We start from the raw sequence: 57671 nt of genomic DNA, 5'->3' as shown, positions 1-57671 counted from the left end.
AACACTGAAAGGCGCTTTTCTGAATCTCCACATGGGGACACAAGCCTCCCATATGTTCAGGGCAATGGTGGAAGCACTTTGCTTTGGCTCCAAAAAGATAATAGATCACTTGGAGGGGAAAGGCCTGACCGTAGAAGAGATCATCGCAATTGGGGGCGTGGCCAATAAGTCACCATTGGTCATGCAGACCATGGCTGATATTATTGGCAAGCCCATAAAAATCGCTGCATCCAAAGAAGCTCCAGCATTGGGGGCTGCAATTCATGCAGCCGTAGCGAGCAAGGTGTATCCGTCAATGGATCAGGCGGTTGCCAAAATGGTGCCTGCATTTAAAAAAGTTTATTCCCCTGACCTTCAACATCAGCAAGTATATGTTGAAAAGTATAAGATGTATGAGAGAGAGGGGGAGGTAGTTGAAAACCTAAAATTAACCACACAATGAACCTGAACAAATCGATCAAAATTTTTATGGCCACGTTGGCCGTGATTTTAATAGTCCATATTCCCTCCAATGCCAAGGTGGTGTTGCCGGCCATATTTTCAGATAGGATGGTTTTGCAGCGAGATGCCGAAGTTCCCATTTGGGGATGGGCAGCACCTGAAAGGACAGTTCGTGTCTCAGTGCCATGGTTAAAGGAGGAAATCAACATAAAATCCGATCCCAATGGAAAATGGAGAGTGGACGTCCACACCCCAACATCCGGTGGTCCGTTCACCCTGAGTTTTGATGATGGTGATAAGTTGGAAATTAAAGATGTACTCATTGGTGAGGTTTGGCTATGTTCCGGACAATCCAATATGGAAATGCCCATGAAGGGATATACTTCCCAGCCCGTCGAAGGGGCCAACGAGGAAATATTAATGTCAAATAATCCATCGATAAGACTAATTAAAGTCCCAAGGAACGCCAGTTTGGAACCGCTTGGGGATTTTGAGGGAAGCTGGGAAAAATCAACCTCCAAAACAGTTGCCGAATCCAGCGCGGTTGCTTGGTATTTTGCCAACTATTTAAACAAATCATTAAATGTTCCCGTCGGTGTGATTGTTTCTGCTTATGGAGGATCCAATATCCAGTCCTGGATGTCAAAGCAGATGTTATCGGATTTTAATGAGATTTCAATTCCAGAAAGTATGACGGAGGTAAAAACTCCAAACAGGGAAGCTACATTGCTATATAATGCCATGCTGCGACCAATCATAGGTTATGGAATAAAGGGTGTTTTATGGTATCAAGGTGAATCAAATGTGGTCAACCCCTTTAATTATGAGGACCTAATGGTTCAGTTGGTCAAATCATGGAGAAAAGAGTGGGGGCAAGAAAAAATGGACTTTTATTATGCCCAAATTGCGCCATATGGCTATAAACGATATATCTATGGAAAGCTAGTGGGAGAGCGTAATGGAGCATTACTCCGGGAGGCCCAGTTGAAGGCGAGTTATAGGATTCCCAATTCAGGAATGGCTGTGTTAATGGATGTTGGTGAACAGGACAATATCCATCCCAAGAAGAAAAGGGAAGTGGGGCTACGTTTAGCCTATCAGGCATTGGCAAAGACATATAATTTGCAGGGATTTGAACATACCAGTCCCATGCCCAGTAAATTGTCCCGGTCTGGAAATGAACTGATTGTTGAATTTGAAAATGCGCCAAATGGATTGATAATCAAAAAAGATGTTGATAATGCAGCAAGCTTTTTTATTTCATCGGGAGATAGTATCTTTTATCGAGCTGATGCAAGAGTGAAAAGCAATAAACTTTTCCTAAGTTGTGATGAGGTGGATGAACCCATTGCTGTTCATTATGGCTTTGAGAATTATACCATGGGGATATTGTACAGTTCCTCAGGATTACCAGTCTCCTCCTTTAGAATGAATGGTTGGGAATAAGTTGGAAATTATCCAAGATAATGACAAAAGTTAAGACGTAATTTTAAAGGTCTGGTAAGTCCAATTGAAATTGTTGTATGACAATTGTGCGGGATCTTAAGGATAGGTTTATCTAGGCCTCCTTGGAAAATAGATATAATTAACCTTTTAGAGACTTAACTGAAAGGTTAATTTGTTTTTAGGGTACTTTGAAGCAAATTAAGAGTACAATTTGTGTAAGGAAAAGTACAATTACTGAATTGAAGAGGTTGATTTTTGGGGTGGTTTTGACAATTGGACACACCTGTCCTGTAATTCTTCTTTCCGGCGGTAGTTTTTGTCAAGCAGCTTTGTTGGTGGGCGGGGATTCCTGTTGGTTTCTTCGTTTGGCAACTGCTACGGCGTTGGCTGCCATCATGCCGAACAGCACGGCCAGCTTTTCCCTTTTATCTCCCTTTACTCGTATTTTAACCAGTCCATAGTGGTTTTTATGGTTTCCGAAAGCCCCTTCCCTTGCCGTTGCCCTTTGTTTGGAGACTTCAGCACTCAGCATCTTTTCGGCTTTGCTGTGAGGTCTGGGGCCTTTTTTGGGGAAGCCGGTGAATATGTCTTTGGAGGTACAATACTTTCTGTTGGCATTGGTGGCATAAATCCGGTCGGCACCCAGCTGGGAAGTCTGTCCGAAAACCCGGGTATGTTTTACCGTGGATATTTTCAACCGGGTACATTGAAGTTGTTGAAGTCCAGTTTATCGATAAATGATAGCCCGCCTGTCTGAAGGATATGGGCTTTCATACCGAACTCCACACGTTTGTTTTCCTTTCCCCGGACGATCGGCCGGAGATAAGGTTTATGGAGGGAAACGATGCGGTCCTTAAGTTCGGAGGGAGGATTTTCCAACAAAAACTGCTGCTGGACCAAGACTTTTTTGATGGTCTTCAGGCAGGCAAAGTCATTTGGTCCAACCCCCCCCCTTGATAAAAGTCCAGGATCTCTTGTAACTGGCCAAGTGCTTTTTCCAACAGGAAGACCAGGGATTTTTTCCTTTTGAGAGTTTCCTTAAAGGGTTTGCGTCTTTTACGGAAGTAGCCAAGCTGTTTGGTCTTCTGCTCCCTGTATTTTGACCGGGGCCTTTTTATGCCCAATTGTTTACATTTTTTGAACAGTTGCTTTTCAAACACCCACTGGCAGCATTCCCAGAGTAGTTTGGGGTCGGTGGGGAAACGGACATAACTTTCATAACAGGTGGCATCCATTAATAAGACGTGGCTGTTGTCCACATCCTGTTTCCAGTGATCCATTAGTACCTCTTGGACCTGTTCCCAGTGGCAGTGTTCCTCGATGTAGGCCCTGATCCGTGTCATAATGGTAAGGTCCCGGATCTGTTGGTCTGCTGCCAATACTTTCCCGCAGAAATACTGAAGGCTCCAGTCGGTATTGAAACGCTCAATCAATTGGCGGTCTGAGGTATTCAGGTAGGCTTTCAAAAACATCAGGGCAAACATGCCCTTGGCACCGAACCACCTTGGGGCACCAGGCCCCTGCAGCTTTTCAGGAACAAGGCTCGAAAGCTTTTCCCATGGCAGGCTGTCATGGATCTGGCCAAGCAAGGAATTCTTGAAAAAGTGATACTTTGGAGAGTATCCGTCAAAGTCTTTGAAAATAGGGAGCTGTATGGTATCTTTCATAGTATTTTTGTCTGCAAACAAAAAATACGAAAAATAAAACCCCGGAAAAAGCCCTTTTGGACGATTTTCGGGGTTTTTGAGTTATTTTTCCGCATCCCTGTTTATTAAGAATCAGTGATTTAGCTAATTAACAAGATGCCCCATATACATTGCTACGCAAACAAAGTATTGTTGAATACCAATAGCTACATCCATAGCCTAAATCAAAAAAGACGTCCTTCTTGTGGAATGGCTATATTGAGAACTTTAGCAATTTTGGTCAAAAGGTCAATTAAAGTAAATTTTGTTGTCCCATGGTCACACCTACCTAGTGCGAACTGAATCATTCCATTGCCAATCATTTAATTATTTACTTGCCCTTTGCAATATTTCCAAGGCCTCACTGTCCAATTTCAATTTTGGTGCAGCGAACAAGGTTTGCAATTGACTTTCGCTTGTCGCACTTACAATCGGTGCCCCAATATGCGGTTGTGCCAAAAGCCAGGCCAGGGATACGGTTGCTTGCGTTGAATTGTGTTTTGCGGAAACCCTGTCCAAAGCCGAAAGGACGGTGAGCCCTTTTTCGTTCAAATATTTTGAAACACTGCCACCGCGAACGCTTTTCTTTAAATCAGCTTCGCTGCGGTATTTTCCGGTGAGAAAACCTGCTGCCAACGACCAATACGGAAAAACGGTCAAACCAAATTTTTCTACCAATGGAGCGTATGCGGTTTCGTATTTGGTACGTTCTAATAAATTGTAATGTGGTTGCAAAGCAACATATTTTGGGAAGTTGTTTTTCTCGGCAACTTCAAAAGATTCTATTAATCTTTCTGGCGATACGTTGGAAGCTGCAATGTAGCGTACTTTGCCTGCCTTAACGATTTCATCGTAAGCCGATAATGTTTCTTCCACCGGTGTTTTTTCATCATCAAAATGGGTGTAATACAAATCAATATAATCGGTTTGCAAACGCTGTAAACTTTCATCAACCGATTTCAAAATGTGTTTTTTGCTGATGTCAAAACCGTGTTCTTTGGTTTCCGAACCTACTTTTGTGGCAATGACCAAATCTTTGCGGTTTCCTCTCGCTTTCATCCAGTTACCGATAATGATTTCGGACTGTCCGCCTTTGCCATTTACCCACCACGAATACGTATCTGCGGTGTCAATAAAGTTGAAACCTGCACCTACAAAAGTATCTAAGATTTTAAAAGATTGTTGTTCATCCAAGGTCCAGCCGAACACGTTGCCGCCAAGGTTGATGCGGCTAACTTCCAAATCGGTTTTGCTGATTTTTATTCTGTCCATAATTTTAATTTTATAATGAATCTGTTGTTTTATATCTTCTTCCATTAAAACTGTTTACCCGTCCAAAGCCCGGTTGAGATCATCAATGATGTCTTTGGAATCTTCCAATCCCACGGAAAGGCGGAAAATCCCGTCACCCGCATAAATCTCCCATGATTCATCCTGTTTGCCCGTTGCGAATTTGAAAGAAGACTCCTTTAAATCCGCACTGTCAAGGTAAAAGATCAGGGAGCGGTGATGCCCCAACGATACCGCATAGTGGACAATCCGAAGTTTATCGGCAAAAATTCCGGAGCGTTTTTTCCCGTTTTCGACCTGGAAGGTGAGCATGCCCGAAAAATTTTTCATCTGTTTTTTGGCCAGCTCATGTTGCGGGTGTGATGGAAGTCCGGGGTAAATAACCCGCTTTACTTTTGGATGCTTTTCCAGAAAGGCCGCTACCTTGAGTGCATTCTTTTCATGTGCCCGCATCCTGATGGGGAAAGTTGCCAGCCCGCGGAGGATAAGCCAGGCATTGAACGGGCTGATGACCGCCCCCATACGTATGGCCGTTTTTTTGCGCAATGGTGCCAGGTCGGCTTTTCTCCCGAGGATGGCGCCGCCCAGTGCATCGCCATGTCCGCCCAGGTATTTGGTGAGCGAATGGACGATAAAATCTGCACCCAGTTGTAAGGGTTTGGTGGCTGCCGGTGTTGCAAAGGTTGAATCCACTGCAAGCCGGGCCCCGGCACCGCGGGCAATGCCGGCCACGGCTTCAATGTCGGTCAGCCGGAGGATGGGGTTACAGGGCGTTTCAATATAAATGAGCCTGGTATTGTTCTTTACCGCAGCCTTTACGGCCGACAGGTCCGAGGTGTCAACTTTCGTGATCTGAATGTTCAGGGATGGTACCATTTCGTTGGTCATTTCCGACAAGGCCGCATAGGCAACATCGCTCACTATGGCGTGATCACCCGCTTTTAACAGGTGGAAAAACAGTACCGTTATCGCTCCCATCCCGCTGGCAAAGGCCACGGCAGTTTCGGCCTCTTCCAACACAGCCAGTTTTTCTTCCAGTTGATGAACGGTAGGGTTTCCCCACCGTGTATAGATCCAGGGATCTTCCTCATCGTGACCCTCTACCGAAAAACCGGTTCCGGCTTCGGCAAGGTAAGTGGTGGACATTACCAGGTTGGGCGATGATGCCCCAGTCACCGGGTCGGGCAACTCTCCGGCGTGGATGGCCCTGGTCTGTTCTCCCAGGTTTTTAAAATCGGGTTTTTCCATTTTTCCAATATTTTACTGTCCTATCGCTTTTTCCATCAAGATGCGCCACACGTTCATATGCAGCCATTCATCATAGTTCATCAAATGTTCGTATTGCGGCATTTTTACGGTTGTCGGGATTTCAAAAAACGGGGTGCCGTCTTCCATAGCTTCTTCCGTTGCCGCATACAAATCCTCAAAGTATCGTATTTGCAGGTCTAAATCCTCCCGCGCACCGATCGGCCGGACGTGTGCCATCAGCAATTGGTCAAACTCCAGTTTCTGAATTTCGTACAAATCTTCGAGCCATTGTCTGGGTTTGGCATCCGGTAGATAGGCGTATAGCACACGGTCCGGCACAACCAAATCTACCGTAAAAACCGTATTGTATTCCGGAAAACGGAACACCGTCATTCCGTCCCCGTGGTTTTTTCCGTAGTAATACATTTCAATATCTTTTCCGCCCAACGTGAAAACGGTTTTATTGCCCGCCCAAACAGAATCAACAGCTACCACCATTTTGTTCGGTGCCATATGCTGCTCGGCATTTGTATGTGCAAGAAATGAAGCCCCTTGCTGCTTGTACAGTTTACCACCCATATTATGGTCCCAATGATTATGGCTGTATATCACATATTTCACGGGCAAATCGGTATGTTTTCGGATGGATTTCAGCGTTTCGTCTGCAATGCGGAAGTTTATTGGGTCGATGACCACCACACCTTCGGGCGTGATGTAGTACAAAGAATATACTCGGTCGCCCACCATATACAGGCTGTCCTGCACCTTAAATTCCTTGATTTCCGTTTGGGCAAAAACCCCTGTGGAAATGATGAGTAATGCTATGTTGAGAATATGTTTCATTTTAAGGGTTTAAAAATTCTTTCAACGGTTTTATAAATCGGTCAAAAACTTCGATATGTGGCAAATGTCCAACATTGTCCAATTCTACTAATTCAGCATTCGGGATTTTTTGTTGGGTTGCTTTTCCAAGCAATTGATATTGTCCCATCTTGGCAGCCACTTCGGGGTCTTTTACATTGTTTCTCCCGATAGCGGTTCGGTCTCTTGTGCCGATGATCAAAAGTGTTGGTGCGTTGATGTTTTGAAATTCATACACTACCGGTTGCGTAAAAATCATATCGGACGTTTGGGCGTTTATTTTTGCCACAATGGGATAATCCGGTGATTTTACCCAGCCGGTGAGCAAATACACCCATTCATCGTATTCGTGTTTCCAATGGTTGTCGTAATAAGATGCCGATTGGTATTGCCTTGCCGATTCGTAATTGGCTTTCAGTTCCTTTTGATAATTGGCATCAATGGAAACGTAAGGTGCAACGAGTTTCCAGTCTTCCAGCCCAATGGGGTTTTCCAGCACGAGTTTTTCTACAACTTCGGGGTACATCAGCGTAAATCTTGTAGCCAACATTCCGCCCATTGAATGTCCGAGCAAGTAGATTTTGTCAATTTTCAATTCATCCAAAACGGCTTTTGTATTTTGTGCCAATTGCTGAAACGTAAATTGATAACCCACCGGTTTTGATGATTTGCCAAACCCGACCTGGTCGGGAACGATTACACGATAACCTTCATCTGTTAACGCTTCTATGGTTGTTTTCCAGTACGCTCCGTTAAAGTTTTTTCCGTGTAAAAGCACTACGGTTTTTACCTGCCTGCCGGCAGGCAGGGCATTTGGCTTTTTGGGGTGAACGTCCATATATGCCATTTTCAACTCCTGATTTTGCAATTTGAAATTCAGGAAATGTACTTCATACGGATAGTTGTAGTTGGTGAGCATTATATCCAGTACAGGGCGTTCCGTTTGGGAAAAAACTACGTTGATAACGAGCAGCAACGGAATGATCAAACTGTATTTTTTCATTTTTCTGAATTTAATTTCTTTTCTTTTTCGAGCATCACGGGATAGATCGGCATAAAATCATAGGTAGGATAAAATTCTGTTCTGAATCCGCCCCACGCGCCACATTTAAATACCTGATTGACTGCTCTTGTATATTCGGGTTTGAAACGCAGCGTGATAATCTGCCCGATTCCCATCACTACATTCCACGACAAAATCCTTGCATGGCTCCGGTTGATTTTTTCGTAAAACCCTTGCTTCATAATCCGTGTCTGGATGCTGTCCACCGGATTTTCCTGCAAATGCCGCAAAACCACCGTTACCATCATACTGTCGTTTGCCTGATAGGGAATTGCCGATTGCTCCTGTGCAAAAGCAAAGATGCAGGTAAAAAAAGCAAGTACGCATATTCCGGATATGGATTTCATAGCAGTGATTTTAAGGGAGTTTGACTTTATAGATCTCATAAGGATAGTGAACGCGGTTTTCACCATTGTTCCATATCGGTTCGCGGTTGAGCTGCGCACAGGAAAGGTACAAATAGCCGTCCGTGCCAATGCCCAGTGAATCGGGCCAAATCAAACGGGAATCCTGTACAAGTGTATGCAGTTTTCCGTCCGGGCTCAGATATTTAATCGTGTGGTCCATAGATGTGGTCAGGAAAATATTGCCCTGGGCATCGGCTGCCAGACCGTGGGTAACGCCCACTTCGCCCATATCTTCCACCTTGCTTTCCAGTTCGTTTTCGGAAAGGGCAGCGTCTGCGAGATACACTGTTTTTATCCGGTATAAATGGGTTTGATTGATCGGCTTGAAATAGAAATACCCAAAATCTTTGGTCAGGGCAATTCCATTGACGTTTGATGCAAAGGGCTTCCCCGCTTCGTTGCGCATTTCTTTGCCCTCGTATTTCAAAACCACATTTGGGTCTGCCAGTGTAAATTTGGTTTTTTCCAGCAGCTTGCGGGTTTTCCCGGTTTTCAGGTCCAGCACCACAATGGCTGCCAGTCCCGGATCGGAGAGATAGGCCAGTTGCTTTTCGGTATCCACCCGGATATCGTTCAAGCCCGAATGTGCCTTATCCAGATCATCAAAGGTATAAACCTTTTCTACCCGGTTGGTTTGGGTATTGATTTTCAAAAGTTTGAACTGCCCTTTGACGGCTGTTTCGGCATTTCCGAAAATGGAGCCGCCCGGAGCGGGTTTGGAATCCAGCACCCATAAAAAATCGCTGGCATCCACAAACAGGTCCTGAACGCTTACAAAGTGCGAAGCCCCGTCACCCGGCTTGTTCCATGCTTCGTCCGGATAGGGGATGCGTTTGCCGTTGACGTTCTCTGTCAACCCGTATTGATACGCCCCGCCCCGGTTGGGGAAAGATACAAACAGCCGGTTGCCTGACGAGACGCTGACACCAATGGCCTGATATTTTCCCAAATCTGCCACCGGAATCAAATTATCGCTGTGGTATTCCTGGGCGGAAACATTGCTCGTTAAGACACTGAATGAGGTGACCGTTAATAATATTCCAAGTGTTTTCATCTGTTCAACTTTTAAATGTTTTAAACTTCCAATCCGTTTCCCAAAATATTTTTTTCAATAAAATCGTTGTATTGTTCATTGTCGTGCGTGCAGAGCACTGTTATATTTTTTTCGGTATTGATGATGTTGTTCAACCATTTATACTGTGCTAACAGTTGCTCCTGATTTTCGTGTACCCACGAAGCGTTTTTCATTTTTTCCTCAATAATATTTTCCATCGACCAACCACTGTCCACACTATGAATAAACTCTTTTCCGTTGGCTAATTTTATGTACAGCATTTTGGAATCGGTGGTGTGTCCGGGAGCTTTAAACACCACTACACCCGGGGCAATGGGATAATAATTCCCGAAATCCGTAATGAAAAAACGCTCCACTTTTTCCCTGCTGATTTTAACCGTTGTTTTGTGCGGTTTGTTGATGAGCAGTTCCGCTGTTTCCCTTGATGTCCATACTTTTGGGGCCAGTTCATCAAATCTGTCCGAACGGATAATCCCGCCAGAATGGTCTGCGTGGTAATGTGTCAGGATAATCAAATTGGCTTTGTCCAACGCTTTTTTTACCCTTTCAAAATTTTCGGGATAATACGGTTCTTCCGTTTTTCCGAAAGTTCTATGCGTTTCCAAATCCATTCCCGAATCCAATAGAATCGAGCCATTTGGGAAAACCAATTGGTACACCGTTCTTGCCAAGGTCATTTTTTTGTCGGCACTTTCACCACTGACTACCACACTTGCCGGACGGATGGTGTCGGCAACTTTGGTCACATTGATTTTATCGGGCAAATCACCGGGAATAGCGTGCGACAACTTTCTTAATTGCTCCAAATCAGCGTAAAAACCTCCTGTTTTCAATGTTTTACCGGAAGCGACAAAAGATAATGCAGGTATCGACAGGCTTATGCCCAAAAGTCCCGATAATCTTAAAATTTCCTTTCTGTTAATTCTCATTTTGTTGGATATTAATATTCTTTTACAGGATTAACGGTTACCATTTTTCCTGTCTCCATACTTTTTCTTGCCGCATCCATTACCAACATCGTTTTGTAGCCATCCCAACCCGACACCGGCGCCGGAGCTCCGTTTACGACGGATTGATATATGGCTTCAAAATAATTATAATAATTGCCATCTTCTGTAGTAATGGTTTCGACCATTTTCTTTCCATCTTGGAAATAATACAATCGGCCTTCCTCGTTTTCCGGTTCATCACACCAATGTGTTTTCATTGGTATCGTTCCTGCCAATAAACGGTCTTCCTGCATATCGGAACGACTTTTGAAAAACGAGCCGTTCAACCCGTGAAAAATATAAGCATCTTGCCGATGTACGGAAATATTGGTTTCCCTCAGTTTCACACGCTTATCGGCGTAATATAAAATCACATCCACATAATCTTCCACTTCGCCACCTTTGCGGAAAATAGCAAAATCGGCAAAAACCGCATCGGGAAACCCAAATAGCTCAACAGCCTGGTCGGTAATGTGCGACCCTCGGTTGTTGAACTCGCCACCACTTTTTGGTTTTTCGGTATGAACAGTTCCTCTTTTACGCAGTTCGGGCAAATGAATATCGTAGGAAATAATGGCTTCTTTCAACTTTCCCAATTTGCCTGATTCCAGTACCTTTTTTGATGTTAAAAAATCGCTGTCGTAACGCCTGTTTTGATAGACAAACAAATGCAAATCTTTCACGGTTGCAAGTTCGTGCAGCTCTCTGGCTTCGGCTGCCGTATTGGTAAACGTTTTTTCTACAATGGCGTGTTTGCCAGCCTCCAATACCTTTTTCGCATAGGTATAATGAGTATCTATCGGCGTGTTTACCACCACTAAATCAATGGTATCATCGGAAATAATTTCCTCCAGCGAAGCGTAACTTTTTACATAAGGATAATCGTTTTGGATTTTCTTTTTACTGCGTTCCCAAGCTCCTTTTAGTAGAAAACCTTCGTGCAGGTGCAAGAATGGGGCAAAGAAAATAGAACCCGAAAATCCGTAACCAAGTATAGCAGTATTGATTGTTTTGTTTGTCATATTTTTATTTTATTTGTTTTTGACCCTTACCACCCAACCATCTTCTTTGTTCAGTTTCAAATAACCGATTAAGGAAAGCAAACAGAATAGTGATATAATGGTGAACGACATTTGAAAATCGTTTAATTGATAATTATTTCCGTTTTGATGATAAAAAGCCGAAAAATGCAAACTCAATGCGGCAAAACTTACGCCCAACGCTACTGAAAGTTGTTGTAAGGTAATGTAGAGCGTATTGGCATTGTTCATCAAATCCGGCGGCACATCTGCATAAGCCAATGTGTTCAATCCGCTAAACTGCATAGACCTAACCATTCCGGCAAAAAACAATATACCTGCAATAATCCACATCGCCAATCCCGGATAAAAGAACACCTGAAGAAAAGTAGTCAGTGCCAACAGAAATCCGTTGAAGCAAAGTACCTGTCTGAAATTATATTTTTTCGTAATCCAAATCGTGGCGGGCTTCATCATAAGGTTGCCAATCATACTTGCCATAAACAGCAAACCCGAATGAAATGCCGACATCCCAAAAACGGTCTGAAACAGCAACGGAATGATAAACGGTGCGGTATTGATAACGATTTTACTGATGGTACCTGATGTTATAGGGATTCTGAATGTTTTGATTTTTAAAACATTGTAATCCATGATCGGATATTCCGTCCGGAAGGAATGCCACACGGAAAGCCCGATGAGTAACAGAGAGATACCGATAAGGGTAAAACTAACTGTATAATCCACATTATCTTGGCTCAATAATTCCAGTCCAATAGTTAAACACATCAAACCGATGCCGCTTAACAGAAAGCCGATCCAGTCGAGTTTTCGTTTACTTTTCGTTGTATCCTGAAGGCTGTTCGGAATAAATTTGAGTGCATAAATAATGGTAATGATTCCGATAGGCACATTGATGAAAAATATCCAGTGCCAGCTCAAATACGAAGTGAAAAATCCCCCCAGAAAAGGACCGGCAATCGGCCCTACCAATCCGGGCCAGGTGATGTAAGCGGTTGCCGCCACAAGGTCTTCTTTGGCCGTGTTGGTCAATACCGCCAACTGGCCCACCGGAACCATCATAGCACCTGCCATTCCTTGCAAAATTCTTGATACGACAAATACAGGAAGGCTGCCCGAAAAACCGCAGGCTACCGATGCCAGGATAAAACCCGTAACCGCCAAACTGAATACACTTCGTGTTCCGTATCGGTCTGCCACCCAGCCGCTAATCGGGATAAATACCGCCAGCATGATGACATAAGCCGTAATGCCCGTACTCATCGTTACCGAACTGACACTAAAATCGTTTGCCATTTTGGGAATGGCGGTTGTAATGGCCGTACTGTCCAGATTTTCCATCAAAAAGGCAATGCCGACAATCAACGATATGTACAAGGATTTTTTTTCCATTCTATTTGATTGAACTTTCGGCAATGGCATTCCACAATTGAATGCTGTATTTGTTTTGCTGAATGGATTTTTCCATTTGTTTTTCGTTCATCGGCAGTTTGTACGGACGGATTTCCGGCAATACAAACTCGAAAAACACATAACCGTCAAAACCGATTTCCTGCAATACTTTGTATTGGGCAACATAATCAATATGTCCGCTGCCGATGCCGCTACGCCCGGAATCGGAAACGTGATAGCTGTGCAGCAATTTCCCTATTTTGCGAAGTGGCGATAGCATATCGGTTTCACAAATGTTCATGTGAAAACTGTCCAACACCAACAACAATTTTTTTGCGTTGGATTCACTGTGGATACGCAACAATTCATCGGCAGTCTGCACCCACGGAATTTCGTATTGGTTGCAGGCTTCGTAGGTCAATGTTATGTTTAAATTTTGCGCAACTTTATCCAACTGCCGAACGGCTTCAATGATGAACTGTATTGCCTTTTCGTAATCGGAAATTTCTTTTGTCCAATACGAAAGTCCTTGCAGCGTAGCCATGGGCGCACCAATGGCTTTGGCGTATTCTATAACATCAGAATAGTGTTTCACGGCATCTTTTAACGTCAGCTTTTCATCGTCAAAAGGTTTAAAACTCATTGGGTCGTATGACAAAATTTCGATGTCGTATTTTTGGGCTGTTGCCACAACATCATTCGCTCTATGTACGCGGTAATTGCCGCTAAACTGCACAGCTTCAAACCCTGTTTCTTTTATTTTTGCAAACAGGGTTTCCAGATCATCAATGCCATACGTCCAGGTAATGACTGCTATTTTCGCTTTTTTCATATTCTTCTCCTTTGTTGAAACAGGCGTTGCTGCCAAAGCCGCGGAAGCCAAAACCGTTTGCGATAAAAAATTTCTGCGTGATGCCATACTTTTTCATTTTTTGAGTTTGCTGTCCAATGAAAAATCGTTGTGCTGAATAAACATTATCAACATTCCTAAATAACCTGCGTGAACGAGTTGCGAAGTAATGGGTTCCCAATTTTCAATCGTGGTATTGCCAAAAATGAACAATGCCATAAGTGTCAAGGCTACGTAAATGGTTTGCCGTGTAAACAAGCCAATCAACAGGAACAAGCCCGTAAACACTTCCACAAACGGCACTACATAGCTGAAACCGAGAATCATCGGTTTGGGCAAATAGGAATTTTGCATAAGACCAACCATCCAATTGCTAAAACCCTGCAATTTGGGCAAACGAACCAGACCGTGCCCGAGCAACGACATTGCTATGGGCAGGCGCAGGAAGAAGTAACCGTATTTGTACTTTCCGTTCATCATCAAATGCGTAATTACAATTTTAATGAACTGTAAATGTACGTTATATGGTTTTTGTCTATTAGTACATTTACGATAAATATTTGTACATTTGATACAAATACAATACGATGAGAAAAGCACAGTTTGAACCGCTTGAGATTGATGATTTTGAGACGGATGTTTATCCGTTACCCATTCATCTGCACACCTATTATGAGCTGGTTTACATCAAAAAGGGAAATGGTACGCATGAGCTAAACCATAACAGTTTTACGTACAAAACGGGCGATCTTTTTATCATCAGCCCGGAAGACCAACATTTTTTCAACATTAAAAAGCGAACCCACTTTACGTTCATCAAGTTTACGGACAGCTATTTTTCGGGGCATAAGATGCATCGCCCCGATGCCCTGCTGCTGTCATCACCGGAAGACATCATGCGCAACAAAATGCTGAAAGAAGTAAAACTGCAAATGGACGAACCCTGTGTTTCCATTTTGCGCAACACGGTGGAAAATATCGTGGCCTACAATTGCCGGAAAGATATAGCGTCATCGCCACTGGTATATTACCAACTGTTGTCTATTTTCGGGCTGATACGCGAAGCTGCACAAAAATTGAGCATCCGGATTGACAAAGGGCATCCCGGCAAAGAGGAACTCATCTCGTATATCCACAAACATATTTATGAGCCGGAACTATTGACTGCACAACATATAGCCAGGCATTTCCATATTGCCCCGGGATATTTCAGTGCTTATTTCAAACGGAATTTCGATATGAGTTACCGTGATTACATTAATGAATACCGTGCAAAACTGATCGAAAAACGCTTGTCCGTACCAACACTTACCCTGAAAGAAATTGCCAACGAATTTGGTTTTAGCGATGCCAGCCATTTGAACAAAGCGTTCAAGAAATACAAAGGAGTTAGCCCGAGTGCATATAAGAAATCTATGGGCAGGTAATTTGTTACCTGCAAGCTGAAAAAACACAACATTTAAGAAATTATGTTTGACGAACTCTTTGGACAACTTGAAGAAAAAATAGAATTGACCAATGAGGACAAACTACTTATCCCAAGTTTCTTTGAGACCAAAAAATTAGCGTATATGTATATCCGCAATTGCACCAGTAGCCAAATAAATTAATAGTGACAGTTAGTGTCAATTGCTTTAATTGAGTTATTACTCTCAATAAATTGTGTCAAGACAAACGGTTTTGACCATGAATATCATCAACTTCATCAATCGGTTTCCTGACGAATCTTCCTGTATCGAGTTTGTAAGGCAGAAAAGGAGCCAAGCAGGTATTGTCTGCAAAAGATGCAACTGTACCAGGCATTATTGGTTGGCAAACAAAAAGGCCTTTCAATGCACTTCCTGTAGCTTCAGGACAAGTATCAGAAGCGGAACGGTAATGGAAAACAGTAACCTTCCGATCCGGACCTGGTTGTTGGCCATGACCTTCATCACAGCCACCAAAAAGGGGTTCAGTGCTTCTGAACTGCAAAGACAGCTGGGCATGAAGCGGTACGAACCGGTCTTCAGGATGTACCATAAACTCCGCAAGGTAATGGGGAAACGCGATGATCTTTACAGCCTTGAGGACATGGTGGAGTATGACGAGGCCTTTGTGGGCAAAGCAACAAAAAAGCCACACAAGCTTAAAAGAGGCAGGGGCAGCCAAAAACGGTCAACCGTGGCCGTAATGGCCGAATCAACTGTTTTGGAAGACCTTGAAACCGGTAAGTCAGACAAGAGCTGCAGGTATTTTAAGATGAAGAAGATAAAGAACCTGGAGGCGAAAACAGCCCAGCGTTTGGTAAAGGAATTTATTGACCCAAACTCCGTACTTCAAACAGATATGAACACCACCTTCTCAGACCTGAGTAATTGTATAGATGTGCATGTCAAGGAGATCTCGGGGACAGAAAAGGGGCATTTCAACCTCAAAAGGGCACACATTGCTATCAGTAACTTAAAGAAACACCTGCAGACATACCATATGATAAGTGAACGGATGATGCAAAACTATCTTGACGAGTTCTGTTATAAACTCAACAGAAGATATTTCGGCCAAAATCTATTTGACAGGCTCATCATTGCAGCTATTTATCCATACTGGCATGATTGCGGATAATCATATTGATTTTTTGGTTGACAATGCAGGATATAGCATAGTAGGTGCAGCCGAAGAATTTAAGGATGAAGATATCTTACATCAAATCGACACTAATCTTATCTCTTCAATACGGACCATTAGGGCATTTCTACCTTATTTCCGCCATCAAGGAGGAGGGCGTATTGTGCAGGTTTCATCCGAAGGAGGTCAAGTGACCTATCCTGGTTTTAGTGTATATCATGCATCAAAATGGGGAATTGAGGGTTTTATTGAATCAGTTGCACAAGAAGTGGCTCCTTTTAATATTTCTTTTGCTATTGCTGAACCAGGCCCTACAAGCACACAGTTCGCTGCAAATGCCAAAACTGCTAGCTTGATGCAAGAATATGCAGAAACCCCAGCGGATGTGGTTCGGGAAAAAATAAAAAATGCTGATTTCGACGAGTTGGACACACCGGAATATGTAGCACAGCGCATCATTGAAATGGTAAACTCAGAAGATTTACCTAATAGATTTGCCATTGGAAAAGTAGCCTATCACAATCTGGAGCAAACACTGGAAAATCGTTTGAACACAGTTAAACAACTGGGTTATTAGTATGGGAAGTGGAAATTTAATTTATTGCCATGCTGATACACTGGCACCAAGTAATTGCATTCACCAGCGTGAAGGCTTTCCGTTTTTGGACAACTTATAACTGGACAGGTATAATTAGTGGATACTGTTTATATGGGTTAATTGTGGGTAACTTCAAGGAAGCTATCCACAATTAACCCATACTTCTGCGGCCAAATCCCCTTGGGGCATATCTCCCGGGCTATCATGGGGCCTGTTTCATCATATTCAGTAATCCAGGTTCCATTGGAGGCTTCCCGTTTTTAGGACATATGGGAGTGTTTTTTAATGGTAGCTTTTATTGGAATACCTCAAGCCTCGCTACTTCAACCATGTGGTTGCAGATTCTTTCTCCCTTGACATGGTCGGAATTTTAATGCTTTTGTTCCAAAAGATCAAGAAAATCAATAAAACCTATTTCGGATATTTTGATCCGAAATAAAATTGGGTTATGTTTGTGACGTTAATATTCAATTATGTTTTCCAAAGCCTGTGAATACGCAATTAGAGCAGTTTTGTTTGTCGCTGCCCAATCCCAAATGGGTAACAGAACATCCCTCAAGGAGATATCCAAGGAAATAGGCTCACCAGAGGCCTTTACCGCTAAAATATTACAGCAACTGTCCAAAAATAATATTTTGAAGGGTATCAAAGGGCCATATGGAGGCTTTGAAGTAGGGGAAAGTGAAATGAATAATATTAGATTAATTGATATTGTCCATATCATGGATGGAGATAGCTTATTTAAAGGATGTGCTTTAGGACTAGAGAATTGCAACAATGAAAAGCCATGCCCTCTCCATACTGAGTTCATGGAAATACGTAACCAAATTCACCAACTGCTGGAAAATACAACTTTAAGAAATTTATCGGACGAAATAGTCAATGGATTAACCTTTTTGAAGAGGTGAAATATAAATTTCCTAAATAAAGGATAAAAAGGTCTTAAAATCATAAATATAAATTACTAAACAAATCAGTTATGGCAAGTAAATCCACCATTGAAATTGTAAAGTCCACGGCGCCCGTATTAAAGGAGTATGGGGAACAAATAACGAAAGTGTTCTACAAAAAACTGTTTGAGACACACCCTGATTTACGAAACCTTTTCAATATGACCAATCAGGTAAAGGGCACACAGCCAAAAGTATTGGCAAATGCAATTATTCAATATGCAACTTATATTGAAACACCTGAGGTTTTGCTGCAGGCCGTTAACTCGATAGCACATAAGCACAGCTCCCTATCGATTACCCCGGAAATGTACCCAATAGTGGGAGAGACGTTGCTTTGGGCCATCAAGGAAGTCTTGGGTGATGCGGCAACTCCTGATATAATAGGAGCTTGGGCAGAAGCATATGGTGAACTGGCCGAAATATTTATTGCCAAGGAGGACTCAATATACAGGGAGCAGAAAAGCAGGATGAACGGTTATAATGGGCAAAAGGAATTTAAGGTGGTAAGAAAAATCGAAGAAAATAAACACATTACCTCATTTTACCTAAATACAACCGATGGTTCGGGACTCCCAGAGTTTACACCGGGCCAATATATATCCTTGACGCTTTCTATTCCAGGAACGGATCATCTGCATACACGTAATTATAGCCTGTCAGATTATGGGAATAAAGAAGCATTACGGATTAGCGTAAAAAGAGAGTCCGGGAAATATAAGGGACTTGTTTCAAACTATCTTCATGATCAAGTGGGTGAGGGGGATATATTATCCTTGGGTATGCCTTCTGGTGAATTTTATCTAAATAGCAATAAAGGCCCGTTGGTCTTCTTGGCAGCAGGTGTTGGGATCACACCCTTGATCAGTATGTATAAATCACTGAAGGGTTCTGAAAGAGAAATTGTCTTTGTCCAATGTGCAAAAAATTCGGAATCACATGCCTTCAGAAATGAAATAGAAAGTCAAAAAACAGACAATGTTACTTCCGTGGTTATTTATGAAGAACCCTTGTCAAACGATATATTTGACTTTAAGGGATACCTTACATCTAAAGTATTGAACGATATCCTTCCATCTTCCCCATCGGATGTTTACATGTGCGGGCCAAAATCCTTTATGGCGTATGCACTTGATTTGTTGAAAGAGCATGAAGGTAAAATATCAGATGTTCATTTTGAGTTTTTTGGGCCTAAGGAGGAGTTGGAAACCCAAATCAACAATTTGCCAGTAAATTGACAGTTTAGTGTTAAACAATTCAATCTTAACATTCCCCAGGCATTAAATAGGATGTATAAGCCAACATAGTGGTTGTACATCCTATTTATCAGCTAAGAGTGTAACTGAAGGTATACCTATATTTATGAAACCTATTTATGATTAAGGTGTTGAAATTGGGATTTGGTAAAAAGCTTTCATGGAGCTATTAAAAAGCCCGAGGAACTGGCGAAAAGGGTTGGGTTAAATAGGAAAGAGCTGTTATTGTGGAGCGGGAAATACCAGTGCCCATCGGTGTGCAGGTCATTCAACAACCGTACACAATAGTGCTGCGATAGCAAACTTCCTCCGCCTTTGCCAAAATCGGGCGTAGGGACAACGAGCGGGATCCTACCCCTTGGATCACGGCCAGTGGATAAGCAGTGATCCTTGAACGTAGATGGGATATGCCGGTTGCGGACTTAAGAAGGAGCCCTGTTTCTCAGAAATAGTTTGCCCAACGCCATTCCATGGGAGCTTTCTTTCTCATTCGGTTAATAAAAATTTCTGGTAGAATTTAAGGATACCGCCATTGCAAAAATCATTATATTGCATTTACACAACGCATCTTAGCGACAGATGAAAACAGGAATACGATGAAATGGCAATATGACGAATTCAAATAAATAGGCAGGGATTATTCCAAAAGGGAAGGGGAGTGTTATCTCAACTCTGTCCTTTCCCTTCCCGGGGGCTAGCCCCCGGGAAGGGAAAAAATTCTCACTAAATAATTAGGTTTCCGTATTGATGTCCAACCGGAGCCTCCCCTCAAATTTAATGGCCAACTGCTGGACTGTCAAGCTCCAGTTCTGTAAAGGGGTCGTCCATTTTTTCTCGATCCGCTGCGTGGCCAGATAGACCAGCTTTAGAAGTGCCATGTCACTGGTAAATGCCCCTTTGGTCTTGGTCACCTTTCTTACCTGCCGATGGAAGCCTTCCACCGCATTGGTGGTATAGATCAGCTTCCTGATGGGCGGTGTATAGGCAAAGAAGGCACTCAGCCTCTCCCAGTTGTCGTTCCAGGAACGGATCACTATGGGGTATTTCTTCCCCCACTTTTCTTCCAGTTCCAACAATGCCGATTCGGCCAGGTCCTTTGTCTCGGCCTTATAGATCTTCTTCAGGTCACCGGCAAACTCCTTTTGGTTTTTGCTGGCCACGTACTTCAGGCTGTTCCGGATCTGGTGGACCACGCAGAGCTGGATCTCTGTTTTCGGGAAAATCGACCCGATCGCCTCGGGAAAGCCCTTAAGGTTATCGGTACAGGCGATCAGGATATCCTGTACTCCACGGTGCTGTAGATCGCTGAGTACCTGTAGCCAGAAGTTCGCCCCCTCGCTTTCGGAAAGGTACATGCCCAGTACCTCCTTCTTCCCCTCACGGTTGATCCCTAATACATTGTATAGGGCCTTATGGCGTACCTTCCCTTCCTCACGTACCTTGAAGTGCATGGCATCAAGCCATACAATGCAATAGACCTCTTCCAACGGCCTGTTCTGCCACTCCTTGACTTTCGGGACGACACGGTCGGTAATATCGCTTATCACCTGCGTGGAGACCTCCGTATCGTACATTTCTTGCCGAACAGGGACTCTCCTGATAAAAACTGGTCAAGTACTTTCTTCTTAAATGCTGATTCTTGTTCTTCGCTCATAACACTCTATCTTATAAACTTTAATTGATTTTCAAAGTCTCAGACAGAGTTTAGATTACAGTCTCAAGGGAAGAGGTTGAAATTTATGAACAGACCCATCTTACCAGTTTCGTCATTCATGTTTGAAGATTTGTGATGGTTTTACTGGCATGAAAGATTGATAAAGGAGGTTTAAGCTCTCCTTTTTATGTAAATGTGAATGGATATGCAACAAATAATTAAGGACTATCTTTGCTTCCATTGTTTTTGCCACTCCAAAAAGGCTTGCGGCCTGATCCGGTATCTGGCAAAGTTCCCTTCATGAAGTCCCAGAAGTTCAGCTTCTACTGTATCAATGAAATTGTTTTGGTCCATTTCCGGAAGTTCTTTAGCTTTTTGCCTGATGAATTCATTGGCTTTGTCACGATCCATACTTTTATCGATGATTTCGGATATGACCTTAAGTAACGGTTCTCTGTATTTTAATCTAAATGAGTCGGGTTCTCCCAGTGACTGGCGGATGGCGGAGTACCTAAGGGAAGATCTTTCATAAGCCCATATGAACACTTCTTTGAGTAGCTCAACCCTGTTGAGTTCATATACTCCCAACATGCCGCTGATATATAAATCTTCGGGTACATCAATGAATGATATAGGCGCCAAGTTGTGTTCGTTTAATGGGATATTGGCAGAAAGCCGTGAAACGCATTTGTTGACATCGTCAAATGCCTGAAGATAGGGGAAGTGGACCAAGGCAAAAAAGGCCTGTTCAAATGGGTCTTCAATTTGGCTCGCTTTGCTCAAAATCATATCAAACATTTCATCAATGAGTTGTGGTACAGCCAAGGGAGTAAATACAGACCTCCCTATACCTACTCCAAATTTCCTTAGCCTGCCTGAGGCAGCAGGATCAGGAAGGAGGTTGTTGGACAGCAAGGCATGAAGGTTCAAAATCGTGTACCGGTTGAAACCGATATATCCATCTGAATGGACAATGAATTCTATTGCATCTTTATGGTTGAGGATCATTTGGGTCTCCATCGCTGATTTGTTTTCTGGGGCTTTGCCCTCATGAATCAATCTCTCTGTATCCAATAGGGAATAGGTATTTCCCTCCAATCTACTGGAGTTCCATGATAAGTCGATGAGGAGCCGGTTTAGTATTTCCCTTGCATAGGTTCCTGCAGGATAGTTGTCTTTTCCTGTTTTTCCGATGCTATGCAATTTTTCTTTTTCTTCGGTGCTCAAGTAGCTATCCTTATTTGGTCGATAAGTTTCCAAAAATCTTCGGTTATACCCTACTGGGGTTCTTTTGTTTTCAGGCAAAGAAACAATGGAAAGAATTTCCTTGGAGTCAGTTGAAAATTGGATTAATTCAGTTGAAGTGGTGAGTGTACCCCCCTTTTTGTTTTCAGTTGCCAAGGGTGTTGGGGTAAGGTGATATCGGGTAGCTCTCGATTCCCCCGAAGTAATGATCATGCCGAGTTCTTTCATTTTGGACAACCTTCTCTGTAGGGTTCTTATCGCCAGATCGAACTCCAGCTCTTTTTTGATTTCATCAATTGAAGCACCCTCCTTATGCCTGTTTAGGATGGAAGAAATGGCATGATATTGTTTTTCGGTTTTCACGACAGTAATGGGTTTTCACGACAGTTAAACGACAAAAATATATTTTTTTGTCGCAAAATCTATTTTCGCGACAAATTTTTGTCGTTTAAAAACAATGGAGAGCGCGTTCCGCGACAAAATAGTTATGGTTTCTTGAAAGTGTGGGCGAGTGGAGCCTCTTGTGGCATTATCAACTATAGGGATTGATGATTGCGGATTGGCCCCCTAAGCCATTGTCCGGAATACAGTGGGTTATTTGTCCAATATAAGGCCTAAATTCAGAAAAGGGATAAGCTGAATATAGCGGTCAAAGCCAATGTTGATGCCGAGACTGTGTCTTTTTGTAGCATTTAAGTTGGGTTCTTTTTAATCCAAAATTTTGTTCAACCAAGTCAATGGCATATTTAGGAAGATAATTGATCTCGTTCTTTAAAGTTGACTTAATTAAGTTTTTACCATAATACCTGGTCATTTCAGTCCATTCAGTTTTAGTACCCCGCTCAATTACCCTTTCAATGACTGTCCTATAGCTTTTGTCCCAATCCAGTTTATCGAAATCGAAATCCCAGAATAACCTTTGTGGTAGGTTTGGATATGTTGTATTTGATTTTATGGGTTTCATTTGAAGTATGTATTAATGCACTTAATGTAAGTAACTAAAATTATTCTGGAAAGAATTGATTCATTGATAAGTTACACTATCTAATTTGAAAAAAGTTAGGTGTTTTAATCTTTGGCAGCAATTAAAAGAAAAAAATTGAGATAAAAGAAAGGGGCATTGAAACAATTTGGATAGATGGTATTTAAAGCAAACGGAATCATGGTTTGTTTTAAAACGCAAAAAACCGCATTGTGAAATGCGGTTTTTATTTGTGTTGACCCCTCAGTACTTATTTCGAACCGTTTTGTGGAGGATTTGGGAATAATTTTGAAACTTTCTGATGAAATTAATACCAAGAATAATTGTTTGTGATCCCGTCAGCTGGAGCTGGCGGTACGTGGGTCGAACTCTTTTTTGGAAGAAATGGAAATGATAGAGAAGCTTATGGCATTGGGGAGTAACCGCCCTATTAAACCCGTGTTGTGAAGTTGAAGTTTTGCGGGTATAGATCCCTGATGTTTTTATGGTTGATGGTCATGATATTTCTCAGTGCATGTTCGAGGCACTGCTGGGGATTCACGTCATGTAGCTTGCATATCCCAAAGAAGGAATAGATCATGGCCGTCCTTTGGGCCGCTTTATGGGAACCGGCAAACAGGTAGTTCTTCCGGCCGACCACCATGGACCTGATTTCCCGTTCCACCAGGTTGTTGTCGATTTCCAGTTCCCCGTCATACAGGTAATTGGACAGTTCGGCCCATCTATTGGCCGAGTAGAACAGGGCTTTTCTCAGCCCACTTTTGGGCAGGGCCTTGGGCAGCTGCTTCTTGATCCACTCGGACATTTTGTTGATCACCGGCAAGGCCTCGTCCAAACGGAGCTTTTTACGGTCTTCGGCAGAGAGGTTCAGTTTCTTGGCCTTTTTTTCCACATCGTAGAGCTTGCCGATAAAGCCCAGGGCTTCGGAAGCCAGCTTCTTGTTCTCCACCAGGGTTTCAAAGTATTTTCTTCGCGCATGCGCCCAGCAGGCCAGGTGGGTGATCTCCTTATTGGCCGCATAGTGTTCGTACACCGCATAGCCATCACTCTGCAGGTAGCCCTGAAAGTTTTCCAGTATGGCACTGGGGCCTCCCTTGCTCCGGGTAGGCTGGTAATCAAAGAGTACGGTGTTTTCCAATGGGTTATGGTATACCCAATAGTAGCCCGTGTGGCAGGCGCCCTTCTTGTCGCTGTCCAATACCCGGATGGTACTTTCGTCCACCATAAGATAGCCCATGGCCTTGGTGTCGGCCACCAGGCTGTCGTACAGGGGCTCTAGTTTTTCCAGGCCCTGTTTCACCCATCCCTCAAGTGTGGTGGGCGCTATGGGGATCTTTTCCCGTTTGAACCGCTGTGCCTGCCGGTACAGCGGCATATGTTCCAGGTATTTCCTTGTAAGGATGTCGGTGAGCAGCCCATAACCCGGGATGCCCTTTGGGATGGCCCTTTCCGGCAACAGGCCGATCTTTACCCCGGCACTGCTGTACCTGTCCTTTGGTGCATACTTGTAACGGATGTACCTTCTGCGGATATATTGGGCAGGGATATAGTCGAGTTCTTCGGTCACTTCCTTGCCGATGCACTCCATTCCGGAAAGGTCCCCTTCCGGATGGATCTCGATCTCTTCTACGGGAAGGTGGTCGGGCAAGGGCTGTCTGCCCGTATGGGCGGGGCGTTTCTTACGGATGTATTCTACTTTGCGGGAAAACCCTTCCTGTTGTTGCTGTTCTTGTTCTTGGGTAGGTTCAAAGAGCAGGTCCAGCTGGTCCTTGTTCCCCTCGAAGCGTTCCCGCTTCTGGGCAAAGGCCATGCGCTTGAACTTCTCGATCAGGGCCAACAACTGCTTCTCATAAGCTTCTTTCTCGGCCAGGATACGTTCCTTCTCGGCTATCACCCGCTCACGGTCGGCCACCTGTTGCTCTGACTTTTGCAGCAGGGCAAGCAGTTCGGCTTTGGTCAACTGGTCGAGTGGCTTTGACATGCCCGAAAATAAAACCTCCTGCTTATAAAACCATGGACTTTTTTTCCACAGCCCCTGTGGAAAAAACCCTCAGGAGATGATTTCGGCCATTCTGGCTTCAAAAAGCTGCCCGTAGGACTAACAGAAGGGCATACAGCCCCGAAAAGCTGAACACGGGTCAGTAAAAAAATCAACCGGGGATATACCGGGGACGCTGCCGGTAGCCGTCCACCTGGATGCCCTCGACCATCAGCACCAGTTCGGGCCATTCCAGCACGCCGTCACCTCTGTCCTCCGGGAGCAGGAAGGTGCCTTTTTCCAATCGTTTGTAATAGACCACGAAACCGCCCTTCTCCCAGTGCAGGAGTTTGATCAGGTTGCGGTGGCGGTTGACAAAGACGAACACTTCCCCGGAAACAGGGTCCCGGTCCAGTTCATTGATGACCATCCCGTAAAGCCCGTTGAACCCTTTGCGCATGTCAACCGGGGAACGGTACAGGAAATATTGGTGCTGGGAGCCCAGAGAAAACATCAGTACAGTCTGATCAGGCCCGACAACAGCGATAGGTCCCTGGCCGGCACACGCAGCTTTACCCCGTTCGGGTAGACCACTTCCATCGCCTCTGCAGGAACACTGCTGCCCTGTGTACGGACCGGTAGAAAGCCGGTGGTTCCCGCTGGCTGTTCATCCCTCAGTTTTCGGTACCAATAATTGAATTTATGGAAGCCGATCCCTTTTTGCTCACTGAAGGATTTTTGCGTTAAATCGGTGGTTTTAAACTCTTCGACCAGGGTGGCCATTTCTGCTTGTAGATTCATAACTTCTAGTTTTTCCAGAAAGCTAGGTGGTCAAAACACGCTATGAAACTTGTACTTTATAAGGTGGTTACATTGGGGAAGCTTGGAGAGAAGGCCTTATAGTTTGTGGGAGTGGCTCTCCCTTTGTCCTGTTTTTTAATAAGGTTTTGGACCACCATTTTGGCGAGAATTTCGTAAATCTTTGTGTTTTTCAATCCCATTAAGTTACCGGCTTCTTTCCTTGAGATTTTTCCTTTTTCAAGTAAGTATAAAAGGATGGTTTGTTTTTCTTTATCTAATCGTTCGTAATCCTGTCTTATTTATTGGTCTTGCTCAATACTTTCCTTTGAGGATAGGGTTGTCTGTGGTCGAATAAATTCAATGTTAAAATAGTCATTCTTCTCCCACGGCAAACGCTTTTATTGCGCCATGCAAGTCCATAAGATGGGGACAGATATAAGGCGTATAGTTATATCAAAAACATCTTACAGTAACCCAGTCACGTAAGTAGCGTGTCCCGTCAAGGGCTAGCCACCCAACGGAAGCGAGTCTTGCATAGTCACTGGAGACGATGGCATGAAGCGTAGACAGCGACTGCCGAAGGCCAGTATAGAGCCACGAAATATTTGCAATACCGGGGTTTTAACTGTTAAATGAGTTGGAACAACACTGATGACAGCGAGAGAGTAAAGGCAAGTAGTCACAGCCTGGTCGTGGTCTGAGACCTGGTCAAAGGCAGATAAGGGTTGCATGGAACATGGGAGAGCCTCCCGCCTCCAAGCGAACAGTTGGTATAAGGATTGACCACACAGTAACCATCCAGGTCTGTCAAGTAAGCAATGCCAGTTGATAAGACGTTAAGAAGAGGCATTGCCGCAAGGTATCTGTACCGAAGGAAACTGAAGGGAAGGAGAAGGGCGAAGGCAGTCTTAGTATCCCCATAGTACCGATTGAACGCTGGGAAATCTATCCCAAGAAAGCCAGCAAGTAGGAAAGGGGGATACCTTAAATCGGAATTGTAGTTTAGAAACATTAATTGTACCAGAGACAAGAAGACCAATGTCAACACACAAATTACAAATCGGGCTAGCAAACACAAAGGGGAAGCCCTGACGAACCTACATCAGTACATAGATGTGGAGTTGCTGACCAGCAGTTACCGACAGCTGAATAAAACCAGTAGTGTAGGGGTTGACGGAGAAAGCTGGAATGCGTATGGGTTACGCCTACCGGACCGGCTTCCGGAACTACTGAGGACAGTTAAATCAGGGGAGTACAAGGCACCACAGATACGCAGGGTGTATATTCCGAAGGGGAAAACGGGGAAGCGTCCGCTAGGGATTCCCACCATAGAGGATAAAGTACTTCAACCGAGTGTCAGGAGCGTGTTGGAGCCGATTTATGAGGAAGACTTTAAAGAGTTTTCCTACGGATTCCGTCCAAACCGATCCTGTCACCATGCCATAGAGTACATGTTCGAGAAAGTAAGCTATGGAAGGATGCGGTATATTATAGATGCAGATATCCAGGATTACTTTGGGAGCATAGACCACGGCCTGTTACGTGTGTTTCTAGACCGTAGGGTGAAAGATGGCGTGGTGCGCAAAATGCTGGATAAATGGCTCAAGGCAGGAATACTGGAAGATAAGCAGTTGCATTATCCGAAGGGAGGAACGCCGCAAGGCGGTATTGTCTCACCAATATTGAGCAATATTTATCTTCATTATGTGCTGGATGAATGGTTTTCGGATAAAATCCAGCCCCTGTTAACAGGTAAAAGTTTCATGGTGAGGTATGCCGATGATTTTGTGATGGGTTTTGAAAAAGGAGAAGATGCCAAGCGTGTCATGGCTGTTCTCGACAAACGATTTACAAAATATGGGCTTAGACTACATCCGGAAAAGACAAAGGTTATCGATCTGAACACTAATATACGTGGAGAAAGAAGCTTTGATTTTCTGGGTTTTGCCCACTATATGGGTAAGACACGTAAAGGAAGGCTAGTCTTGAAACGAAAGACAAGCAGCAAGAAGCTGGTGATGGCTATTACCAAAACAGGCGATTGGATCAAAGGCAACAGGCACAGGAAATTAAAGGAGTTGATCTGTGATCTTAACGTTAGGCTTCGAGGCCACTATGCCTATTATGGGGTAACCTTCAATGTCAGAAGTCTAAACAAGTATCACAGATGTGTTGAACGGCTGTTGCACAAATGGCTGAACAGGCGGGGAGGCAACGAACCGCTCTACCTGGAAAAAATAGTTTAGGACTGGAATACGTCTCTGTAAAAGTAATGGAGCCCTTCTTTTGGAGGGCTTTTTTGATGGATTTGGTGAAAAATACCCTAGATGGATTGTGTTTTTTAGATGTGTGCGGTGCATGGCAACCAACCAGGTAGTGAAGCCACATGAAGGCGATATTCTCCCTTGTGGCCTTCTCAAGTTTACGGGAAGGAAAAACAGTTCTCAAGGTAGCCGTACACCAGCACCTTCAGCAGCATACGGGGATGGGAGCTACTGCCCCCCAGATCAGGGTATTGCTCGAGGATGGGGGGATGGAGATCTTGTCCACTTTCACACTTACTGTGCGTGCCGGATGGTTTGACGGCAAAAGTTCCCCCAATGACGGTGGAAGAAACATCAACTGGTTGGGATTGTAGTCTTTTAGGACTAACTTGTCTTTGGTTTTTTGCACACCTCAAAAATAACAGTTTCGAGTTAAAACCTAAAAATGGCTACCCGATTTTTCGTGTAGCTTTTACTTTTTTCCAAAGATGACTTATGAGACAGCCTCACCGACATTTTTCATTAAGTCATTTAACTGGCCAAAGAGGCTACATAGCAAAGGAATTGAGGTTGATTAGTTTAGTTTTTACTAAAATATTGAACTTTTTCCCTGTCTTTACGTTTTAGTTTTAGTAATAGCTAAAATATTAAAACATGAACAATAATTGTATCAGAGTATTGGCCGATCCTGTTCAAATCAAGGAGTGCAAGAAAACACTCAACAAACTTGAAGAACAGTTGAATTTGGCCACTCAAATTTTCAACCTTTCAGGAAATGCCGCAAGGCTTAAGATTCTCTTTCTACTTCATAAAGAAGGTGAAATGTGTCCTTGTGATCTAAGCGATATTTTGGATATATCTGTCGGTGGCATTTCCCAACATTTAAGAAAGCTGAAAGATGGAAAGCTCGTTAAATACAAGAAAGTAGGACAAACCGTGTTCTACTCTATTGTGGAAGATAATATCCAAGCAATAAGACCTGTATTAGACAGCCTGCTTAATAATAATAACAAAAAGGAGTCAATATCATGAGTAATTCAAACCAATCAAATACCTCATCAAAAAGTATTGGGGCTGGATTGTTAGTAGCCTTTACTGCCTCACTTTGTTGTATCACCCCGGTTTTTGCTACGCTGGCAGGAATAGGAGGCATTGCTTCGGCCTTTTCATGGATGGAACCATTTAGACCTTATTTAATAGGCCTTACAGTTTTGGTATTGGGCTTTGCCTGGTATCAGAAATTAAGACCCAGGACTCAGGAGGAAATCGACTGTGCCTGTGATGAGAATGAGCGTCCCTCCTTTTGGCAGTCCAAAAAGTTTCTTGGAATCGTTACCGTCTTTGCGGTATTGATGCTTGCTTTTCCGTCCTATTCCGGCATCTTTTTCCCGGACAACAGCAAAGCCGATAAAGTTATCGTGGTAAAAGAAGATGATATTCTGAATACTGAGCTGAGGGTCAAAGGCATGACCTGCACCGGATGCGAGCATAGCGTAAATGCAGCGCTTAATAATAGTGAAGGTGTTCTCGAAGCTTCTTCGTCCTACAAAAGTGGTATTGCAACGGTAAAGTTTGATCAAACAAAAGTATCCATTGATCAATTGGCTGATACGGTAGAGGAAGCTACAGGCTATAAAGTCACTGAAAAGAAAATCATACAAGAAAAAACTTTAAATCAATAAAATAATGAAAACCATAATTTTAAGCCTGGCATTCGTCTTTTTACTTGCAGGACATGGGATAGTACAATCTACCGATTCACAAAAAACTGAAAAAGCCAGTACTACTCAGGAAAACGAGACGGTTAAACTGAAAGTCACCGAGCTCACCTGTGCCGGCTGTACCAATCACCTTTACAAGATATTAAAAGAAACAAAGGGCGTCATCGACAAATCGGTGGAGTATCCAGGGGATATCGCAGTGGTGGAATATGATCCCAAACAGACCAATCCGGAGAAGCTCATTGCATCTATCAAAGAAAAAACTGCTTACAAAGCTGAACTATACACTGGGAAAAATGATTAGAATTAAAACTAATACATGCATGGTTAAAATAAGAAATATGTTTACTCCTAAGAGTAACAAGATCGGTGAAGGACAAAAAAGTTTATCGGAAGTTGTGCTGGAAATAGAAGGCATGACCTGCGATCATTGCGCCACCGGTATTGAGAAAAAGGTTGGTCATCTTGTTGGAACAGCAAGTCAGAAGGTAAACTATCCGGAGGGAAAGGGAATATTCTCCTACGATCCTGAAAAGGTTTCAAAGAAAGAGATCATAGATACCATTAACGGCATGGGCAATTACTCCGTTAAGAAGGAATTGCCTGCATCATCAAATGGTCAGGGAACTGAAGAAGAAGTAACGTTTAGCATTTCCGGGATGACCTGTGACCATTGCGCCACCTCCATTGAGAAGCGCTTTGAAGGCCATGAAGGTTTGATCTCCAAATCGGTGAGTTATGCCGATGAAAAAGGCACATTTATCTTCAACCCCGATAAAATAAGCCGTCAGGAAATTATTGAAACGATCAACAAGGAGGGCAATTACAAAGTACAAAAGGAAATTGGAGGAAACGGCAACCTGGAACGCGCAGATCCCGGGCAACACGATCTGATCATCATAGGTGGAGGATCTGCGGCATTTTCAGCGGCCACTACGGCCAATGAACTTGGGTTGACCGTGTTGATGGTGAATGCCGGACTGGACATTGGCGGCACCTGTGTGAATGTGGGTTGCGTACCCTCCAAACATTTGATCAGAGCTGCAGAGCAGGTTCACCGGGCGCAGCATTCGCCTTTTAATGGCGTGTCAGGCGCAAATCCAACTTTTGATTTCAAGGCTACCATACAACAGAAAAAAGAATTGGTGGCAGCCCTGCAAAAGAAGAAATACCTGGGCGTGGTGGGTGACCTGGATAATATCACTATTCTGGAGGGTTGGGCCAGGTTCGTGGATGCGCACACCATTGAAGTGGATGGAAAGCCGTACAAAGGCATGAAGTATTTGCTGGCAACTGGCGCCACAACCAATGTGCCTGACCTGCCAGGCTTAGAGGATGTTGGGTACCTGACGAATGAAACACTGTTTGACCTGGAGGAACAGCCCGAACACTTAATCGTGCTTGGAGCCGGATACATTGCGTTGGAGATTGCCCAGGCATATCATCGCTTTGGCACTAAGGTCACCATGTTGCATCGGTCAGAAAGAATTCTACGAACACAGGCTGCCGATATTACGGATGACCTGACATCCCATTTTACAGAGGAAGGCATTGAGGTCCATACCAATGTCAGTATTCAAAAATTCGAAAAGAACGGAGATGCCATAGTGGCCCATACCAATGAGGGGACTTTTGAAGCTTCTCATGTGCTGGTAGCCACAGGAACCAGACCGAATACCAGCGGTCTGGCGATTGAAAACGCTGGTGTCAATCTCAATAAAACAGGTCATATTTTAGTCAATACTAAACAGGAGACGAATGTAGGCCACATTTATGCGGCAGGGGATTGTACCGATACACCTGCATTCGTATATACCGCTGCAAAAGAAGGAAAGGTCGCTGTATTAAACGCTTTCCAAAGCACCGGCGATATGGTCGATTATACAGGCCTTCCATGGGTCGTATTTACAGATCCGCAGATAGCAGGGGCTGGCTTGGACGAAAAGGAGGCCGAAGAAGCAGGGATACCTTATGAAACCAGTGTGATGCCGTTAACCGAGGTGCCACGTGCACAAGCAGCTTTGGACACGCGGGGGGTTATCAAACTGATCAGAAACAGTGAGACAGATAAACTTATTGGTGGACGAATCATCGCTCCTGAGGGAGGCGAATTGGCTATGCAAGTCAGTCTGGCAATTAAAGCCGGAATGACTATTCAGGAACTGGCCGATGCATTTCACCCTTACCTGACCTTATCAGAAGGAGTGAAACTGGCTGCCATCACCTTTAATAAAGATGTGTCAGAATTGAGTTGTTGTGCCAGTTAATTGATATGACATTTTTAGGAGTTGGACTGTTACATTTTTTATGCTGTTCACTACTGATGTTAGCAGTTGTCCTAATGATACTTCAAAAGAAAAGGGGCAAATAGCCTTTTTTTTAATCTCTTAGGGTCTAATTCCCCGAGGCTTGCCTCGTTTTACTATCTTGTGACTCGATGTCCCAAGATAGTAAGTAAATCCATAAGAGTCATAATGTTTCAGTTTTGCTGTATCATGTAGTTTGCGCAGCAAAATATAGACGTGTAGTGTTCAGCAAGGGGGGGGATCAAGTATTGATTTCGACCTGTGAACAGATAGAATTAAGATATGAGATTAAGTTTCTAGAAATCGGGACAGATGCAGACCACGTACACTTTCTTATACAATCGGTTCCCACCTATAGTAAAACTAAGATTGTGAGAACGATAAAGAGTTTGCTAGTCCGAGAGGTATTTCAACATTGCCCAGAGGTGAAAAAGCAGCTTTGGGGCGGAGAATTTTGGGGTAAAGGGTACTTTGTCAATACCGTTGGCCAACATGGAACTGAGGAAAAGATAGCTAATTATGTTAAGAGTCAGGGGCTGGAAAAAGAATACAAAAAACTAAAGACCAATTATCAACTAAAAATATTCGATTGACAAATAATGCCTCGTGGGCTTGCCCCGAGGATTATTTACTGAAACAGGTGGAAATATTGGGGATGATTTATGGGCAATAGTACCAGCCGTTAGTTTCAGGCCAACTTCTCAAACCGTAATTCGTCTAAATTATAGGCATATGCAAGAAACTGATATTCTTGGAAATCCACCGGCCATGATTGGTGGTTTTCAATTTGGCATTTCCAGTTACTTCTAAAAACAACCGCAAATGAATTTTTAAGCAAACTATATAATTTTTTGGTTTATTTTCTTAATACAACTTTGCAATACCCTTGCATCGAATAATTACGTATAATTGCATAGTGAAAATCGCGTGTTACATATTAAGCTTATACTTCATAGTCCTTGCAGGGATGACCTGTGCAGATTCTGTTCCGCTTAATGATGATAAGGAAAATGTTACCGTAGTAAATACTGCAGATAACCATCCCAACCATGAGCATAATCAGGGTGGGGATGGTTGTTCTCCGTTGTGTGTTTGTCATTGTTGTCACTTGCACTTTTTCCCCGTTGCAGAAGTAGTATTTTCACATCCCGTGAAGTTACCTGTTACTTTTTTTTCCCACTACCAGGGACTCGAAAGCATTGAAATCTCCGAATTTCTTAAGCCCCCAATATCATAATCCTTTTCTGACTGACAGGATAAATATGCCCTTTTGATAAAGCCCTTTTATCAGGACTGGGCAGGCATTTAAACTTACTCCCTAGTTATTTTCTTTAATGAGCCTTTACCATAAAAGGTATCCTTTCACTGTGTCCAATCTTATTCAGAAAGTTGAAAAAATTGAATAAAAGCAAATCGAAAAAAAGGAAAATGAGAAGGAAGGGAATCACATTCAAACAGATTCTAAAGTGGTTTTTTATTGGGTTGGTGTGCGCTGTCTTGCTGGCAGGTATTGCGGAAAGAATTCACCACTTCTTCTCTGTCCATATTAAATAATTAAAAGTCATATGATCAATAAAATCATTTCTTTTTCTATAAAGAATAAATTCATCGTGGGTCTGCTGACGCTGGCCCTCATTGGTGTGGGGATCTACTCCATGGCCACGGTCAATCTGGGTTCTGTCCCGGACATTACCAACAACCAGGTGCAGGTGATGACCGTTTCGCCCAACCTTGCCACAGAAGATATAGAACAATTTGTGACTTATCCGGTAGAGTTGGCCATGGGTAATTTGCCAGGTGTGGACGAAATTCGGTCTATTTCAAGGTTTGGCCTATCAGTAGTCACCATTGTTTTTGAAGACGAAATGGGGATCTACAAACCCCGGCAGTTGGTGCAGGAAAAATTAAATGAACTAAAGGAGACTATTCCTGAAAAATTTGGTAGTCCCACTATGGGGCCTATTTCTACAGGTTTAGGCCAGATTTACGAATACACCATTCAACCCAAAGAAGGTTATGAGGATCAGTATTCACCCATGGAACTGCGCACTATTCAGGATTGGATTGTAAAAAGACAACTGACTTTGCTTGATGGTGTGGTTGAAGTAAATTCTTTCGGTGGCTATATCAAGCAATATGAAGTGGCCATCAATCCAGAAAAACTCAACGCGCAGAACGTGAGCATTTCTCAGGTATATGAAGCCCTGGCCAGAAATAATGTGAATACCGGAGGTGCTTACATTGAAAAGAATCGCATGTCCAATTTCATCCGTGGAGAAGGACTTGTACGCTCGCTGGATGATATCAGAAAAATAGTCATAAAGACGGAAAATGGAATCCCGGTCACCATAGGTGATGTGGCAGAAAAAGTGCATTTCGGCAATCAGGTACGATACGGGGCGTTTACCCAGGATGGAAAAGAGGCCGTCGGCGGCATCATTATGATGATGAAAGGCTCCAACCCCAATGCGGTCATCCAGGATGTGAAAGCGCGCATGGAAGAGGTAGAGAAATCGCTTCCGGAGGGATTGACGATCAACACTATAATTGATCGTAGTGATTTAATTTCCAGAACTACTGATACTGTGAAAACCAATCTTTTTGAGGGGGCGCTGATTGTAATATTCGCATTGGTGATCTTGTTGGGTAGCCTTCGTGGTGGAATTATCACTGCGACTACTATTCCGCTTTCCCTGCTTTTTGCCTTCATTATGATGAAGCAATTTAATGTTTGGGCCAACCTAATGAGTCTCGGGGCCATTGATTTTGGGATCATCATTGACGGGGCGGTGATTATCATAGAAGGTACGGTTTACGAAATTCAGAAACGCATACGCTCCGGGAAAATTAAGTTCAATCAGGTCTTGATGGATGAGGTGGCTTATGATGCAGGAAGTACCATGATGGGTTCCGCTTTTTTCGGGCAGATTATCATCCTCATTGTATTTGCCCCGATCTTGTTTCTCACCGGTGTGGAAGGTAAAATGTTCCAGCCTATGGCCTACACCTTTGGATTTGCCATGATTGGTGCCATCATCCTGTGCCTGACGTATGTACCGATGATGTCGGCCTTATTCATGAAACCCATCCAAAACAAGAAAAACTGGTTTGGCCGTTTCGAACGTTGGTTAGAGAGGGTGAGCGATAAGATAATTGGAAGCATACAAAAAGTTTATTTGCCTTTATTAAAAGGAGCTCTTCGTTTTAAAGCCATTGTGATTATTGTGGCTATTGTACTGCTGGGAGCAGCCGGGTTTGTTTTTTCAAGAATGGGAGGGGAATTTGTTCCACAGCTTGATGAGGGAGATATCGCCATGCAGGCACTCATCAGGCCTGGAAGTTCCTTAAGTGAATCAAAAGAAGTATCCATCAAGATAGAGAACCTGTTATTGGAAAGTTTTCCTGAAATAAAAACAGTAACTGCCCGAATCGGAGTGGCAGATATTCCTACTGATCCCATGCCGATGGATATAGCAGACATGTACCTCATTTTAGAAAAAGATAAAGATCAATGGGTTTCTGCTGAAACCAAGGACGAGCTGATTGAGCAAATAAAGGATAAACTAGAGACCCATCTGACAGGGGTAAATCTGGTATTTACTCAGCCCGTAGAACTGCGTTTTAATGAGTTGCTGGAAGGAGTACGGGAGGACATTGCCGTTAAACTCTATGGTGAAGACCTGGAAGTGCTTTCCGAAAAAGTGCAGGAGATGGCTAATATTATTTCTACCGTATCTGGAGCCGGGGATGTTAACCCCGAACGGACATCTGGGCTTCCTCAAATGACCGTCCGCTACAACAGGGATAAAGTTGCACAATACGGCCTGGTTATTCAAAAGCTTAATGAGTATGTGAGCTCTGCTTTTGCCGGAGGTGTTGCAGGAGTCATTTTTGAAGGGGAAAAGCGTTTTGACCTGGTCATCCGCTTTGACGAGGCTCACCGTAAAAGTATAGATGACCTGCGCACACTCTACATTGATCTGCCTGATGGCACCCAAGTACCCATCAAAGAAGTCGCTGATATTAGTTATATGCCAGGCCCTATGCAGATATCACGTGACAACACCTATAGAAGAACCTATGTTGGAGTTAATACCAGGGGGCGTGACGTAGAATCAGTGGTGAATGACATACAGGAAAAGCTGGATGCAGAATTGGATTTACCGCCCGGTTACTACATTACTTATGGTGGGGAATTTGAAAATCTTCAGCGGGCTAAAAGCAGGCTGCAGATTGTTGTGCCTATCGCCCTGTTTCTGATATTTGTATTGTTATATTTTGCCCTAAAGTCATTTTCTCAATCCATTATGATCTATATGGCTATCCCCTTGGCAGCTATCGGGGGAGTTTTTGGCTTATGGATAAGAGGTATGCCATTTAGTATCTCGGCAGGCGTTGGCTTTATAGTACTTTTCGGGGTGGCTGTGTTGAACGGCCTGGTACTGATCAACCGCTTCAATTCATTGAAAGAAGAAGGCGTGACGAGTATTAGAGAAAGAATTCTAACGGGAACAAAAGAACGAATCAGGCCTATTATGCTTACTGCAACAACAGACATATTCGGATTTCTGCCGATGGCATTTTCAGCATCTGCGGGAGCTGAAGTTCAGCGACCATTAGCAACGGTAGTAATTGGTGGCATGCTTACTGCGACATTGCTTACGCTGGTAGTGCTGCCAGTGCTATACACATTTGTAGAGGGAAGGAGAGAAAAAGGAAAAAGTCTGAGTGCTCCGAATGCCAATGTGATCATTGTTTTTTTCGTTTGTGGTGGATTGTTTGGATTACCGGCAGTGGCTAATGCCCAGCAGCAAGACAGTTTACCTACGATCACATTAGAACAGGCCAGGAAGCGGGCTGTAGAAAGTTATCCTAAAATTCAATCGGCACGTCTGGAAATAGAAAACCAGGAGATGCTGAAGAAAACTGCCTGGGATTTTGGTAATACCCAAATATTTACCGGGAAAGAAGAGGTGGGTAATGGTTCGGATGTGAGTGCTGAAGGAGTTTATACCCAAATCGGTATCCAACAGCAGCAAATTGACATTTTTGGAATAGCGCCAAAGCTCAAACTGCAAAAAGAGAGGGTAGCCCTGGCTGAAAAAGCCCTTGACCTGTCTGTGATTGAGCTGGAGCTTGAGGTAAGCCGCGCCTGGGGCATGGTCTATGCTGCGAAAAACACCTACCAGGTATATCAGCATCTCGATTCTATTTTTACAGATATTGAAAGGGCAGCCAGGATAAGGCTGGAAACGGAAGCCTCTTCCAAACTGGAATACCTCGCTACTTCCAATCAGGCCAATCAGGTACAGATACAGAAAGAACAGGCTTATCGGGATTATTTGAGTTCACTGCAACGCCTCAATCTCTGGTTTGCCAATGACACCCTGTTTACAGTACCGGATATTCCGGCCAACCAGTTGGATCGACCCCTGAATTATGTTGTTGATTCACTTATGAGTCATCCTTTACTTAATGTTTCAAAACAACGGGTAAATGTAGCGGATGCCACGATCAAAGAGAGGCGCTCGCAGTTTCTTCCAAAGTTGCAAGGTCAGTATGGCCGGCAGCAAATTGCCGGACAGTCGGGATTTTATCAGTATCAGATTGGGATACGCATTCCATTATTGTTCGGACCTGAACTTGGAAGGACACAGTCTGCAAAGATCCAAAGGAATATAGCCAGCCAAAACCTGCGACAAACCCAACTGGAAATCAACACTGCTTATCAGAATACCAAGGAAAAATATTTGAAATGGCACAACTCCTGGGTCTATTACCGTGATGAAGCGCTCCCGCTGGCAGCAGATCAGCGGTCAGGGGCTATTACCGCCTATCGGGAAGGTGCTATTGATTATGTGGCCTTCCTGCAAAACATCAGAGATGCCATTCGCATAGAAGTGGACTCCTGGGATGCCTTTGGCAACTACCTGGATAGCCGCTACCAACTGGAATACTTCTTAAAAACATCAAATTAAGCATTTAATAAAACCTGGATAAATTATCAGATTAAAAATATAAGTATAATGAAAAAGCAGATCATATATATACTAGCGCTGGTACTGATAGTATCGGTATTTACGGCATGCGAAAGCAATTCGGCTGATAAGGCGGGAGAAGCTTCCCATGAAGCGCATAATGAAGGAGGACATGAAGAGGAAGGTCATAATGAGGAAGGCATGGCCGAGGTCCACCTTTCGAATCTTAAATTTGAAAGTCTGGGCATCAAGATTGACACAATACCCACCCGTTCACTATCGGGCGTGGTAGAAGCCAATGGCCAGTTAGAAGTTCCACCCCAGCATGAGGCGACAGTTACGGCCATCCTGGGAGCAAATGTAAACTCCATAAAAGTGATAGAGGGAGACAAGGTGAGAAAAGGACAGGTGTTGGCATACCTCTCCCACCCTAACCTGACGAACTTGCAAACTAATTATGTAAAGGCATATAGTCGGTTTCAATATCTGGAAAAGGAAATGCAACGGCAAAAAAGACTGTATGAGGAAGAAGTAGGTTCCGGGAAAACTTATCAGGAAACATTGGCTGATTACAATTCCATGAAGGGAGAAGTGAAAGGCTATGAAGCCCAGTTAAAACAACTGAACTTGAATATTGAGAATATTCAAGGAGGAGACATCTATGAGTACGTGCCTGTGGTCAGCCCGATCAAAGGCTACGTTGAAAAGGTAAAAGTTCAACTGGGACAGTATGTTGATCCTCAAACAGTGATGTTTATGATCGTCAACATAGACCATATCCATGCCGACCTAATGGTCTTTGAAAAGGATGTTCACAAAGTGAAAAAAGGACAAAAGTTGTCTTTTACTGTGGAATCTGTTCCGGGAAATACGTTGACTGCCAAAATTTATTCAGTAGGAAAACAATTTGAACAAAAGCCAAAAGCCGTACATGTACATGCAGAAATAGATCAAAAGGAAGATTTTCTGATCCCGGGGATGTACATCAATGGTAAAATACGTACCGGAAATACTCAGGTAAAGGCCTTACCTGAAAGCGCCATTATAGAAGAAGAAGGCAAGCCTTATATTTTTATGGCAGAAGCACATGAAGAAGATGGGAAGACCGAATGGGCATTTAAAGCAGTGGAAGTACGAACAGGTATTAATGAAGACGGTTGGGTAGAAATTAAATTGTTGGAGCCGCTTCCGGATGGTACCCAGGTTGCCTGGAACAATGCCTATTACCTGATTTCTGAAATGAAGAAAAGCCAGACTTCTCATAGCCACTAAATCAGTTGGCAAAGGGCAGTTGGCAGGATTAGTTGGCCAACTGCCTTTTGCCCATTGTCAACTTTGAATAAGAATTAAATAATCCAAAAAACAGAAAAAAAGATGAAAGAAATAAAAGCATTTATAAAACCGAAAAGAGTGCAGGTAGTGGTAGAATCTCTGCGAGATGCAGGATTTGAAAGCGTTACAGTCTCCAAAGGTGAGGGAACAGGTGCTCATAAAGACCCTGATGCTTCTCCTTCCCTGGACTTTCATTTTACCGATAGCCCGATAGTAAAGCTGGAGCTTGTGTGCCAAAATTAAGAAATGGAAAAAGCCGTGCAATTGATATGCGGAAAAGCCCAAACGCCTGATCCGGGCGATGGCATTATTTACATCTCTGAAATAGAGGATGCCTACAGAATAAAGACCGGAAAGTCTATCAAAAGATTTGATATGAAGTAGTTATGTCAACTCCTATTGAAGAAATGCAGCAATTAGCCAGGGAACGTGGCGGACTTTGTTTATCAGATTTATATATCAACAGCAAGTCCAAATTGTGGTGGCAATGTGCAAAAGGTCATCAATGGCAGGCCACCCCTTTTAGTGTGAAAATCAGAAAAAGCTGGTGTCCTGTATGTGCTAACAACGTTCCACACGGAATAGAGAAGATGCAATCCCTGGCTAAAGTAAAGGGAGGTAAATGTATTTCCAGGGAATACATAAACTCCAAAACGACACTCAGGTGGCAGTGTAAAAACGGTCATCGTTTCCAGGCTACTGCTGATAGTGTAGTTCAGGGGAGTTGGTGTCCGAAATGTAAATAAATGTTTAACCCTAAAATCTACAGTTATGATGTATGATTGGTATTTCTGAGGAATGCACTGGATTTGGTGGATCCTGTGGCTTATCCTTATATTCTGGATTTTCTTAATTCCATACTCTATTCCCGGACAAAACAGATGGAGGGATAAGGCAATGGAAGATGTAGTAGCAAAAACAATTGCAGGGTTTATGAACACCCGGGGAGGGAATCTTTTTATTGGTATTGATGACGAGGGTAAACCACTTGGTTTGGTCGAGAACTACCGTTGTTTGAAAAAACCGGGACGAGATGGTTTTGAGCAGTATATAATGCAACTGATCTCCACCAAATTAGGGACAAATTATTGCTCTCTGGTAGATGTTTCTTTTTACCAAATAGAAGGGCTTGATGTCTGTCATCTTGAGATTAAACATGCGCACTCTCCGGTCTATCTGCATCAGGACGACCGTTCACACTTTTATATCCGTACAGGAAATGGTACGCGTGAACTTGATATACCTGAAGCGCTCAATTACATCGAAGAAAATTTAAATGGTCGTTAACCATGGAGAAGAAATTATTTATTATGCTATTATTTTTTGGTCCAACATGGCTGGCTGTTGGCCAATCCCTTTACCGGACTACCGAGGGGCATATCGTCATGGTGGCCGAAATAGATGATGAAAAAATAATTGCAGAAAGCCATAAGCTGTTTCTTGTGTTAGATTACAATACCAAAGAAATTTCAGGTAGACTTAATATAAAAACAATGAATACTGGTATCGGTTATTTAAATGAACAAATTAACAATGTTGCTGATGAAGAATCTTTGATATCCTTTACCGGAATGATCCCCGCTGAGGATTTTATTAGCCAGCCGCATTTACCTATTTCATTTAGCTGGCCTTTAAAAGTCATAGTGGGAAGTAGAACATTTGAGGTAATTCTTTCAGGCAACCTGAAACACTTTAACGGAGGTGAGGCCATAGCCTGTAGGCTAAGCGCTACCGGAGATGTTGACACAAACGAAATCGGCCTGAAATCAATTTTACCGGAAATAGGTAAAACACTAAAGATTCAGTTTACACAGGTAATACTTAGAAAAAATGAGCTATGAGCACTATAAAAGAACTGGAAGAAAACCTATTGCAACATAAAATAAAACCCACGGCCATGCGACTGCTTGTGCTAGAGTACTTGTTGGATCACGAAATAGCAGTAAGTCTTACTGATCTATACAGGGACTTTGTGAAATCTGATAGAACTACCATCTACAGAACGCTAAAAGCTTTTGAAGATAATGGACTGGTGCATAGCATTGATGATGGTACCGGAGTGCCTAAGTATGCTTTATGCGAAACAGGTTGTAAATGTGAAATAGAAAGAGATCTGCACTTGCATTTTCATTGCAGAAAATGTGGGGAAACCAAATGCCTGTACAGCTATAAAATACCAGAAATTGTCCTACCACCCAACCATCAGGCAGAAGAAGCCAACCTGGTAGTAAAGGGTGTTTGTTCACAATGCAGTGGCTAAAAATATCCTTCGAAGCAAAACCATTTTGAACTGTTTGCATTATGACAAAAAAGAAAAAAATAAATCTGAGAGATCTTAATAAAAAGAAGGTATCCACCGGAAATTCTGAAAGTAAAATGAAGTTAGGAACGTATGTTCCGGCAATAGTAAGTTTTGCAATGCTGATAGTCGGTATCTCACTGGACTACTTTAATCTACTACCATTTTTTAAGGGGTGGGTTCGCCCTGTATGGTACGGTTTAGCCTATGCTCCTGTGGGCTTTCCCGTGATCAAAGAAGGCTGGGAAAGCATCAGGAAAGGTGATTTTTTCACTGAATTCTTCCTGATGTCCATTGCTACATTAGGAGCGTTTGCCATCGGTGAATACCCGGAAGGTGTAGCCGTGATGTTGTTTTATGCGGTAGGTGAACTCTTTCAAAATGCTGCGGTGAAACGGGCTAAAGGCAATATAAAGGCCTTACTCGATGTACGGCCTAATATCGCTTTGGTATATCGGGACAATGATTTTGTAGAGGTAAACCCGGAAACGGTGCATATCGGGGAAAAGGTTCAGGTGCGAACAGGAGAAAAAATACCTTTAGACGGCATCCTTTTGTCTGAAAAGGCCAGCGTCAATACGGCAGCCATAACAGGGGAAAGTAAACCTGACACTATATATAAAGGAAATAAGGTTTTTGCGGGAAGCATCAACCTTGAAGGCGTAATAGAACTGGAAACGACCAAAGAATTTAACGACAGCTCCATTGCCCGGATATTGGATATGGTACAAAATGCCACGGCAAGGAAATCAAAAACGGAGCTTTTTATCAGAAAGTTTGCCCGGGTATATACCCCTATCGTGGTATTTCTTGCCATCTGCCTCACCGTTCTCCCCTACTTTTTTGTAGATAATTACGTATTCCAGGATTGGTTATACAGAGCGCTTATCTTCCTGGTAATCTCCTGTCCTTGTGCACTGGTAATTTCTATTCCACTGGGCTATTTCGGGGGATTAGGTGCAGCCTCAAGAAACGGTATCCTGTTTAAGGGAGCCTCATTTCTTGATGCCATAACTAAAGTAAATACAGTGGTTATGGATAAAACAGGCACCGTTACCAAAGGGGTGTTTAAGATCAAAGAGATCAGACCGGTAGGTATTTCCGAAAATGAAATGATGTCCTATCTGTTGGCCCTGGAGGAGCAGTCGACCCACCCGATTGCACGTGCCATTATGGAGTATGAATTAAATGGGCAGAATCATACAGCCTCTGAGGTAAGCGAAATAGGTGGAAAAGGATTAAAAGGTAAGGTTAATAATAAAACTGTTTTAGTAGGCAATAAAGCATTAATGACAGCTCATGGCATTGATGTCCCATCGGAGACAGATACCATCGTTGAATCTATCGTGATGATCACCATTGATGATCAATTTTCCGGCTATGTTACCATTGCCGACCAATTGAAAGAAGATGCGGTAGAAGCTGTAAGGCAAATGCATAATGCCGGCATTAAGAAAATCATTATGCTGTCGGGCGACAAGCCGTCTATTACCGAAAAAATTGGAAACGAATTGGGCTTAGAACAAGCCAAAGGCGGCCTGTTACCGGAAGATAAGCTTCATGAGGTGGAGGAAATGAAGAAAGATCCATCAGCCAGCATTGCTTTTGTGGGTGACGGGATCAACGATGCACCCGTTTTGGCAGTCAGTGATGTGGGGATAGCCATGGGTGGGCTCGGAAGTGATGTGGCGATTGAAACGGCCGATGTGGTCATCCAGACAGATCAGCCTTCAAGAATTGCAAGGGCTATAAAAATAGGTAGATCTACACGTAATGTAGTCTGGCAGAATATTGCCCTGGCCTTCGGGGTGAAATTAATAGTGATGATCCTGGGAGCCATAGGGTTAGCATCTTTGTGGGAAGCTGTGTTTGCAGATGTAGGTGTGGCCTTTCTGGCTATTTTGAATGCTATCAGAATCCAGAAAATGAAGTTTTAAACCAAATTGTAGTGTGTTTAATAGATAGCTAAATGTAATTAGAGAGGTTTTAAAGGACTAAATAGAAATGATAAGAAACTCATTATATACAATTTTTACGGTAGGTGTACTGCTTTGCATTTTTCCATACAACGCAATGGCAAGCCAGGATGATAGCAACCTGCGAACTAGCATTCATTTGCTGGACTACATTTCAAGGGATTATACCGCAGCAGTGCAAAATGGCGAAGTAATAGACGAAGGCGAGTTTGCAGAAATGCAGGAATTCAGTGACAAAGTGTATGTACTCATTGAAGAAAGTAAGCTGCCACAGGATGATAAACTCCGTATGCTGTCGCAGTTAAAAGAATTAGGTAAGCAGATAGAAAAAAAAGCTCCGCATCAAAGTATTTATAACTTAGCCCAGCAGACCAGACAAGATATTATCAAAACTACCGGTCTTAAAACGGCTCCCCTGATATGGCCTGATCTCAAAAACGGAAAAAGCTTATATGTACAGAATTGTACTTCCTGCCATGGAGTGAATGGAGCGGGAGACGGTAAGTTGGCAGCTGGCTTAAAACCAGCTCCTACCAATTTTCTCAACGATACCCTGATGCAGGAAATCTCGTCCTTTCAGGCATATAACACTATAAAACTGGGTGTGGAAGGCACTGCCATGCAGAGTTTTGCCACCTTATCCGATAAAGAGATTTGGGATTTGGCATTTTATATAAAAGCCCTCCGCTTTACACCTCAAGCTGACAAAAATAGCGAGCTGCAACAGAAGTTTGATCGGGCAAACAATACAGTGAATTTAGAGGAGGTGGCTACCCTCTCTGATGTGGAATTGGTCAAACGGCTGAGCAATAATGATAGCGCTGACAAAGAGCTGTTGTTAACTGCACTGAGAACACAATCTCCCGGGGATAATGCACAAAAATATTCGCTTGATAAAGCAAGAAATTATTTAAAAAGTGCCTTGCAAAATTATACATCCGGCAGCTACTCCTCTGCACGTGAAGATGCCCTGGCAGCTTACCTGGAGGGTATCGAGCCTTCGGAGGCAAGACTAAAGGCCAATGCCCCTGCTTTTACAGCCCGCCTGGAGCAGCAAATGTTTAAGATTCGTGAGGTAATCGAAAATAAAGGTGATAAAGCACAAGTTGAGAAGGAAATTGACAATGGCCTTGCCATGCTGGGGCAGGCAGAGGAACTCATGCAGGACAAAAAACTTAATTATTGGCTATCCTTCGCACTGTCAGCTTCCATTATGTTGCGAGAGGGGCTGGAAGCATTTTTGATCCTGGCCCTCATCCTGGCCCTCATTCGTTCATCAGGACTAAAAAAGGCTATACCCTGGGTGCACGGAGGGTGGATAACCGCCATACTGTTAGGAGTGGCCGGATGGTTTTTCTCCGATTGGGTGATTGGTATAAGTGGTAAAAACCGGGAGATCATGGAAGGAATGATCTCGCTGGTGGCAGTGATCGTCCTGGCTTTCGTTGGGTTCTGGCTGCATGACCACTCACATGCCAAAAAATGGAAAAAGTTTATCGAAGAAAAAATAGGCAAGCAACTAAAAAAAGACAAGATGTTTGGTATTGCTTTTTTCTCCTTTATGGTTGTGTTTCGTGAGGCCTTTGAATCCATATTGTTTTTACAGGCTATCAGCCTGGAAACACAACCGGCTCATCAATCATCTATTGGATTGGGGGTTTTGGCTGCTTTTGTAATGATCTCCCTGTTTGCTGTCCTGTTTGTAAGGTATTCAAAGAAGATACCTGTTCGGCAGTTGTTTCGCTATTCGGCCTGGGCAATTACCTTACTGGCATTAATTCTGATCGGTAAAGGCGTTCATTCCATTCAGGAAGCCGGCTGGCTATCCGTTACCGGTTTTCCTGTATCGGTGAGTGTAGATTTGCTGGGGATATATCCCACTATTGAAACAGTAGCGGCACAAGTAGCGCTGCTGGTGCTCATGCTGTTGCTCTATTTTTGGAGTAACCATAAAACCAAAATCAGATCAACAAAACTGAATTAAAATGCTCTTAAATAAAAGAATATCCATACTTGACTTTATCAAAACCATTAAGGTTGATATTGTACTTATCTCCTCCTATGCGGTCGTGGTAGGTATTTTCGATCAATACGGATTTCTTGACAAAATTTCGGTTCCTATTGGCGTCACTGCTGTTTTTGGTACTGCGGTAGCCTTACTGTTGGGTTTCCGAACCAATCAAGCCTATGAGCGGTGGTGGGAAGCCCGTATTATATGGGGTGCTATTGTAAACGATTCCAGGACACTGGTTCGGCAGTGTGTTTCATTTTTTAAAAGAGGCAACGATAGCTATGAAGCCCTGGTTGCGGAAATGGCCAATCGTCAGATCATTTGGTGCTATGCGCTTGGGGAATCACTAAGAAAACTACCTTTTTCCCACAGGGTCATTAAATATAAAGAATCCAATAAGACCGAAGCTTTTAATATTCCAAATGCTTTATTGTCAGAACATTCTGAAACCTTACTGAAGGCAAAGAAAAAAAAGATGGTTAATGATTTTCAGCAGGTGCAAATCGATAGCATCATCGCCAAGTTATGTGATTCTATGGGCAAGTGCGAACGCATAAAAAACACGGTCTTCCCCAAAGCACACAGCCTGTTGATCCATTTGATCATTTATGTGTTTGCTACCATGCTACCGTTTGGCTTATCAGATGAATACCTGGCAGTAGAAATAGGCCTGACTATTGGTATACCGATCATTTTTATTGCCATCGAAAAAACCTCCATTCTCATGCAGGATCCTTTTGAGAACCAGCCTTTGGACACGCCCATGACAGACCTGGCGGAAACGATAGAAATAAACATCAAGCAAATGATTGGAGAAACGGATGTTCCTGAAAAGAAAAAACCGACAGACTATTATGTTTTATAACACAAAATATTAACAATGGATTTTCAAACTGAAATAACGCTCATACCCAGACTACTTGTTGCCCTGGTACTTGGTGTTTTGATAGGACTCGACAGGGAAATTGACGGGCATGCCGCAGGAATCAGAACGTATGCTGCCGTTTGCCTGGGTGCGGCTTTAGTCACAATTATCAACTCCCACATTGAAGTTGCAGATCAGACCCGAATTGTTGCCAATATTGTTTCAGGCATTGGCTTCCTGGGGGCGGGTATTATTTTCAGAGATGGATCCAAAAATTTCATTTCAGGTTTGACAACCGCAGCTACTATTTGGGTCACTGCTGCTGTAGGAATTGCTATTGGATATGGCATGTACCTTATCGTGAGTGTCACATCCGCTTTGCTTATTCTATTATTGATTTCACAGCATTTCCCTTTTTTAAAAAAGAAAAATATTAGAAAATGAAAAAACTACAAATAAAAATACCGCTCCTCCTGCCAGAAGTCCCCGATGAGAAGGACCAATGTGTGGCAAAACTCATCGAGCGTCTTAAAAACAAAGAGGGATTGGAAAAAGTGCATATAGCAGACGAAACAGACAATGGCGTACCCCAGCTATGCTTTCACTACGACCCTGAGTTGATCTCTATAGACCGCATTCAGTCGCTGGCCGAGCAAACCGGGGCAGAAATCACACGAAAATTTGGACATAAACTCATAGAAGTAGATGGTATTCGTCATACACGCCATGCTCGTAACATTGAGCGTGGTCTCCGAGGTATAGCGGGTATTATGGAAGCCTCTGTATCGGCATCAGGCATGGTGCGGGTAGAGTATGATACCGCCAAAACAGATGAAGCCGAAATCCTGAAAGCCCTGAGAAAAGACGGGCTTGATATGCCCGATACGCAGGTGAGTGCTGAACGTTTTCTTGAGCAGGTAAAAGAAACTGAAAAAGGCGAAGATCAAAAGGAAGGTAATAAGGAACATGTCCATGAGGAAGGTGAAGATCATGATCATTCGCATGGCGGTATTTTCGGTAAAAATACAGAGTTGATCTTTTCCATTATCTGCGGAGCATTATTAGGTATTGGCTTTGGGCTTACTTATATCGAAGCTGTGCCTTCCTGGGTAAGTCTTTCACTTTATATCGGAGCTTATTTCTTTGGCGGCTATTTTACAGCCAAAGAAGCCATTCAAACAGTGGCCAAAGGAGGCTTTGAAATTGATTTCCTGATGCTCGTGGCTGCCATTGGAGCGGCTATTCTTGGCGAATGGGCGGAAGGCGCCTTATTGTTATTCCTGTTCAGCATGGGCCATGCACTGGAACACTACGCCATGAACAAAGCCCGTAAATCCATTGCTGCTTTGGCAGAACTCGCTCCTAAAACGGCATTGCTCAAGAGAAATGGTAAGACCGAAGAAGTCGGTATTGAGGAATTGAGCATTGGTGACATCATTGTGGTGAAGCCCAACAGTAAGATTTCTGCTGATGGGGTGGTAATTAGTGGACAAAGTAGCGTGAATCAGGCGCCTATCACCGGGGAAAGTGTGCCGGTAGATAAAGAACCGGTGGATAATCCCGATAAAGACTGGTCACAGGAAGATGATATCAAAGATGAGAACCGTGCATTTTCGGGTACCATAAATGGCAACAATACGCTGGAAATCAAAGTGATTAAAGTAGCAAAGGACTCTACGCTCTCCCGCCTGGTGAAACTGGTGAATGAAGCCCAGACCCAGAAATCACCTACACAGCGCCTTACTGATAAATTTGAGAAATATTTTGTGCCTTCTGTATTGGTACTGGTCGTGTTGCTCAATTTTGCTTTTCTGGTCATTGATGAAAGTTTTAGCGAAAGCTTCTACCGTGCAATGGCTGTATTGGTGGCTGCCAGCCCTTGCGCTTTGGCCATTGCGACCCCTAGTGCAGTGCTAAGTGGAGTAGCCCGGGCAGCCAAAAGCGGGGTGCTTATCAAGGGCGGCCGTCCGTTGGAAGATTTGGGTGTACTCACCGCCCTGGCTTTTGATAAAACCGGAACATTAACAGAAGGAAAGCCTAAGCTCACTGAAGTAGTTGCTGTAGGTGATGTAAAAGAGGACGAACTGTTGAAAATAGCAGTAGCTGTAGAAAGCCTGAGCGACCACCCCCTGGCAAAAGCCGTGGTACGGGATGGGAAAGAGCGATTGGATGGTGCTGATGTGCCTGATGCGAAAGACCTGGAAGCGGTGCTTGGTAAGGGGATTAAGGCTACCTTGGGTGATGACAAAGTATACATCGGCAATCTGGACCTGTTTGAATCCCTGGATGACAATAAGCCAGAGAAGGAAACGGAAGAAAAGGTTAAGTCACTGGAATCAGATGGAAATACCACAATGCTGATCCGTCAGAATGACCACTACATTGGTATCATTGCCCTGATGGATACGCCCAGAAAGGAAGCTAAAAATACCCTGGAGCAGCTCAAAAAGATTGGTATCAAGCGTATGATCATGCTTACGGGTGATAACCAGAAAGTAGCCGATGCAGTGGCCAAAGAGATCGGTCTCACGGATGCCTGGGGCAGCTTGCTGCCGGAAGAAAAGGTAGAAGCGATTAAAAAGCTCAAAAAAAATGAATCCAAAGTGGCGATGGTGGGTGATGGCGTAAATGACGCACCGGCCATGGCCAATAGTACTGTGGGGATTGCCATGGGGGCAGCAGGCAGTGATGTGGCCCTGGAAACAGCCGATATTGCCCTGATGGCCGATAAGCTGGAAACACTGCCTTTTGCCATCGCACTGAGCAGAAATGCTAAGAGTATCATCAAACAAAACCTGTGGATAAGTCTGGGAATTGTAGGTATTTTAATTCCACTGACAATTTCTGGTATTGCAACTATAGGTCCTGCCGTACTCATCCATGAAGGTTCTACTTTGGTAGTAGTATTTAATGCATTGAGGTTGTTGGCTTATAAAAAGTAGAATCGGTGAAAATTGAAGACATAGTCAACTGCTTTCATTAGCTGGACAGGGTCCTTCACCTTGTAACAATAGTTACGGACTTTGCTGAGCAAAATTCATATAATGAAAACAATGATAACAAAAAATATGACACACATGACATATTATCACGAAAAAACATTGGAAAATATAAGCTTCGAAGAAGCGATTCAAAAAGTAACAGAGACTCTGAAAGAGGAAGGGTTCGGTATCCTTACTGAAATTGATGTAAAAGAAACTCTGAAGAAAAAGCTGGATGAAGATTTTCGTCCTTACAAGATTCTCGGTGCATGTAATCCGCCCTTCGCACACAAGGCATTATTAGCCGAAGATAAAATTGGGGCAATGCTGCCCTGCAATGTAATCGTCCAACAAAGCGATGATAGCGTAGAAATAGCAGCAGTGGATCCGGTAGCATCTATGCAGGCCGTAGAGAATAAAGATCTGGAAGGCATTGCTGAAGAAATTCAGTCAAAGTTAAAAGCAGTTATTGAAAGTCTATAACAGTTTGCATTTAGGATATTCATCAAAACCCAAAAGTTTAACTACATATTTTGAAAAAATCCACCTTCCACATCAGCAAAATGGACTGCCCCTCAGAGGAGCAGATAATCCGCATGAAATTAGGACCTTTTAATGGTGTGAAGTATTTAGATTTTGATATACCTAATCGTAAATTAAAAGTCTATCATACCGAAAAAGTAGATGAAATCCATCAGGCTATAACAGCATTGAACTTTAACGAGAGGCTGGAAAAAACGGAGGAGAATGTTGATTTACCATCTACTATTGATGATACTCAACAGCGAAAAATACTTTGGTGTGTGTTGGGCATCAATTTCGGTTTCTTTGTTGTAGAAATGACTACCGGTTGGATTTCCCGCTCTATGGGTTTAGTGGCTGATTCTCTGGATATGCTGGCAGACTCCATAGTCTACGGCCTGAGCTTATTTGCTGTTGGAGCAGCAATGGCTCGCAAAAAAAAGGTAGCCAAAATCAGTGGTTATTTTCAGATGGGATTGGCACTATTAGGCTTTTCAGAAGTCTTACGGAGGTTTTTTAGCCAAAGTGAAACACCACTTTTTCAGTGGATGATCATCATATCGGTACTGGCCCTCATTGGCAACTTGGTTTCGCTCTGGCTGATCAACAAAGCCAAAAGTGAGGAGGCCCATATGCAGGCCAGTGCCATATTCACTTCCAATGACATTGTAGTAAATGGAGGAGTGATCCTAGCCGGGGTATTGGTTTATTTGCTGGAAAGCAAATGGCCTGATTTGGCTATTGGAGGGATTGTTTTTGCTTTTGTGATGAGAGGGGCTGTAAGGATATTGAAGTTAGCTAGGACATGATGAATTCTGGCCATATATTATCTAGGAACGAGAGAGATGAAAATAAGAAGTAAATCAATGTTTAATTTAAATCTAAGTAAAATGATGAATCAAATGAGAAAAGCAGTAATGATGAGTATCGCCCTGGTTTTTGGGGTGATAATGCTACAATCTTGTGGAGAAAACAAAGAGACTGATTTAGTAGAATCAGGAACCTATACCGGTGTTGCTGAAGAAGTCGAACCGGAAGAAAAAGAAATATATGTCAGGACTCCCGATGACAAACTACTTGAATTGTATTTTACTGATCAGACCAAGCTATCAAAAAATGGAAATGAAGTTTCCTTTGATATGCTTTCTGAAGGCACCAAAGTAGAGGTGGAATTAGAAAAGAAAGGTAAAAGATTGGATCCAATTCATGTTGAAATTCTTAGTGAGTAATGGGTGATATTCCATCAATATGGCGGACAGAAACCTGGCATCCTCTGTCCGTTCATTTTCCTATTGCCTTTCTTCTTTTAGCAACGCTTGTCTGCCTGGTTATTTACTTTGCCAGCGGTGAACAGCGAAAATTCCTGCAATACTGCCGAGCAGGCTTATTGATGATAGGAACCGTTACTATTTGGATAGCTATTTACACAGGGTCATTGGCTTACAATGTGGTAGTTCGTAAAATATGCGATCCACAAATGCTTGGCGAGCACCAATGGTATGCTTATGCCTCAGCAATTACATACAGTACGGCCATGTTTACAGAATGGGTACTGTATTTAAAAATCATCTCCAAAAATAAATTATTGGTTCATGCAATAACCATTTTGTTGATTATAGGAGCCTTTGGCTTAGGCTATGCAGGTCATCTGGGTGCATCAGTGGTATATCAGCAAGGGGCGGGAGTATATCAACCGACAGAAGATTGTGTTGAATTTAATGAATAATAATGAAGGAAAATAAAAGAAATCCCAATGCTATCTCTGAAAAAGGGTTGAAAACCACCCTGACAGGTATTGTTGTGAGTGCACTATTGGCTATTGTAAAGGCTCTGGGAGGAATTTTTGGCCACTCTTATGCACTTATAGCTGACGCAATAGAATCAGGGACAGACGTGGTAACTTCCGGTATGCTTTGGTTAGGCTTGAGATGGTCAACCAAGCCAGCGGATGAAAACCATCCGTATGGGCACGGTAAGGCGGAAGCTTTGGTGGCACTTGGAATTTCACTGGCACTTGTGGGGGCAGCCTTTATCATTATAAAAGACAGTATTGCCCATATTCAAAGTCCACATAAAACTCCGGCACCATATACGCTAATTATTTTAGTAGTAGTGGTGGTTACTAAGGAATTGCTATATCGCTTTGTGTTGAAAACTGGCGAAGAAATACAAAGTGGAGCAGTAAAAGCAGATGCCTTTCATCATCGAAGTGATGCCATTACTTCTGTAGCGGCATTCATAGGAATATCCATTGCTTTATGGGGTGGTGAAGGATATGAGGTAGCTGATGATTACGCGGCACTTATCGCAGCAGCTTTTATCATTTACAATGCCTACGGGATTGGCCGCCCTGCCATTGGTGAATTATTAGATGAAGAGCTGGAACCTGAATTTCATAAGGAGGTAACCCATCTTGCCGAGCAAATACCAGAGGTTGAAAAAGTGGAGCAATGCCATTCCAGAAAAATGGGGCCTGCGTTCCACGTTGACCTTCATATTTGGGTAGATGGCAAGCTGTCAGTAGATGAAGGACACCAGGTAGCACACAAGGTAAAAGAAAGCCTGGTTGAAAACATTCCCCAAATAATTGATGTCCATATTCATGTAGAACCTACTAAAAAATTAAAAAGCTATGCTACAAATACTGGAATTGACAAGAGATAATATTATCTGTACAAAAGCAGATGGAAATCTTACCGAACTGGATATGGAAAAGATCCATCCATTGATTCATAATATATTAAAAACAGGAAAAAAAGTACGGTGGTATTTTGAAATGGAAAACTTCACCGGTTGGAGTATAGAGGGTTTATGGGCAGATGCGAAAATGGATTTGTCTCATGCTAAAGATTATGAAAAGATAGCCATGGTAGGCGAAAAGAAATGGCAGGATTGGATTACCCAATTTATGAAACCGTTTACCAATGCGGAAATCCGTTACTTTGACAGGAATGAAAAAGAGTCAGCAAGGCAATGGATCGGTCAATAAAAAATAATCAGTCAACAATAGCATATATCCAGCAAACAGCCCGAAGGTTTCTAAATAGAGAAACTTCAGGTGGTTTACTTTTAATTGCAGCTACTATTTTAGCCCTGATTTTAGGTAATTCTCAATGGGCGGATGCTTACCATCACTACCTTAAAGATGAATTTCTCTTTGAGCTATCTGAGCATTTTACTTTTGGTCTGACCATCGAGGAATGGATCAATGACGGGCTAATGGCCATATTCTTTCTGGTGGCCGGTTTGGAGCTTAAGCGGGAAATAATGGTAGGTGAATTGTCATCCTTTAAGAAAGCTTCTATGCCGCTCCTGGCAGCGCTCGGTGGAATGGCAATGCCTGCCATAATATTTACAATGCTTAATTCAGGGACAGTAAATATCAATGGCTGGGGAATTCCGATGGCAACAGATATTGCGTATTCTTTGGGTATAATCGGGTTATTGGGTAGAAGAGTGCCAGCCCAGCTTAAAATCTTTTTGGTGGCTCTGGCCATAGCAGATGATCTGGGGGCCATACTCGTGATTGCGCTGTTTTATAGCAACCAACTGAGTTGGTTATACCTGGGAACCGGGGCAGGGATTTTTATCCTTTTAATGCTGTTCAATCGATTGGGCATAAAAAACTTGTTCTGGTACCTTTTGGGAGGCGTAGGGCTTTGGTATTGCTTCCTGAATTCAGGCGTTCACCCTACCATAGCCGGAGTGCTTTTTGCCATTACCATTCCTGTAAAACCTAAATTAGACAGTAAATTATTGAAAGATCGCACCGCCAGAAATGTAGAAAGACTGGAAGAAACGGATATTGAAACCCGTGACCCGTTGCAGGATGTTCGCCAGGGGAAAATACTCAAAGACATCAAAAAGGATACTGAAAACGCAAAGCCTCCATTACTGAAACTGGAAAATGCACTGATTGATTTTAATGCCTTTTTCATTATTCCTATTTTCGCCATTGCCAATGCAGGCGTGAAACTGGATGTTAGCTTTTTGGAGGTCGTATCAGGTTCTCTTGGCCTGGGTATATTATTGGGTCTGGCAGTAGGGAAAGTACTGGGGATCAGTCTCTTTGCCTTTATCGGAGAAAAGTTGGGTATAGCAGAATTGCATATCTCTTTAAGATGGGGGCACATTATTGGCATGGGCATGATAGCCGGAATAGGTTTTACCATGTCGCTGTTCATCACCAACCTGGCATTTAGCGATCCTGAATTGGTCAAAGTGTCCAAAATCAGTATTTTAATAGCTTCCCTGATTGGTGCTTTAGGAGGCATCATCACTTTACTATTTACCAAACCTAAAAATGAAAACCTATGATACATTTAAGAATATTTCTGCCGGTGTTTTTCCTCCTTTACTTTTTACTTACATTTTTAATGTACGCTTCCAAAAAGAAGAAAAAGCCACCTAAACTTAAAACTGTTACCTTATTGAACAACCTGATATGGTTATTGGTAATAGTGCTAATGACAGTTTTCTCGTTATACCCGGAGGTTTACCATCAATACATTGTGCCATTTGAGGCATTGAAAAGTCATTGGTTGAGCTGGGCAGCTATTGGACTCATGTCGCTAGCCTTCCTGATCGTTATCTCAGCAAAAAATCAACAAAGATTGAATAGAGGAAGTGAAACAAAAGGCTGGTTGCTACTCTCAACTGGCATTTATTCTAAATCCAGAAATCCGGTTCATCTGGGGCAACTAATCACACTGATTGGCTTTTTTCTTTGCATTCCCAGTATCTATTCAGGTGTTCTGCTATTACTTGGTTTCTTGATTGTATTTGTCCGTGTTGGACTGGAAGAAAAGGTGCTGGAGAGTGTTTTTGGTGATGATTATTTTGCTTATGAGAAGCGGGTAAGAAGATGGATTTAACACCACAATGCCTAAAGGCCTCAAGTCTTTTTTTAAGCAGGAGCTCGTTCTGTATAAAGAAAAACTCGCCAGGGGTCACCTTCGGGAAGCCTGGCGACATCTGGAGCGGGCGCACGTCCTTGGTCAGCCCTATCCATACCAGCACTCGGAAGCGCATTGGCTCATGCTCCGGTTTGGCTTCATGATCAAGGATTGGACAGAAATCCGGGGGCAGATACTCAGGCTTTTTGTGGGAGGGGTAAAGTCTTTTGTGGGAAAGGTACCTGTAGGCAATACCGGAGGAGCCAATGTTCCTCCCCTTTTGCCCATGGAAATACCTGAAGACCTGAAGGTAATAATAGATCGATTCAAAAAATAATTTGACACCATACAATGACCACTTTACTCACCGGGACCATCATGCTCAGCCTCCTCCACGGGCTGATTCCCAGCCACTGACTGCCGGTGCTGGCACTGAAAGAAAAGTTTGGCTGGCAAGGTAGCAAGACGGTTCGCATTGCGGCTATGGTAGCTTTGGCTCATTCATTGAGTACCTTTTTGCTCGGAGTGTTTCTGGGCTTATTCAGCCTGTCACTGGCAGAAACGCTGAACAGTTACACCGTTGGGTCATTCCTGCTTTGCTCATTGCCATTGGGTTTTATTTCATCATCCAACACCACAGGCACCATCATTTTCACTTCAATGAAAAGCAGAAGCTGAACCAGACCGGAGCAACACAAGTAGTGACCTTGCTGGTATTTATGATGTTTCTTTCGCCCTGCCTGGAAATTGAAGCCTACTTTCTGATGGCAGGGACTCAGGGATGGCCGATGATCCTGACAGTGGGCTTGCTCTACACCATCGTTTCCGTGTTGGGGATCACCTTTTGGGTGTACCTCGCACAGAAAGGCCTGCACCGTTTCAACTGGCACAGGTTGGAGCATAGTACCGGGCTGGTTTCAGGGTGCATCCTCATTATCACAGGCATCATTTCCTTTTTCACACATTAAAACAGATAAGCGTATGACTAATACAAACAATACAGACAACAAAGCCTGCTGCAGCACCGGCCAGCATCCGGACAAACCAAAAAAGCAGGATGAAAAAGCCTCCTCCACTTTCCTTCAAACCTGGGGAAGTGGTATCGCAAGCCTTGTCATGCTGCTTGCAGGAATAGCCGCTGACTAATGGGGACAGCCAGCATTTTTCCAGGGATGGATCCGCGTATGCGGGTATGTGCTGGCCTATTTGCCTGTGGGTTGGCCGGTATTGGTCAAAGGCTGGAAGTCCATCCTGAAAGGTGATGTGTTCACTGAATTTTTCCTAGTGGGCATAGCCACCCTGGGGGCTTTTGCCATAGGTGAATATCCCGAGGGGGTGGCGGTGATGCTTTTCTATGCCATCGGGGAATTGTTTCAGGATGCAGCAGTGAACAGAGCCAAACGCAACATCAAAGCCCTGCTGGACATCCGCCCCGATTCGGTCTCTGTACAGCGAAACGGGCAAATGGTGATCGTACACCCGGAAGAAGTCCAAACCGGGGAAACCATACAAGTAAAACCCGGAGAAAAAGTACCCCTCGATGGGGAAATGCTGAGGGAAAAGAGCAGCTTCAATACCTCCGCTTTGACGGGTGAAAGCAAACCTGCTACGTACAACAAAGGAGAAAATGTGCTGGCTGGGATGGTGAACCTCGACAGGCTGATTGAACTGAAAGTAACCAGGCGGTTCAACGAAAGTTCACTTGCCCGTATCCTGGAGCTGGTGCAGAACGCTACCGCACGCAAGTCAAAAACCGAGCAGTTCATCCGCAAATTCGCACGGGTTTACACGCCCATTGTTACCTTTCTGGCGGTGGGATTGACCTTCCTGCCTTACTTTTTTATAGAAAACTATGTGTTTGAAGACTGGCTTTACCGGGTATTGATCTTTTTGGTGATCTCATGTCCTTGTGCGTTGGTCATCTCAATACCGCTCGGCTATTTCGGAGGAATAGGCGCAGCTTCCCGTAAAGGGATACTGTTCAAAGGCTCCAACTTTCTTGACCTCATGACCAGAGTAAACACCGTAGTGATGGACAAAACAGGCACGTTGACCAGAGGGGTGTTTGAAGTTCAGAAAGCCGTGACCATGGACGGTATTACTACAGATTGGCTAAGTCTGGCGGCAGCTATGGAAAGTAAATCCACACATCCCATCGCAAAAGCCGTTACAGAATATACTAAAAAGCAGGGAGGGAAAATTTCAGAACCCGAGCAACAGGAAGAAATAGCCGGGCACGGTCTGAAAGGAAAAGTAAATAGTAAGCATTTGCTCATCGGCAATCAAAAACTGATGGACAAGGAAGGGATTGTTACCTGTGCTGATGCTGCCAGAGAGGTCAATACTGTCATCCATGTAGCAGTGGACCAAAAATATGCCGGTTATCTGGTGATTGCAGATGAACTCAAAGCCGATGCTGCCCAGGCAATTAATGCATTACACAAATCAGGAGTTCGGGAACTGATCATGCTGTCAGGAGATAAGGATGCTGTGACCCAACAAGTGGCAAAATCACTCGGAATAGATAAAGCCTTTGGCGATCTGCTGCCAGAGCAAAAGGTGGAAAAAGTAGAAGAACTGAAAAAGGATACCAGCCGTGTCATCGCATTTGTGGGGGACGGTATCAACGATGCTCCCGTCCTTGCTCTGGCAGATGTAGGCATGGC

General features: G+C 43.4%; 59 protein-coding genes and 2 pseudogenes (2 of these 61 running past the window's edge). 39 read left to right on the top strand and 22 right to left on the bottom strand.

Going from position 1 to position 57671, the window contains the following annotated elements:
* Together ECHVI_RS21985 and ECHVI_RS21980 are read left to right on the top strand one after the other, a co-directional pair.
* Positions 1 to 442 carry the final stretch of a ribulokinase gene (locus tag ECHVI_RS21985; RefSeq protein WP_015268209.1) on the top strand. It extends 1232 nt beyond the left edge of the window, so only the last 442 of its 1674 coding nucleotides appear in the window; the start codon falls outside the window, past its left edge; its stop codon occupies positions 440 to 442.
* The gene (locus ECHVI_RS21980) at positions 439 to 1887 is read left to right on the top strand and encodes a sialate O-acetylesterase (protein WP_015268208.1); all 1449 of its coding nucleotides are present in this window, start codon (positions 439 to 441) and stop codon (positions 1885 to 1887) included. Before ECHVI_RS21985 ends, ECHVI_RS21980 begins: the two co-directional genes overlap by 4 nt.
* A 319-nt stretch (positions 1888 to 2206) precedes the next feature.
* Here the strand turns inward: ECHVI_RS21980 and ECHVI_RS24200 are convergent, their stop codons facing one another.
* From ECHVI_RS24200 to ECHVI_RS21915, 14 genes are all read right to left on the bottom strand, one after another.
* A complete protein-coding gene (locus ECHVI_RS24200) occupies positions 2207 to 2584 on the bottom strand; it encodes a hypothetical protein (protein WP_245553398.1) in 378 nt (125 codons plus the stop codon).
* Positions 2581 to 2787: a hypothetical protein gene (locus ECHVI_RS24195; RefSeq protein WP_245553396.1), complete on the bottom strand. Its 207-nt coding sequence runs from the start codon at positions 2785 to 2787 to the stop codon at positions 2581 to 2583. The genes ECHVI_RS24200 and ECHVI_RS24195 overlap by 4 nt, the downstream gene beginning before the upstream one ends.
* A gap of 17 nt (positions 2788 to 2804) precedes the next feature.
* Entirely contained in the window at positions 2805 to 3554 is a 750-nt protein-coding gene (locus tag ECHVI_RS24190) for a transposase (RefSeq protein ID WP_041739141.1), read from the bottom strand.
* A 345-nt stretch (positions 3555 to 3899) separates the two neighbouring features.
* Complete coding sequence (locus ECHVI_RS21965) at positions 3900 to 4889, bottom strand: aldo/keto reductase (RefSeq protein WP_015268207.1); 990 nt, start codon at positions 4887 to 4889, stop codon at positions 3900 to 3902.
* A gap of 9 nt (positions 4890 to 4898) precedes the next feature.
* Entirely contained in the window at positions 4899 to 6110 is a 1212-nt protein-coding gene (locus ECHVI_RS21960; RefSeq protein WP_015268206.1) for a trans-sulfuration enzyme family protein, read from the bottom strand.
* Between the two features lie 12 nt (positions 6111 to 6122).
* Entirely contained in the window at positions 6123 to 6953 is an 831-nt protein-coding gene (locus tag ECHVI_RS21955) for an MBL fold metallo-hydrolase (RefSeq protein WP_015268205.1), read from the bottom strand.
* Position 6954: 1 nt separating this feature from the next.
* Positions 6955 to 7974, bottom strand: a complete 1020-nt coding sequence (locus ECHVI_RS21950; RefSeq protein WP_015268204.1) for an alpha/beta fold hydrolase — start codon at positions 7972 to 7974, stop codon at positions 6955 to 6957.
* On the bottom strand, positions 7971 to 8381 hold the full coding sequence (locus ECHVI_RS21945; protein WP_015268203.1) for a hypothetical protein: 411 nt from the start codon (positions 8379 to 8381) through the stop codon (positions 7971 to 7973). The genes ECHVI_RS21950 and ECHVI_RS21945 overlap by 4 nt, the downstream gene beginning before the upstream one ends.
* 10 nt (positions 8382 to 8391) lie before the next feature.
* Positions 8392 to 9495 carry an L-dopachrome tautomerase-related protein gene (locus ECHVI_RS21940; RefSeq protein WP_015268202.1) on the bottom strand — a complete coding sequence of 368 codons (1104 nt, stop codon included), beginning with the start codon at positions 9493 to 9495 and terminating at the stop codon, positions 8392 to 8394.
* A gap of 20 nt (positions 9496 to 9515) precedes the next feature.
* Positions 9516 to 10445, bottom strand: coding sequence for an MBL fold metallo-hydrolase (locus tag ECHVI_RS21935; RefSeq protein ID WP_015268201.1), 930 nt, complete (start codon positions 10443 to 10445; stop codon positions 9516 to 9518).
* Positions 10446 to 10456: 11 nt separating this feature from the next.
* A complete protein-coding gene (locus ECHVI_RS21930) occupies positions 10457 to 11527 on the bottom strand; it encodes a Gfo/Idh/MocA family oxidoreductase (RefSeq protein WP_015268200.1) in 1071 nt (356 codons plus the stop codon).
* A gap of 9 nt (positions 11528 to 11536) precedes the next feature.
* Positions 11537 to 12937, bottom strand: coding sequence for a DHA2 family efflux MFS transporter permease subunit (locus ECHVI_RS21925; RefSeq protein WP_015268199.1), 1401 nt, complete (start codon positions 12935 to 12937; stop codon positions 11537 to 11539).
* Position 12938: 1 nt separating this feature from the next.
* Positions 12939 to 13805 carry a sugar phosphate isomerase/epimerase family protein gene (locus tag ECHVI_RS21920; RefSeq protein ID WP_157501570.1) on the bottom strand — a complete coding sequence of 289 codons (867 nt, stop codon included), beginning with the start codon at positions 13803 to 13805 and terminating at the stop codon, positions 12939 to 12941.
* 57 nt (positions 13806 to 13862) lie between these two features.
* On the bottom strand, positions 13863 to 14267 hold the full coding sequence (locus tag ECHVI_RS21915; RefSeq protein WP_015268196.1) for a DoxX family protein: 405 nt from the start codon (positions 14265 to 14267) through the stop codon (positions 13863 to 13865).
* 107 nt (positions 14268 to 14374) lie between these two features.
* Between ECHVI_RS21915 and ECHVI_RS21910 the strand changes: the two genes are divergently transcribed.
* From ECHVI_RS21910 to hmpA, 5 genes are all read left to right on the top strand, one after another.
* A complete protein-coding gene (locus ECHVI_RS21910; protein ID WP_015268195.1) occupies positions 14375 to 15214 on the top strand; it encodes a helix-turn-helix domain-containing protein in 840 nt (279 codons plus the stop codon).
* Between the two features lie 259 nt (positions 15215 to 15473).
* Entirely contained in the window at positions 15474 to 16388 is a 915-nt protein-coding gene (locus ECHVI_RS21905; RefSeq protein WP_041739136.1) for an IS1595 family transposase, read from the top strand.
* The gene (locus ECHVI_RS21900; RefSeq protein WP_052331483.1) at positions 16375 to 16968 is read left to right on the top strand and encodes an SDR family NAD(P)-dependent oxidoreductase; all 594 of its coding nucleotides are present in this window, start codon (positions 16375 to 16377) and stop codon (positions 16966 to 16968) included. The genes ECHVI_RS21905 and ECHVI_RS21900 overlap by 14 nt, the downstream gene beginning before the upstream one ends.
* A gap of 494 nt (positions 16969 to 17462) precedes the next feature.
* Positions 17463 to 17897, top strand: a complete 435-nt coding sequence (locus tag ECHVI_RS21895) for an RrF2 family transcriptional regulator (protein WP_015268192.1) — start codon at positions 17463 to 17465, stop codon at positions 17895 to 17897.
* A gap of 71 nt (positions 17898 to 17968) precedes the next feature.
* Complete coding sequence (hmpA, locus tag ECHVI_RS21890) at positions 17969 to 19177, top strand: NO-inducible flavohemoprotein (protein WP_015268191.1); 1209 nt, start codon at positions 17969 to 17971, stop codon at positions 19175 to 19177.
* A gap of 749 nt (positions 19178 to 19926) precedes the next feature.
* Here the strand turns inward: hmpA and ECHVI_RS21885 are convergent.
* The 7 genes and pseudogenes from ECHVI_RS21885 to ECHVI_RS24365 form a co-directional block, all read right to left on the bottom strand.
* Positions 19927 to 20775 (bottom strand): annotated as a pseudogene (locus ECHVI_RS21885) (IS256 family transposase); the annotation flags it as partial.
* Positions 20776 to 21074: 299 nt separating this feature from the next.
* Positions 21075 to 22457, bottom strand: a complete 1383-nt coding sequence (locus tag ECHVI_RS21880) for a Fic family protein (protein ID WP_015268190.1) — start codon at positions 22455 to 22457, stop codon at positions 21075 to 21077.
* 286 nt (positions 22458 to 22743) lie between these two features.
* Positions 22744 to 23058, bottom strand: a complete 315-nt coding sequence (locus ECHVI_RS24370) for a DUF6922 domain-containing protein (RefSeq protein WP_015268189.1) — start codon at positions 23056 to 23058, stop codon at positions 22744 to 22746.
* A gap of 448 nt (positions 23059 to 23506) precedes the next feature.
* Positions 23507 to 25057: an IS66 family transposase gene (gene tnpC, locus ECHVI_RS21870; protein WP_015268188.1), complete on the bottom strand. Its 1551-nt coding sequence runs from the start codon at positions 25055 to 25057 to the stop codon at positions 23507 to 23509.
* A gap of 169 nt (positions 25058 to 25226) precedes the next feature.
* On the bottom strand, positions 25227 to 25568 hold the full coding sequence (tnpB, locus tag ECHVI_RS21865) for an IS66 family insertion sequence element accessory protein TnpB (protein WP_015268187.1): 342 nt from the start codon (positions 25566 to 25568) through the stop codon (positions 25227 to 25229).
* Complete coding sequence (gene tnpA, locus ECHVI_RS21860) at positions 25568 to 25855, bottom strand: IS66 family insertion sequence element accessory protein TnpA (RefSeq protein ID WP_015268186.1); 288 nt, start codon at positions 25853 to 25855, stop codon at positions 25568 to 25570. The genes tnpB and tnpA (ECHVI_RS21860) overlap by 1 nt, the downstream gene beginning before the upstream one ends.
* A 56-nt stretch (positions 25856 to 25911) precedes the next feature.
* On the bottom strand, positions 25912 to 26112 hold the full coding sequence (locus ECHVI_RS24365; RefSeq protein ID WP_373289281.1) for a helix-turn-helix domain-containing protein: 201 nt from the start codon (positions 26110 to 26112) through the stop codon (positions 25912 to 25914).
* An 858-nt stretch (positions 26113 to 26970) separates the two neighbouring features.
* Between ECHVI_RS24365 and ltrA the strand changes: the two genes are divergently transcribed.
* Positions 26971 to 28101 (top strand): group II intron reverse transcriptase/maturase, encoded by a 1131-nt coding sequence (gene ltrA / locus ECHVI_RS21855; RefSeq protein ID WP_217189908.1) that lies wholly within the window; start codon positions 26971 to 26973, stop codon positions 28099 to 28101.
* Between the two features lie 133 nt (positions 28102 to 28234).
* Here ltrA and ECHVI_RS24185 read toward each other — a convergent pair.
* Positions 28235 to 28474, bottom strand: a pseudogene (locus ECHVI_RS24185) (transposase); the annotation flags it as partial.
* Positions 28475 to 28773: 299 nt separating this feature from the next.
* On the opposite strand from ECHVI_RS24185, the gene ECHVI_RS21845 reads away from it, so the two are divergent.
* From ECHVI_RS21845 to ECHVI_RS21710, 31 genes are all read left to right on the top strand, one after another.
* Positions 28774 to 29151, top strand: coding sequence for an ArsR/SmtB family transcription factor (locus ECHVI_RS21845; protein ID WP_015268184.1), 378 nt, complete (start codon positions 28774 to 28776; stop codon positions 29149 to 29151).
* The gene (merTP, locus tag ECHVI_RS21840; RefSeq protein ID WP_015268183.1) at positions 29148 to 29801 is read left to right on the top strand and encodes a mercuric transport protein MerTP; all 654 of its coding nucleotides are present in this window, start codon (positions 29148 to 29150) and stop codon (positions 29799 to 29801) included. The genes ECHVI_RS21845 and merTP overlap by 4 nt, the downstream gene beginning before the upstream one ends.
* Positions 29802 to 29805: 4 nt before the next feature.
* Positions 29806 to 30144 (top strand): heavy-metal-associated domain-containing protein, encoded by a 339-nt coding sequence (locus ECHVI_RS21835; protein ID WP_015268182.1) that lies wholly within the window; start codon positions 29806 to 29808, stop codon positions 30142 to 30144.
* A gap of 19 nt (positions 30145 to 30163) precedes the next feature.
* Positions 30164 to 32107 carry a mercury(II) reductase gene (merA, locus tag ECHVI_RS21830; RefSeq protein ID WP_015268181.1) on the top strand — a complete coding sequence of 648 codons (1944 nt, stop codon included), beginning with the start codon at positions 30164 to 30166 and terminating at the stop codon, positions 32105 to 32107.
* Positions 32108 to 32298: 191 nt separating this feature from the next.
* On the top strand, positions 32299 to 32739 hold the full coding sequence (gene tnpA, locus ECHVI_RS21825; RefSeq protein WP_245553533.1) for an IS200/IS605 family transposase: 441 nt from the start codon (positions 32299 to 32301) through the stop codon (positions 32737 to 32739).
* Between the two features lie 323 nt (positions 32740 to 33062).
* Positions 33063 to 33383: a DUF6660 family protein gene (locus tag ECHVI_RS24280; RefSeq protein WP_083892023.1), complete on the top strand. Its 321-nt coding sequence runs from the start codon at positions 33063 to 33065 to the stop codon at positions 33381 to 33383.
* 328 nt (positions 33384 to 33711) lie between these two features.
* Positions 33712 to 38124 carry a CusA/CzcA family heavy metal efflux RND transporter gene (locus ECHVI_RS21820; protein WP_015268179.1) on the top strand — a complete coding sequence of 1471 codons (4413 nt, stop codon included), beginning with the start codon at positions 33712 to 33714 and terminating at the stop codon, positions 38122 to 38124.
* Between the two features lie 48 nt (positions 38125 to 38172).
* Positions 38173 to 39396, top strand: a complete 1224-nt coding sequence (locus ECHVI_RS21815; protein WP_015268178.1) for an efflux RND transporter periplasmic adaptor subunit — start codon at positions 38173 to 38175, stop codon at positions 39394 to 39396.
* Between the two features lie 102 nt (positions 39397 to 39498).
* Positions 39499 to 39699 carry a P-II family nitrogen regulator gene (locus tag ECHVI_RS24360; protein ID WP_373289270.1) on the top strand — a complete coding sequence of 67 codons (201 nt, stop codon included), beginning with the start codon at positions 39499 to 39501 and terminating at the stop codon, positions 39697 to 39699.
* 3 nt (positions 39700 to 39702) lie between these two features.
* Positions 39703 to 39840, top strand: a complete 138-nt coding sequence (locus tag ECHVI_RS24355; RefSeq protein ID WP_373289271.1) for a P-II family nitrogen regulator — start codon at positions 39703 to 39705, stop codon at positions 39838 to 39840.
* A 2-nt stretch (positions 39841 to 39842) separates the two neighbouring features.
* The gene (locus ECHVI_RS24350; RefSeq protein WP_052331482.1) at positions 39843 to 40202 is read left to right on the top strand and encodes a zinc-ribbon domain-containing protein; all 360 of its coding nucleotides are present in this window, start codon (positions 39843 to 39845) and stop codon (positions 40200 to 40202) included.
* Positions 40203 to 40353: 151 nt separating this feature from the next.
* Positions 40354 to 40743 carry an AlbA family DNA-binding domain-containing protein gene (locus ECHVI_RS21800; RefSeq protein WP_015268177.1) on the top strand — a complete coding sequence of 130 codons (390 nt, stop codon included), beginning with the start codon at positions 40354 to 40356 and terminating at the stop codon, positions 40741 to 40743.
* 2 nt (positions 40744 to 40745) lie between these two features.
* The gene (locus tag ECHVI_RS21795) at positions 40746 to 41297 is read left to right on the top strand and encodes a hypothetical protein (protein ID WP_015268176.1); all 552 of its coding nucleotides are present in this window, start codon (positions 40746 to 40748) and stop codon (positions 41295 to 41297) included.
* Positions 41294 to 41716, top strand: a complete 423-nt coding sequence (locus tag ECHVI_RS21790; RefSeq protein WP_015268175.1) for a Fur family transcriptional regulator — start codon at positions 41294 to 41296, stop codon at positions 41714 to 41716. Before ECHVI_RS21795 ends, ECHVI_RS21790 begins: the two co-directional genes overlap by 4 nt.
* A gap of 116 nt (positions 41717 to 41832) precedes the next feature.
* Entirely contained in the window at positions 41833 to 43692 is a 1860-nt protein-coding gene (locus tag ECHVI_RS21785) for a heavy metal translocating P-type ATPase (RefSeq protein WP_245553394.1), read from the top strand.
* A 136-nt stretch (positions 43693 to 43828) separates the two neighbouring features.
* Positions 43829 to 45715, top strand: a complete 1887-nt coding sequence (locus ECHVI_RS21780; protein WP_217189907.1) for an FTR1 family protein — start codon at positions 43829 to 43831, stop codon at positions 45713 to 45715.
* A 1-nt stretch (position 45716) separates the two neighbouring features.
* Complete coding sequence (locus ECHVI_RS21775; protein WP_015268172.1) at positions 45717 to 46607, top strand: bestrophin family protein; 891 nt, start codon at positions 45717 to 45719, stop codon at positions 46605 to 46607.
* Positions 46608 to 46622: 15 nt separating this feature from the next.
* Positions 46623 to 47051 carry an MgtC/SapB family protein gene (locus tag ECHVI_RS21770; protein ID WP_015268171.1) on the top strand — a complete coding sequence of 143 codons (429 nt, stop codon included), beginning with the start codon at positions 46623 to 46625 and terminating at the stop codon, positions 47049 to 47051.
* On the top strand, positions 47048 to 49549 hold the full coding sequence (locus ECHVI_RS21765) for a heavy metal translocating P-type ATPase (RefSeq protein WP_015268170.1): 2502 nt from the start codon (positions 47048 to 47050) through the stop codon (positions 49547 to 49549). The genes ECHVI_RS21770 and ECHVI_RS21765 overlap by 4 nt, the downstream gene beginning before the upstream one ends.
* Positions 49550 to 49684: 135 nt before the next feature.
* On the top strand, positions 49685 to 50071 hold the full coding sequence (locus ECHVI_RS21760) for a DUF302 domain-containing protein (RefSeq protein ID WP_015268169.1): 387 nt from the start codon (positions 49685 to 49687) through the stop codon (positions 50069 to 50071).
* 50 nt (positions 50072 to 50121) lie between these two features.
* Complete coding sequence (locus ECHVI_RS21755) at positions 50122 to 50919, top strand: cation efflux transmembrane domain-containing protein (protein WP_015268168.1); 798 nt, start codon at positions 50122 to 50124, stop codon at positions 50917 to 50919.
* Between the two features lie 93 nt (positions 50920 to 51012).
* Positions 51013 to 51339, top strand: coding sequence for a hypothetical protein (locus tag ECHVI_RS21750; protein ID WP_052331506.1), 327 nt, complete (start codon positions 51013 to 51015; stop codon positions 51337 to 51339).
* The gene (locus ECHVI_RS21745; RefSeq protein ID WP_041739125.1) at positions 51339 to 51836 is read left to right on the top strand and encodes a DUF2231 domain-containing protein; all 498 of its coding nucleotides are present in this window, start codon (positions 51339 to 51341) and stop codon (positions 51834 to 51836) included. The genes ECHVI_RS21750 and ECHVI_RS21745 overlap by 1 nt, the downstream gene beginning before the upstream one ends.
* A gap of 2 nt (positions 51837 to 51838) precedes the next feature.
* A complete protein-coding gene (locus tag ECHVI_RS21740; RefSeq protein WP_015268165.1) occupies positions 51839 to 52774 on the top strand; it encodes a cation diffusion facilitator family transporter in 936 nt (311 codons plus the stop codon).
* A complete protein-coding gene (locus ECHVI_RS21735) occupies positions 52743 to 53099 on the top strand; it encodes a SpoIIAA family protein (protein WP_015268164.1) in 357 nt (118 codons plus the stop codon). Before ECHVI_RS21740 ends, ECHVI_RS21735 begins: the two co-directional genes overlap by 32 nt.
* A complete protein-coding gene (gene nhaA, locus ECHVI_RS21730) occupies positions 53084 to 54427 on the top strand; it encodes a Na+/H+ antiporter NhaA (RefSeq protein ID WP_015268163.1) in 1344 nt (447 codons plus the stop codon). Before ECHVI_RS21735 ends, nhaA begins: the two co-directional genes overlap by 16 nt.
* Positions 54424 to 54984 (top strand): methyltransferase family protein, encoded by a 561-nt coding sequence (locus tag ECHVI_RS23165; RefSeq protein ID WP_015268162.1) that lies wholly within the window; start codon positions 54424 to 54426, stop codon positions 54982 to 54984. Before nhaA ends, ECHVI_RS23165 begins: the two co-directional genes overlap by 4 nt.
* Positions 54985 to 54991: 7 nt before the next feature.
* The gene (locus ECHVI_RS21720) at positions 54992 to 55342 is read left to right on the top strand and encodes a DUF3703 domain-containing protein (protein ID WP_015268161.1); all 351 of its coding nucleotides are present in this window, start codon (positions 54992 to 54994) and stop codon (positions 55340 to 55342) included.
* Positions 55343 to 55601: 259 nt separating this feature from the next.
* A complete protein-coding gene (locus ECHVI_RS23160) occupies positions 55602 to 55973 on the top strand; it encodes a hypothetical protein (protein WP_052331481.1) in 372 nt (123 codons plus the stop codon).
* A gap of 13 nt (positions 55974 to 55986) precedes the next feature.
* Positions 55987 to 56151: a hypothetical protein gene (locus ECHVI_RS24345; RefSeq protein WP_373289272.1), complete on the top strand. Its 165-nt coding sequence runs from the start codon at positions 55987 to 55989 to the stop codon at positions 56149 to 56151.
* 48 nt (positions 56152 to 56199) lie between these two features.
* A protein-coding gene (locus ECHVI_RS21710; protein ID WP_425386805.1) for a heavy metal translocating P-type ATPase crosses the window boundary here: on the top strand, positions 56200 to 57671 show its 5' portion. It continues 274 nt past the right edge of the window; only the first 1472 of its 1746 coding nucleotides appear in the window; its start codon is at positions 56200 to 56202; the stop codon falls past the right edge of the window.

It is taken from the genome of Echinicola vietnamensis DSM 17526 (genome assembly GCF_000325705.1).
Taxonomy (GTDB): Bacteria; Bacteroidota; Bacteroidia; order Cytophagales; family Cyclobacteriaceae; genus Echinicola; species Echinicola vietnamensis.
This window is presented reverse-complemented; position numbering and strand designations above follow the sequence as displayed.

Coding starts and splice junctions, on each gene's coding strand:
- ECHVI_RS21980 (WP_015268208.1), top strand. CDS start 439: ATGAACCTGAACAAATCGATCAAAATTTTTATGGCCACGTTGGCCGTG.
- ECHVI_RS24190 (WP_041739141.1), bottom strand. CDS start 3,554: ATGAAAGATACCATACAGCTCCCTATTTTCAAAGACTTTGACGGATAC.
- ECHVI_RS21965 (WP_015268207.1), bottom strand. CDS start 4,889: ATGGAAGAAGATATAAAACAACAGATTCATTATAAAATTAAAATTATG.
- ECHVI_RS21960 (WP_015268206.1), bottom strand. CDS start 6,110: ATGGAAAAACCCGATTTTAAAAACCTGGGAGAACAGACCAGGGCCATC.
- ECHVI_RS21955 (WP_015268205.1), bottom strand. CDS start 6,953: ATGAAACATATTCTCAACATAGCATTACTCATCATTTCCACAGGGGTT.
- ECHVI_RS21950 (WP_015268204.1), bottom strand. CDS start 7,974: ATGAAAAAATACAGTTTGATCATTCCGTTGCTGCTCGTTATCAACGTA.
- ECHVI_RS21945 (WP_015268203.1), bottom strand. CDS start 8,381: ATGAAATCCATATCCGGAATATGCGTACTTGCTTTTTTTACCTGCATC.
- ECHVI_RS21940 (WP_015268202.1), bottom strand. CDS start 9,495: ATGAAAACACTTGGAATATTATTAACGGTCACCTCATTCAGTGTCTTA.
- ECHVI_RS21935 (WP_015268201.1), bottom strand. CDS start 10,445: ATGAGAATTAACAGAAAGGAAATTTTAAGATTATCGGGACTTTTGGGC.
- ECHVI_RS21930 (WP_015268200.1), bottom strand. CDS start 11,527: ATGACAAACAAAACAATCAATACTGCTATACTTGGTTACGGATTTTCG.
- ECHVI_RS21925 (WP_015268199.1), bottom strand. CDS start 12,937: ATGGAAAAAAAATCCTTGTACATATCGTTGATTGTCGGCATTGCCTTT.
- ECHVI_RS21915 (WP_015268196.1), bottom strand. CDS start 14,267: ATGATGAACGGAAAGTACAAATACGGTTACTTCTTCCTGCGCCTGCCC.
- ECHVI_RS21910 (WP_015268195.1), top strand. CDS start 14,375: ATGAGAAAAGCACAGTTTGAACCGCTTGAGATTGATGATTTTGAGACG.
- ECHVI_RS21905 (WP_041739136.1), top strand. CDS start 15,474: ATGAATATCATCAACTTCATCAATCGGTTTCCTGACGAATCTTCCTGT.
- ECHVI_RS21900 (WP_052331483.1), top strand. CDS start 16,375: ATGATTGCGGATAATCATATTGATTTTTTGGTTGACAATGCAGGATAT.
- ECHVI_RS21895 (WP_015268192.1), top strand. CDS start 17,463: ATGTTTTCCAAAGCCTGTGAATACGCAATTAGAGCAGTTTTGTTTGTC.
- hmpA (WP_015268191.1), top strand. CDS start 17,969: ATGGCAAGTAAATCCACCATTGAAATTGTAAAGTCCACGGCGCCCGTA.
- ECHVI_RS24370 (WP_015268189.1), bottom strand. CDS start 23,058: ATGAAACCCATAAAATCAAATACAACATATCCAAACCTACCACAAAGG.
- tnpC (WP_015268188.1), bottom strand. CDS start 25,057: ATGTCAAAGCCACTCGACCAGTTGACCAAAGCCGAACTGCTTGCCCTG.
- tnpB (WP_015268187.1), bottom strand. CDS start 25,568: ATGTTTTCTCTGGGCTCCCAGCACCAATATTTCCTGTACCGTTCCCCG.
- tnpA (WP_015268186.1), bottom strand. CDS start 25,855: ATGAATCTACAAGCAGAAATGGCCACCCTGGTCGAAGAGTTTAAAACC.
- ECHVI_RS21845 (WP_015268184.1), top strand. CDS start 28,774: ATGAACAATAATTGTATCAGAGTATTGGCCGATCCTGTTCAAATCAAG.
- merTP (WP_015268183.1), top strand. CDS start 29,148: ATGAGTAATTCAAACCAATCAAATACCTCATCAAAAAGTATTGGGGCT.
- ECHVI_RS21835 (WP_015268182.1), top strand. CDS start 29,806: ATGAAAACCATAATTTTAAGCCTGGCATTCGTCTTTTTACTTGCAGGA.
- merA (WP_015268181.1), top strand. CDS start 30,164: ATGGTTAAAATAAGAAATATGTTTACTCCTAAGAGTAACAAGATCGGT.
- ECHVI_RS21820 (WP_015268179.1), top strand. CDS start 33,712: ATGATCAATAAAATCATTTCTTTTTCTATAAAGAATAAATTCATCGTG.
- ECHVI_RS21815 (WP_015268178.1), top strand. CDS start 38,173: ATGAAAAAGCAGATCATATATATACTAGCGCTGGTACTGATAGTATCG.
- ECHVI_RS24360 (WP_373289270.1), top strand. CDS start 39,499: ATGAAAGAAATAAAAGCATTTATAAAACCGAAAAGAGTGCAGGTAGTG.
- ECHVI_RS24355 (WP_373289271.1), top strand. CDS start 39,703: ATGGAAAAAGCCGTGCAATTGATATGCGGAAAAGCCCAAACGCCTGAT.
- ECHVI_RS24350 (WP_052331482.1), top strand. CDS start 39,843: ATGTCAACTCCTATTGAAGAAATGCAGCAATTAGCCAGGGAACGTGGC.
- ECHVI_RS21800 (WP_015268177.1), top strand. CDS start 40,354: ATGGAAGATGTAGTAGCAAAAACAATTGCAGGGTTTATGAACACCCGG.
- ECHVI_RS21795 (WP_015268176.1), top strand. CDS start 40,746: ATGGAGAAGAAATTATTTATTATGCTATTATTTTTTGGTCCAACATGG.
- ECHVI_RS21790 (WP_015268175.1), top strand. CDS start 41,294: ATGAGCACTATAAAAGAACTGGAAGAAAACCTATTGCAACATAAAATA.
- ECHVI_RS21785 (WP_245553394.1), top strand. CDS start 41,833: ATGAAGTTAGGAACGTATGTTCCGGCAATAGTAAGTTTTGCAATGCTG.
- ECHVI_RS21780 (WP_217189907.1), top strand. CDS start 43,829: ATGGCAAGCCAGGATGATAGCAACCTGCGAACTAGCATTCATTTGCTG.
- ECHVI_RS21775 (WP_015268172.1), top strand. CDS start 45,717: ATGCTCTTAAATAAAAGAATATCCATACTTGACTTTATCAAAACCATT.
- ECHVI_RS21770 (WP_015268171.1), top strand. CDS start 46,623: ATGGATTTTCAAACTGAAATAACGCTCATACCCAGACTACTTGTTGCC.
- ECHVI_RS21765 (WP_015268170.1), top strand. CDS start 47,048: ATGAAAAAACTACAAATAAAAATACCGCTCCTCCTGCCAGAAGTCCCC.
- ECHVI_RS21760 (WP_015268169.1), top strand. CDS start 49,685: ATGACATATTATCACGAAAAAACATTGGAAAATATAAGCTTCGAAGAA.
- ECHVI_RS21750 (WP_052331506.1), top strand. CDS start 51,013: ATGAGAAAAGCAGTAATGATGAGTATCGCCCTGGTTTTTGGGGTGATA.
- ECHVI_RS21745 (WP_041739125.1), top strand. CDS start 51,339: ATGGGTGATATTCCATCAATATGGCGGACAGAAACCTGGCATCCTCTG.
- ECHVI_RS21740 (WP_015268165.1), top strand. CDS start 51,839: ATGAAGGAAAATAAAAGAAATCCCAATGCTATCTCTGAAAAAGGGTTG.
- ECHVI_RS21735 (WP_015268164.1), top strand. CDS start 52,743: ATGCTACAAATACTGGAATTGACAAGAGATAATATTATCTGTACAAAA.
- nhaA (WP_015268163.1), top strand. CDS start 53,084: ATGGATCGGTCAATAAAAAATAATCAGTCAACAATAGCATATATCCAG.
- ECHVI_RS23165 (WP_015268162.1), top strand. CDS start 54,424: ATGATACATTTAAGAATATTTCTGCCGGTGTTTTTCCTCCTTTACTTT.
- ECHVI_RS21720 (WP_015268161.1), top strand. CDS start 54,992: ATGCCTAAAGGCCTCAAGTCTTTTTTTAAGCAGGAGCTCGTTCTGTAT.
- ECHVI_RS24345 (WP_373289272.1), top strand. CDS start 55,987: ATGACTAATACAAACAATACAGACAACAAAGCCTGCTGCAGCACCGGC.